51 protein-coding genes, 4 tRNA genes and 1 riboswitch (2 of these 56 only partly in view) are annotated in these 57,008 nt (G+C 63.7%); of the genes, 36 read left to right on the forward strand and 19 right to left on the reverse strand.

Translation table 11 applies throughout. The features are described from left to right. On the forward strand, window positions 1-5,564 hold the 3' portion of the coding sequence (locus tag LOY33_RS07185) for a retention module-containing protein (protein WP_258662368.1). 1,558 nt of this gene lie to the left of the window's left edge; the window shows 5,564 of its 7,122 coding nt (coding positions 1,559-7,122); its start codon lies off the left edge, out of view; its stop codon occupies window positions 5,562-5,564. Between the two features lie 124 nt (window positions 5,565-5,688). Here LOY33_RS07185 and LOY33_RS07190 read toward each other — a convergent pair whose 3' ends face one another. Both LOY33_RS07190 and LOY33_RS07195 read right to left on the reverse strand, forming a co-directional pair. After that, window positions 5,689-6,054 (reverse strand): YbaN family protein, encoded by a 366-nt coding sequence (locus LOY33_RS07190; protein ID WP_258662369.1) that lies wholly within the window; start codon window positions 6,052-6,054, stop codon window positions 5,689-5,691. Window positions 6,055-6,064: 10 nt separating this feature from the next. Continuing rightward, window positions 6,065-6,652, reverse strand: a complete 588-nt coding sequence (locus LOY33_RS07195) for a YecA family protein (RefSeq protein WP_258662370.1) — start codon at window positions 6,650-6,652, stop codon at window positions 6,065-6,067. Between the two features lie 245 nt (window positions 6,653-6,897). On the opposite strand from LOY33_RS07195, the gene recQ reads away from it, so the two are divergent. Together recQ and LOY33_RS07205 are read left to right on the forward strand one after the other, a co-directional pair. After that, window positions 6,898-9,030 (forward strand): DNA helicase RecQ, encoded by a 2,133-nt coding sequence (gene recQ / locus LOY33_RS07200; protein ID WP_043864126.1) that lies wholly within the window; start codon window positions 6,898-6,900, stop codon window positions 9,028-9,030. A 118-nt stretch (window positions 9,031-9,148) separates the two neighbouring features. Then, entirely contained in the window at window positions 9,149-9,583 is a 435-nt protein-coding gene (locus LOY33_RS07205; RefSeq protein ID WP_043864125.1) for a MarR family transcriptional regulator, read from the forward strand. On the opposite strand, the gene LOY33_RS07210 is transcribed toward LOY33_RS07205, so the two are convergent. Next, window positions 9,580-11,769: a patatin-like phospholipase family protein gene (locus LOY33_RS07210; RefSeq protein WP_043864124.1), complete on the reverse strand. Its 2,190-nt coding sequence runs from the start codon at window positions 11,767-11,769 to the stop codon at window positions 9,580-9,582. The two genes, LOY33_RS07205 and LOY33_RS07210, sit on opposite strands and share 4 nt — an antisense overlap. A gap of 70 nt (window positions 11,770-11,839) precedes the next feature. On the opposite strand from LOY33_RS07210, the gene LOY33_RS07215 reads away from it, so the two are divergent. Further along, window positions 11,840-12,124, forward strand: coding sequence for a SelT/SelW/SelH family protein (locus LOY33_RS07215; RefSeq protein ID WP_054916592.1), 285 nt, complete (start codon window positions 11,840-11,842; stop codon window positions 12,122-12,124). 1 nt (window position 12,125) lies between these two features. Here the strand turns inward: LOY33_RS07215 and LOY33_RS07220 are convergent, their stop codons facing one another. Then, entirely contained in the window at window positions 12,126-13,010 is an 885-nt protein-coding gene (locus tag LOY33_RS07220; RefSeq protein ID WP_258662371.1) for a DMT family transporter, read from the reverse strand. A 140-nt stretch (window positions 13,011-13,150) separates the two neighbouring features. Here LOY33_RS07220 and LOY33_RS07225 point away from each other — a divergent pair, with 140 nt between their 5' ends. Beyond that, the gene (locus LOY33_RS07225; protein WP_054916590.1) at window positions 13,151-13,969 is read left to right on the forward strand and encodes a UDP-2,3-diacylglucosamine diphosphatase; all 819 of its coding nucleotides are present in this window, start codon (window positions 13,151-13,153) and stop codon (window positions 13,967-13,969) included. Between the two features lie 25 nt (window positions 13,970-13,994). Here the strand turns inward: LOY33_RS07225 and LOY33_RS07230 are convergent, their stop codons facing one another. Then, window positions 13,995-14,306, reverse strand: coding sequence for a DUF962 domain-containing protein (locus LOY33_RS07230; protein WP_043864120.1), 312 nt, complete (start codon window positions 14,304-14,306; stop codon window positions 13,995-13,997). 159 nt (window positions 14,307-14,465) lie between these two features. On the opposite strand from LOY33_RS07230, the gene LOY33_RS07235 reads away from it, so the two are divergent. Then, a complete protein-coding gene (locus tag LOY33_RS07235) occupies window positions 14,466-15,551 on the forward strand; it encodes an AraC family transcriptional regulator (protein ID WP_043864119.1) in 1,086 nt (361 codons plus the stop codon). Here LOY33_RS07235 and LOY33_RS07240 read toward each other — a convergent pair. Continuing rightward, window positions 15,508-16,962, reverse strand: coding sequence for a TrkH family potassium uptake protein (locus LOY33_RS07240; RefSeq protein WP_043864118.1), 1,455 nt, complete (start codon window positions 16,960-16,962; stop codon window positions 15,508-15,510). The two genes, LOY33_RS07235 and LOY33_RS07240, sit on opposite strands and share 44 nt — an antisense overlap. Before the next feature lie 100 nt (window positions 16,963-17,062). On the opposite strand from LOY33_RS07240, the gene LOY33_RS07245 reads away from it, so the two are divergent. Further along, window positions 17,063-17,626, forward strand: a complete 564-nt coding sequence (locus tag LOY33_RS07245; RefSeq protein ID WP_104572315.1) for a nitroreductase family protein — start codon at window positions 17,063-17,065, stop codon at window positions 17,624-17,626. A 128-nt stretch (window positions 17,627-17,754) separates the two neighbouring features. On the opposite strand, the gene LOY33_RS07250 is transcribed toward LOY33_RS07245, so the two are convergent. The 6 genes from LOY33_RS07250 to LOY33_RS07275 all read right to left on the reverse strand — a co-directional run bounded on the left by LOY33_RS07250 (window position 17,755) and on the right by LOY33_RS07275 (window position 21,916). Further along, complete coding sequence (locus LOY33_RS07250) at window positions 17,755-19,092, reverse strand: HAMP domain-containing sensor histidine kinase (protein WP_043864116.1); 1,338 nt, start codon at window positions 19,090-19,092, stop codon at window positions 17,755-17,757. A gap of 57 nt (window positions 19,093-19,149) precedes the next feature. After that, window positions 19,150-19,566, reverse strand: a complete 417-nt coding sequence (locus tag LOY33_RS07255) for a Spy/CpxP family protein refolding chaperone (protein WP_043864115.1) — start codon at window positions 19,564-19,566, stop codon at window positions 19,150-19,152. Between the two features lie 163 nt (window positions 19,567-19,729). Then, the gene (locus tag LOY33_RS07260) at window positions 19,730-20,407 is read right to left on the reverse strand and encodes a response regulator transcription factor (protein WP_043864114.1); all 678 of its coding nucleotides are present in this window, start codon (window positions 20,405-20,407) and stop codon (window positions 19,730-19,732) included. A 7-nt stretch (window positions 20,408-20,414) separates the two neighbouring features. Beyond that, a complete protein-coding gene (locus LOY33_RS07265; RefSeq protein WP_058540762.1) occupies window positions 20,415-20,816 on the reverse strand; it encodes a hypothetical protein in 402 nt (133 codons plus the stop codon). A gap of 202 nt (window positions 20,817-21,018) precedes the next feature. Next, window positions 21,019-21,318 (reverse strand): YciI family protein, encoded by a 300-nt coding sequence (locus tag LOY33_RS07270; RefSeq protein WP_043864112.1) that lies wholly within the window; start codon window positions 21,316-21,318, stop codon window positions 21,019-21,021. Between the two features lies 1 nt (window position 21,319). After that, on the reverse strand, window positions 21,320-21,916 hold the full coding sequence (locus LOY33_RS07275; protein WP_043864111.1) for a septation protein A: 597 nt from the start codon (window positions 21,914-21,916) through the stop codon (window positions 21,320-21,322). A gap of 66 nt (window positions 21,917-21,982) precedes the next feature. Here LOY33_RS07275 and LOY33_RS07280 point away from each other — a divergent pair, with 66 nt between their 5' ends. From LOY33_RS07280 to arfB, 7 genes are all read left to right on the forward strand, one after another. Then, complete coding sequence (locus LOY33_RS07280) at window positions 21,983-22,846, forward strand: PHP domain-containing protein (protein WP_043864110.1); 864 nt, start codon at window positions 21,983-21,985, stop codon at window positions 22,844-22,846. Window positions 22,847-22,859: 13 nt separating this feature from the next. Further along, window positions 22,860-23,489: an L-threonylcarbamoyladenylate synthase gene (locus tag LOY33_RS07285; protein WP_043864297.1), complete on the forward strand. Its 630-nt coding sequence runs from the start codon at window positions 22,860-22,862 to the stop codon at window positions 23,487-23,489. Window positions 23,490-23,617: 128 nt separating this feature from the next. After that, window positions 23,618-24,316 (forward strand): ScpA family protein, encoded by a 699-nt coding sequence (locus LOY33_RS07290; RefSeq protein ID WP_162484885.1) that lies wholly within the window; start codon window positions 23,618-23,620, stop codon window positions 24,314-24,316. Window positions 24,317-24,334: 18 nt separating this feature from the next. Beyond that, a complete protein-coding gene (gene scpB / locus LOY33_RS07295; protein ID WP_043864108.1) occupies window positions 24,335-25,099 on the forward strand; it encodes an SMC-Scp complex subunit ScpB in 765 nt (254 codons plus the stop codon). Between the two features lie 153 nt (window positions 25,100-25,252). After that, entirely contained in the window at window positions 25,253-26,317 is a 1,065-nt protein-coding gene (rluB, locus tag LOY33_RS07300; RefSeq protein ID WP_054916588.1) for a 23S rRNA pseudouridine(2605) synthase RluB, read from the forward strand. 702 nt (window positions 26,318-27,019) lie between these two features. After that, window positions 27,020-28,441 carry an amino acid permease gene (locus LOY33_RS07305; protein WP_043864106.1) on the forward strand — a complete coding sequence of 474 codons (1,422 nt, stop codon included), beginning with the start codon at window positions 27,020-27,022 and terminating at the stop codon, window positions 28,439-28,441. Between the two features lie 100 nt (window positions 28,442-28,541). Beyond that, a complete protein-coding gene (gene arfB / locus LOY33_RS07310) occupies window positions 28,542-28,955 on the forward strand; it encodes an alternative ribosome rescue aminoacyl-tRNA hydrolase ArfB (RefSeq protein WP_043864296.1) in 414 nt (137 codons plus the stop codon). On the opposite strand, the gene LOY33_RS07315 is transcribed toward arfB, so the two are convergent. From LOY33_RS07315 to phhA, 5 genes are all read right to left on the reverse strand, one after another. Then, a complete protein-coding gene (locus tag LOY33_RS07315) occupies window positions 28,949-30,148 on the reverse strand; it encodes an MFS transporter (protein ID WP_058540765.1) in 1,200 nt (399 codons plus the stop codon). The two genes, arfB and LOY33_RS07315, sit on opposite strands and share 7 nt — an antisense overlap. 137 nt (window positions 30,149-30,285) lie before the next feature. Then, window positions 30,286-30,417, reverse strand: a complete 132-nt coding sequence (locus tag LOY33_RS07320; protein WP_255002693.1) for a hypothetical protein — start codon at window positions 30,415-30,417, stop codon at window positions 30,286-30,288. 203 nt (window positions 30,418-30,620) lie between these two features. After that, window positions 30,621-31,814, reverse strand: a complete 1,194-nt coding sequence (locus LOY33_RS07325; RefSeq protein ID WP_258662372.1) for an amino acid aminotransferase — start codon at window positions 31,812-31,814, stop codon at window positions 30,621-30,623. Continuing rightward, a complete protein-coding gene (locus LOY33_RS07330; RefSeq protein WP_036994257.1) occupies window positions 31,814-32,170 on the reverse strand; it encodes a 4a-hydroxytetrahydrobiopterin dehydratase in 357 nt (118 codons plus the stop codon). Before LOY33_RS07330 ends, LOY33_RS07325 begins: the two co-directional genes overlap by 1 nt. A 44-nt stretch (window positions 32,171-32,214) precedes the next feature. Then, window positions 32,215-33,003, reverse strand: coding sequence for a phenylalanine 4-monooxygenase (gene phhA / locus LOY33_RS07335; RefSeq protein WP_043860279.1), 789 nt, complete (start codon window positions 33,001-33,003; stop codon window positions 32,215-32,217). 272 nt (window positions 33,004-33,275) lie between these two features. Here phhA and LOY33_RS07340 point away from each other — a divergent pair, with 272 nt between their 5' ends. Next, on the forward strand, window positions 33,276-34,835 hold the full coding sequence (locus tag LOY33_RS07340; protein ID WP_043860280.1) for a sigma-54-dependent phenylalanine hydroxylase transcriptional regulator PhhR: 1,560 nt from the start codon (window positions 33,276-33,278) through the stop codon (window positions 34,833-34,835). An 87-nt stretch (window positions 34,836-34,922) separates the two neighbouring features. Here the strand turns inward: LOY33_RS07340 and LOY33_RS07345 are convergent, their stop codons facing one another. After that, window positions 34,923-35,183 (reverse strand): DUF2790 domain-containing protein, encoded by a 261-nt coding sequence (locus LOY33_RS07345; RefSeq protein ID WP_043860281.1) that lies wholly within the window; start codon window positions 35,181-35,183, stop codon window positions 34,923-34,925. 414 nt (window positions 35,184-35,597) lie between these two features. Between LOY33_RS07345 and acs the strand changes: the two genes are divergently transcribed. From acs to astE, 13 genes are all read left to right on the forward strand, one after another. Further along, a complete protein-coding gene (gene acs / locus LOY33_RS07350; protein WP_258662373.1) occupies window positions 35,598-37,559 on the forward strand; it encodes an acetate--CoA ligase in 1,962 nt (653 codons plus the stop codon). Window positions 37,560-38,094: 535 nt separating this feature from the next. After that, window positions 38,095-38,877, forward strand: coding sequence for an ABC transporter substrate-binding protein (locus LOY33_RS07355; RefSeq protein ID WP_043860283.1), 783 nt, complete (start codon window positions 38,095-38,097; stop codon window positions 38,875-38,877). Between the two features lie 90 nt (window positions 38,878-38,967). Further along, the gene (locus LOY33_RS07360; protein WP_054916585.1) at window positions 38,968-39,657 is read left to right on the forward strand and encodes an ABC transporter permease; all 690 of its coding nucleotides are present in this window, start codon (window positions 38,968-38,970) and stop codon (window positions 39,655-39,657) included. Then, window positions 39,654-40,352, forward strand: a complete 699-nt coding sequence (locus LOY33_RS07365; RefSeq protein WP_054916584.1) for an ABC transporter permease — start codon at window positions 39,654-39,656, stop codon at window positions 40,350-40,352. The genes LOY33_RS07360 and LOY33_RS07365 overlap by 4 nt, the downstream gene beginning before the upstream one ends. A gap of 65 nt (window positions 40,353-40,417) precedes the next feature. After that, window positions 40,418-41,182 (forward strand): ABC transporter ATP-binding protein, encoded by a 765-nt coding sequence (locus LOY33_RS07370; protein ID WP_043860285.1) that lies wholly within the window; start codon window positions 40,418-40,420, stop codon window positions 41,180-41,182. A gap of 107 nt (window positions 41,183-41,289) precedes the next feature. Further along, window positions 41,290-42,270 (forward strand): transcriptional regulator ArgR, encoded by a 981-nt coding sequence (gene argR / locus LOY33_RS07375; protein WP_043860286.1) that lies wholly within the window; start codon window positions 41,290-41,292, stop codon window positions 42,268-42,270. Between the two features lie 318 nt (window positions 42,271-42,588). After that, window positions 42,589-43,809, forward strand: a complete 1,221-nt coding sequence (locus LOY33_RS07380) for an aspartate aminotransferase family protein (RefSeq protein ID WP_043860287.1) — start codon at window positions 42,589-42,591, stop codon at window positions 43,807-43,809. Window positions 43,810-43,937: 128 nt separating this feature from the next. Then, window positions 43,938-44,957 (forward strand): arginine/ornithine succinyltransferase subunit alpha, encoded by a 1,020-nt coding sequence (gene aruF, locus LOY33_RS07385; RefSeq protein ID WP_043860288.1) that lies wholly within the window; start codon window positions 43,938-43,940, stop codon window positions 44,955-44,957. 62 nt (window positions 44,958-45,019) lie between these two features. Next, window positions 45,020-46,048, forward strand: coding sequence for an arginine N-succinyltransferase (gene astA / locus LOY33_RS07390; protein WP_043860289.1), 1,029 nt, complete (start codon window positions 45,020-45,022; stop codon window positions 46,046-46,048). Continuing rightward, the gene (gene astD, locus LOY33_RS07395; protein WP_173925083.1) at window positions 46,045-47,511 is read left to right on the forward strand and encodes a succinylglutamate-semialdehyde dehydrogenase; all 1,467 of its coding nucleotides are present in this window, start codon (window positions 46,045-46,047) and stop codon (window positions 47,509-47,511) included. The genes astA and astD overlap by 4 nt, the downstream gene beginning before the upstream one ends. A 25-nt stretch (window positions 47,512-47,536) precedes the next feature. Then, window positions 47,537-48,886, forward strand: coding sequence for an N-succinylarginine dihydrolase (gene astB, locus LOY33_RS07400; RefSeq protein ID WP_213607201.1), 1,350 nt, complete (start codon window positions 47,537-47,539; stop codon window positions 48,884-48,886). A gap of 14 nt (window positions 48,887-48,900) precedes the next feature. Next, window positions 48,901-49,191, forward strand: coding sequence for a hypothetical protein (locus tag LOY33_RS07405; protein WP_043860292.1), 291 nt, complete (start codon window positions 48,901-48,903; stop codon window positions 49,189-49,191). A gap of 12 nt (window positions 49,192-49,203) precedes the next feature. After that, entirely contained in the window at window positions 49,204-50,214 is a 1,011-nt protein-coding gene (gene astE, locus LOY33_RS07410; RefSeq protein WP_058540770.1) for a succinylglutamate desuccinylase, read from the forward strand. Window positions 50,215-50,303: 89 nt separating this feature from the next. Here the strand turns inward: astE and LOY33_RS07415 are convergent, their stop codons facing one another. Further along, a complete protein-coding gene (locus tag LOY33_RS07415; protein ID WP_043860294.1) occupies window positions 50,304-50,810 on the reverse strand; it encodes a 6,7-dimethyl-8-ribityllumazine synthase in 507 nt (168 codons plus the stop codon). A 93-nt stretch (window positions 50,811-50,903) separates the two neighbouring features. Then, window positions 50,904-51,055, reverse strand: a riboswitch (FMN riboswitch). Between the two features lie 213 nt (window positions 51,056-51,268). Between LOY33_RS07415 and alaS the strand changes: the two genes are divergently transcribed. From alaS to mgtE, 8 genes are all read left to right on the forward strand, one after another. After that, window positions 51,269-53,887: an alanine--tRNA ligase gene (gene alaS, locus LOY33_RS07420; protein ID WP_043860295.1), complete on the forward strand. Its 2,619-nt coding sequence runs from the start codon at window positions 51,269-51,271 to the stop codon at window positions 53,885-53,887. 89 nt (window positions 53,888-53,976) lie between these two features. Continuing rightward, on the forward strand, window positions 53,977-55,212 hold the full coding sequence (locus LOY33_RS07425) for an aspartate kinase (protein ID WP_043860296.1): 1,236 nt from the start codon (window positions 53,977-53,979) through the stop codon (window positions 55,210-55,212). Between the two features lie 183 nt (window positions 55,213-55,395). Then, on the forward strand, window positions 55,396-55,584 hold the full coding sequence (csrA, locus tag LOY33_RS07430) for a carbon storage regulator CsrA (protein ID WP_010226667.1): 189 nt from the start codon (window positions 55,396-55,398) through the stop codon (window positions 55,582-55,584). A 72-nt stretch (window positions 55,585-55,656) separates the two neighbouring features. Beyond that, a tRNA-Ser gene (locus LOY33_RS07435) sits at window positions 55,657-55,747 on the forward strand. A gap of 108 nt (window positions 55,748-55,855) precedes the next feature. Next, a tRNA-Arg gene (locus LOY33_RS07440) sits at window positions 55,856-55,932 on the forward strand. Between the two features lie 77 nt (window positions 55,933-56,009). Further along, window positions 56,010-56,086, forward strand: a tRNA-Arg gene (locus LOY33_RS07445). Window positions 56,087-56,163: 77 nt separating this feature from the next. Beyond that, a tRNA-Arg gene (locus LOY33_RS07450) sits at window positions 56,164-56,240 on the forward strand. A 383-nt stretch (window positions 56,241-56,623) separates the two neighbouring features. Continuing rightward, window positions 56,624-57,008: the start of a magnesium transporter gene (gene mgtE / locus LOY33_RS07455; protein WP_043860297.1), read on the forward strand. Its footprint extends 1,058 nt past the window's final position; the window shows 385 of its 1,443 coding nt (coding positions 1-385); its start codon is at window positions 56,624-56,626; its stop codon lies off the right edge, out of view.

Genomic DNA, 57,008 nt, shown 5'->3' on the forward strand with positions numbered 1-57,008 from the left:
CCGACGGCAGTTACAAGTACACCCTGACGTCCGCGCCGCAGGTGGGCGGTGGCAACGACGGGGCCAATGTGGTCACCTCCGAAACCTTCACCTACAAGGCTACCGACGCGCTGGGCAACAGCGTCACCAGCACCATCGTGATCAAGATCGTGGACGATGTGCCACGGGCTGAGTCGGACAGCACCACGGTGGTGGAGGGCGGTACGGTCACCGGCAACGTATTGGACAACGACACGCTGGGTGCAGACGGTGCAGCCCAGGGCGGTGCGGTGGTGGGTGTACGGGCAGGCTCCGATACCTCGACCTCGGCCATCGGTTCGCTGGGCGTGAGCATCGCCGGCACCTACGGCACGTTGATCCTGAACGCCAATGGCGAGGCGATCTACAAGGCCGACCCCAACTCGGTAGCGCCAACCGGCGCCAAGGACGTGTTCACTTACACCATCCGCGACGCGGACGGCGATGAAAGCACCACGACCATCACCATCAACGTCACCGACAGCAAGCTCGTCGCTTGCCCGGACGATGACATCAAGGTGTACGAGCGCGGGCTGGACCTGGTGCAGGACGCCTGGGACCTTGCGCCTGGCACGGTAGAAGGCAGCGCGCCGACCAGGGCCACGGAAACCTCGGTCGGCAACCTTCAAGGCCGGGTGGGCGGTGGCTCCGGTGCCCTGACCTACAGCCTGGAAGGCAGCGCCATCGGTAACTACGGGCAGATTCAGATCAACGCCGACGGCAGCTACAAGTACACCCTGACCTCGGCGCCGCACATCGGCAACGGTAACGACGGCGCCAACGTCGTGAGCACCGAGACCTTCACCTACAAGGCCACCGATGCGCTGGGCAACAGCGTTACCAGTACCATCGTGATCCATATCGTCGACGACATGCCCATCGCCGAATCGGACAGCGCCACGGTGATGGAAGGCGGAACGGTCACCGGCAACGTGCTGCTCAACGACATCCTGGGGGCAGACGGCGCAGCCCAGGGCGGTGCGGTGGTGGGTGTGCGGGCAGGCGGCGACACCTCGACCTCGGCCATCGGTTCGCTGGGCGTGAGCATCGCCGGCACCTACGGCACGTTGATCCTGAACGCCAATGGCGAGGCGATCTACAAGGCCGACCCCAACTCGGTAGCGCCAACCGGCGCCAAGGATGTATTCACCTACACCATCCGCGATGCGGACGGTGACGAAAGCACCACGACCATCACCATCAATGTCACCGACAGCAAGCTCGTCGCCTGCCCGGACGATGACATCAAGGTGTACGAGCGCGGGCTGGACCTGGTGCAGGACGCCTGGGACCTGGCGCCTGGCACGGTAGAAGGCAGCGCGCCGACCAGGGCCACGGAAACCTCGGTCGGCAACCTTCAAGGCCGGGTGGGCGGTGGCTCCGGTGCCCTGACCTACAGCCTGGAAGGCAGCGCCATCGGTAACTACGGGCAGATTCAGATCAATGCCGACGGCAGCTACAAGTACACCCTGACCTCGGCGCCGCATATCGGCAACGGCAACGACGGCGCCAACGTCGTGAGCACCGAGACCTTCACCTACAAGGCCACCGATGCGCTGGGCAACAGCGTTACCAGCACCATCGTGATCCATATCGTCGACGACATGCCCATCGCCGAATCGGACAGCGCCACGGTGATGGAAGGCGGAACGGTCACCGGCAACGTGCTGCTCAACGACATCCTGGGGGCAGACGGCGCAGCCCAGGGCGGTGCGGTGGTGGGTGTGCGGGCGGGCGCCGACACCTCGACCTCGGCCATCGGCTCGCTGGGCGTGAGCATCGCCGGCACCTATGGCACGCTGATCCTGAATGCCAATGGCGAGGCGATCTACAAGGCCGACCCCAACTCGGTAGCGCCAACCGGCGCCAAGGATGTATTCACCTACACCATCCGCGATGCGGACGGTGACGAAAGCACCACGACCATCACCATCAATGTCACCGACAGCAAGCTGGTGGCCTGCGCCGATACCGAGGTGAAAGTCTACGAAAAAGCGCTGGACCTGACCCAGGACCCGCAGGACCTGGCCCCGGGCACGGTGGTGGGCAGCAACCCTACCTCGCCTGGCGAGACGGGTACCGGCACCCTGGTCGGCTCGGTCACGGGCGGTTCCGGCGCGCTCACCTACACGCTGGTGGGCAGCACTACAGGTGCCTATGGGCAGATTCAGCTCAATGCCGACGGCAGCTACAAGTACACCCTGACCTCGGCGCCGCACATCGGCAACGGCGACGACGGGGCGAATATCGTCACGTCCGAGACCTTTACCTACAAGGCGACCGACCAACTGGGCAACAGCGTCACCAGCACCATCGTGATCAAGATCGTGGATGACGTGCCAAGGGCGGAGTCCGACAGCACCACGGTGGTGGAGGGCGGTACGGTCACCGGCAATGTGCTGGATAACGACACATTGGGGGCAGACGGCCCGGCCCAGGGCGGTGCGGTGGTGGGCGTGCGGTTCGGCGCCGACACCTCGACCTCGGCCATCGGCTCGCTCGGCGTGGGCATCGCCGGCACCTATGGCACCCTCATCCTGCATGCCAACGGCGAGGCCGAGTACAAGGCCAACCCCAATGCGGTGACGCAGGACGGTGCCCAGGACACCTTCACCTACACCATTCGTGACGCGGACGGAGACGAAAGCACCACCACCATCACCATCAATGTCACCGACAGCAAGATCGTCGCCTGCCCCAACAACGAGGTCACGGTGTACGAGAAGGCCCTGGACCTTACCCAGGACCCGAACGACCTCGCCCCCGGCACCGTGACCGGCAGCGACCCCGGCTCAGCGGGTGAAACCGCGACCGGCAGCCTGGTGGGCTCGGTCAGCGGAGCCAGCGGCGCGATCACCTATACGCTGGTGGGCAGCAGCACGGGCGCCTATGGGCAGATTCAGCTCAACGCCGACGGCAGCTTCAAGTACACCCTCACGTCCGCACCCAAAACCGCAGGCGGGCTCAACGACGGCCCCAACGTGGTCACCAGCGAGACCTTCGTCTACAAGGCCACCGATGCGGCCGGCAATTCGACCACCAGCAACATCGTGATCAATATCGTCGATGACGTGCCCACAACGGCCGACGCCGTGCGTTCGACCACGCCGGGGCAGGTGGACACCAACGTCATGCTGATCATCGATGTGTCCGGCAGCATGGCCGACAATTCCGGGGTGCGCGGCCTGTCGCGCCTGGAGCTGGCCAAGGAGGCCATCGGCGCACTGCTGGACAAGTACGACGACATGGGCGATGTGAAGGTGCAGGTCGTCACGTTCTCCACCGGTGCCAGTGATCGCACCGACGTGTGGGTGACGGTGGCCGAGGCCAAGGCCCTGATCAAGGACCTGACCCCGGGTGGCTCGACCTATTACGACTCGGCAGTCAACGTGGCGCAGACGGCCTACCAGACGCCGGGCAAGCTGGAGGGGGCGCAGAGCGTCAGCTACTTCTTCTCGGACGGTGCGCCGACCTCGGGGCATGCCCTGACCGAAACGCGCACCGGCAACTGGGAGAACTTCCTGGGCGACAACGGCATCAAGTCGTATGCGATCGGGCTGGGCAGCGGCGTCAACACCGGCAATCTCAACCCGGCTGCCTATGACGGCAGTACCCACACCAATACCAACTCGGTGGTGGTCACCGACCTGGCGCAACTGGACAACGTGCTGTCGGGCACCGTGCAGGGCGCGCCGATCACCGGCAGCCTGATGAGCGGTGGCGACTTCGGTGCCGATGGTGGCTTCATCAAGTCGCTGTTGATCGACGGCACCACCTACACCTTCGACCCCAAAGGCAACGCCAACCAGCCCAGCTATGCAGCCAGTGGCGGCGCAGACCGCGGCACCTTCGACGCGAGCACCCACAGCATCACGGTCAAGACCGCGCTGGGCGGGACGCTGGTGGTGGACATGGACAACGGCCAGTTCACCTATACGCCGCCCAAGGACAGCGGCAGCAATCAGGTGGAGACCATCCGCTTCGTGGCCAGCGACAACGACGGCGACCTGAGCGGTGCCAACCTGGTGATCAACGTCAACACCAATGCTGCGCCGGTGGCCGGTGCCGATCATGTCATCACCAATATCCTTGCGCCGAGCATCAGCGTGCCGGCCGCCGCCTTGCTGGCCAACGACAGCGACGCCAACCACGATCGCCTGAGTGCGGCGCCGATCACCTTCAACACCGGCTGGACCAAGGGGGCGGATTTCACGGCCGGCAACGGCAAGACGGTCATCACCTTCACCGGCCAGGACGACACGCTGGCCAATCAGGAGCGGGTTCTGGCGCGCAGTGCCTTTACCGGCGCAGCCGGGTCGATGACCGCGGCGCTGGTGGTCAGTGGCTACCTGGGGGCGGTGAGTGCTGCCAATGGCAATGACGAAGACGTGATCAAGGTAAGCCTGCGCGAGGGCGAAACCCTGACCCTGGACCACAACCGCACCGCTGATCGCAACTTGCTGATGCAGTGGAAGGATGAGGGCGGCACCTACCACACCATCGCCGATGGCGGCAGTTTCACCGCCAGCCATGATGGGGTGTACAGCATCCATCTGGTCAACCAGGTCAATGACGACGGCGGCAAGGGCGCAGAAAGCTACCAGCTGAGCATGTCGATCAACTACGCCGGGGCGCATGACTACACGCCCACCTACAACGGCACCTATACCGTCAGCGACGGCCATGGCGGCAGCGCCACGGGGGCGGTGGACATCACCTACCAGGCCGGCAGTACCCTGGAAGGCACCAGCCACGACGACGTGCTGCTGGCCGGGAGCGGTGATGACGTTCTCAATGGCGGTGCAGGCAACGACGTGCTGATTGGCGGCGATGGCAACGACAAGCTCTACGGGGGGGATGGCAACGACCTGTTGATCGGCGGCAACGGCAACGATCTGCTCGACGGTGGCGCTGGCAACGACACCGCCAGCTACGCCGGGGCGAGCGCTGGGGTGACGGTGAGCCTGGCGCTGACCGGTGAGCAGAACACGATCGGCGCCGGGCTCGACAAGCTGGTGTCGATCGAGAACCTGATCGGTTCCGACCACGACGACAAGCTGACCGGCGACGACAACGCCAACACGCTGATCGGCGGCCTGGGCAACGACATTCTGATCGGGGGCGGCGGTGACGATCTGCTGATCGGCGGGCCGGGCAACAATACCCTGACCGGTGGCGCGGGCAGCGATACCTTCCTGTGGCAACAGGGCAATACTGGCCACGACAAGGTGACCGACTTTACCCCGGGTACCGATCGGCTGGACCTCTCGCAATTGCTGCAGGGCGAGAACGCGACGTCGGCGTCGCTGGACGATTACCTGCACTTCACGGTGACGGGCACGGGCAACGGCGTGATATCGACCATCCAGGTGAGTGCGGTGGCCGGCGCGGCGCCGACCCAGACCATCGAACTGGCCGGCGTGGACCTTGCCCATCACTATGGGGTGACGGCGGGCGCGGGTGGGGTCATCTCGGCGGGGGCGGATACAGCCACGGTGATCAACGGGATGCTCAATGATCATTCGTTGAAGGTGGATACGGTGTGACATGAGGCGTAGATGGCGCAGCTGACCTGCCGCTGCCATCGCGGGCCAAGCCCGCTCCCACAAGAGCAATGAAGTAGCTGTGGGAGCGGGCTTGGCCCGCGATGAGGTTGGCGCGTGGTTGCGCCTAGGTACGCTTGCGCAAGGTCTTCTGCCGCGCGATGTACACGGTCACCAGCACCGCACTGGTGAGCATGAACCCGCGTGCCCACGGCAAGGGCACCAGGTAGCACGAAAAACCTATGCTCAGCCACATCAGCCCGATGGCGTATACCTTGGCCTTGAGCGGAATGCCCTCACCGCCCAGGTAGTCGCGAATCCACGGCCCAAGCCGTGGGTGATTGACCAGCCATGCGTGAAAGCGGGGCGAGCTGCGCGCAAAGCAGGCTGCCGCCAATAACAGAAAAGGGGTGGTCGGCAGCACCGGGAGGAAGATGCCGATCACCCCCAGCGCGACGCTGAGCCAGCCGATGGCCAGCAGCAGGTGGCGCATGGATGCAGACTCAGTGGTGGCGAGGCTTGAGCAGCGCAGGTTTCTCGTCCGGGGCATGGCACAGCAGGTACAAGGCCGTCAGCGCCTCGGGGATCTGCACGATCATGTCGTCCATCAGGTTGGCGTCGCTGGCGATGTCGGCGAACTCGGCCTCTTCGTCGAACAGGCCGGAACCGACCATGATCGGCAGCAGCATCTCGCTGACTTCTTCCTCGGCGCTTTCGAACCAGGCCGCTTCACGCAGGAACACCCCTTCCATGAAGCCGATGCACCAGCCGCGCAGCTCGGAGTCGTCCGGCTCGTCGCCAAGGTCCAGGTCGCACGGCAGCTCGAATTCCTCATCGCTGGCCAGTTGGCGGGCGATGTGCTCCTTGAGCTTGATCAGTGTGCTTTCGATTTCTTCGCGCTGGGCCTCGTCCTTGTAGTGCGGCGGCTCGGCGAACAGGGCATCGATCCATTCACGCTCGGGAACGGCTTCGGAGCAGATCGACAGCGCGGTCAGGTAGCCGTGTGCGGCAACGTAGTCCAGCGCTTCTTCGTGCAGCTCGTCAGCGTCGAGGAAGGCTTGCAGGCGGGTTAATTGCTCAGCGAAGGACATTACAGGGCTACCTTGGGAATAAACGATGCTGGAATTCTAGCATCTTGCGGCGCCTGCGAGGCAAAGGATGACGCCTATCGCAGAGCCCCCTGCACGGGCGCCGTGTCCGGTATAATGCCCGGCTTTTGCGCCCGGTCACGCCAGCATGCGGCCCCGGCAAAAGCCGCTTACGCAATTTCAGGTGTGGCGGGGAAGCTTTTCATCCAGCCTGTGGCCAGGATGGTTCTGCGATTTATGGAGTTTTTATGCTCGAACAGGCTCAGCGCGTCCTCAAGGACATCTTCGGCTACGACAGCTTTCGCGGGCGCCAGGGGGCGATCATCGAATGCGTGGCCAAGGGCGGCGATGCGCTGGTACTGATGCCCACCGGCGGCGGCAAGTCGCTGTGCTTCCAGGTTCCGGGGCTGCTGCGCGAAGGCCTGGCAGTGGTGGTGTCGCCGCTGATCGCGCTGATGGACGACCAGGTGGCGACCCTCGACGAGCTGGGTGTCGCCGCGGCTTCGCTGAACTCCACGATGAGCGCCGACCAGCAGCGCGAACTGGCCATGCGCATTCGTCGCGGCGAGCTCAAGATGCTGTACCTGGCCCCGGAACGCCTGGTGCAGCCACGCATGCTGGATTTTCTGCGCAGCCTGGACATCGCGCTGTTCGCCATCGACGAGGCGCATTGCGTGTCGCAATGGGGCCATGACTTCCGCCCTGAATACCTGCAACTGGGGCAACTGGCCGAACTCTTCCCCAACGTGCCGCGCATTGCCCTGACCGCCACCGCGGACATGCGTACCCGCGAAGAGATCGTCACCCGCCTGCACCTGCAGAACGCCGAGCGCTTTCTGTCGAGTTTCGACCGGCCGAACATCTTCTATCGCATCGTGCCCAAGGAACAGCCGCGCAAGCAGTTGCTGGCGTTCCTCAACGAGCGGCGCGGCAACGCCGGCATCGTCTATTGCCTGTCGCGCAAGAAGGTCGACGATGTGGCCGCGTTTTTGTGCGAGCAGGGGTTCCCGGCGCTGCCCTATCATGCCGGCCTGCCTGCCGAGACCCGCGCCAGCAATCAGCGCCGCTTCCTCAACGAGGAAGGCCTGATCATGGTCGCGACCATCGCCTTCGGCATGGGCATCGACAAGCCCAACGTGCGTTTCGTGGCCCACCTGGACCTGCCCAAGTCGCTGGAAGCCTACTACCAGGAAACCGGTCGCGCCGGCCGTGATGGCCTGCCCGCCGATGCCTGGATGGCCTACGGCCTGCAGGACATGGTGATGCTCAAGCAGATGCTGCAGAACTCCGAAGGTGACGAGCGTCACAAACGGGTCGAGCAGCACAAGCTCGATGCCATGCTGGCACTGTGCGAAGAGACCCGCTGCCGTCGCCAGACCCTGCTCAACTATTTCGATGAAGAACTGCCCCAGCCCTGCGGGCACTGCGACAACTGCGTCGACGGCGTGCAGACCTGGGACGCCACCGAGCCTGCGCGCCAGGCGCTGTCGGCCATCTACCGTACTGGCCAGCGCTACGGCGTGGGCCATCTGGTGGACGTGCTGCTGGGCAAGGACAACGAGAAGATCCGCAGCTTCGGGCACGAGAAGCTTGCCGTGTATGGCGTGGGCAAGGCTCGCGCAGAAGGCGAGTGGCGTTCGCTGTTCCGCCAGCTGGTGGCGCGTGGCCTGGCCGATATCGACCTGGAAGGCTATGGCGGGCTGCGCCTGTCCGATACGTGCCGGCCCTTGCTGCGTGGTGAAGTCACCCTTGAGCTGCGCCGCGACCTCAAGCCGCAGACCAGCAGCAAGAGCAGCAGCTCGGGCAGCCCGGCCAGCCAGCTGGTGCGCGGCGAGGAACGCGAACAGTGGGACGCCTTGCGCGCCCTGCGGCGCAAGCTGGCCGAGGAGCATGGCGTGCCGCCGTATGTCATCTTCCCAGACTCGACCCTGCTGGAGATGCTGCGCAGTCAGCCCGGCAGCCTCAGCGAGATGGCCCAGGTCAGTGGCGTGGGGGCACGCAAGCTGGAGCGCTACGGCCAGGCCTTCCTCGAGGTGCTGGGCGGCGCTGCAGAGGCCCCGGCCCCGGTCGCCGACCTGCGCCACGAGCTGATCAGCCTGGCCCGCGCGGGCATGACTCCGCTGCAGATCGCCGGCCAGCTGCAATGCAGTGAAAAGAACGTTTACAGCCTGCTGGCCGAGGCCATCGGTCGCCAACAGCTGTCACTGGAACAGGCGCTGGACCTGCCCGAGGACCTGATGGGCGAGATCCAGGATGCGTTCCTCGACGGCGAAGGCGAATTGCCGCCGGTGTCGGCGATCATCGAGCAGTTTGGCGGACGCGTGCCTGAGGGCGTGCTGTATTGCGTGCGCGCCGCACTGGCGGCCGAGTTCGAGATGTAGAAAGGTTGTTTGTCATCATTTATGACGATTATGCAGCGCCTGCCGACGGCATGAGCCTTGCCTAAGGCCCAAGGGCATGATTAGCTGCCTATTAATTAGTTCTGATGATGAGTTTCCTATGCCGTTGACCGATCACCACCGTTTCGGGATGCAGTTGGCCCATATGTCCCGGGGTTGGCGCGCCGAGCTGGACCGCCGCCTGGCCGGGCTCAACCTGTCGCAGGCGCGCTGGCTGGTGCTGCTGCACCTGGCGCGCTTCGACGAGGCCCCCACCCAGCGTGAACTGGCGCAGAGCGTGGGGGTTGAAGGGCCGACCCTGGCCCGTCTGCTCGACAGCCTCGAGGCCCAGGGCCTGGTCAAGCGCCAGGCCGTGCTGGAGGATCGGCGCGCCAAGAAGATCGTGTTATGCCCGCCCGCCAAGCCGTTGATCGACCAGATCGAGACCATTGCCAACGCCTTGCGCGTCGAGCTGTTCGAAGGCATCGACGAAGAAGAGCTGCGCGTGTGCATGCGGGTGCACGCGCGCATCCTGGGCAACCTGGAGAAGTCCTAGAAGGTCTGCCCCAGGTTGAGGTAGAACGCCTTCTGGTTCTCGGTGTTCATGCCGTAGCTGAAGTTCAGCGGCCCCAGCGGCGTTTCGAAGCCCAGGAAGATGCTCGCGGCGTTGATGTAGCCGCTGTCGAACTCGTTGTCGTTGTTCCAGGCGCGGCCGCGTTCCAGCGAGCCGCCCAGATACAGCGGGAAGTCCAGCGGCAGGTAGGAGCGCGGGGTCAGGCGCCGGTAGTAGACCATGCGCATCAGGCTCAGGTTCTGGCCTGACACCGAGTCCTGGCGAAAGCCCGACAGCTGCCGGGCGCCGCCCATCACGAAGCTCGAGGTGACCACCTCGGCATCATCCAGAGTCCGCGCATAGCGACCGCCGAATACCCAGGTGTTCGGCCCGCTGCTCAGGGCCTTGTCCAGTTTCATGTCCCATTGGCGATAGCGCTGGTCGGAGCCCAGGCCCGGCTCGAACTGGCGCAGGGTCAGGCTGACGTCTTCGCCGCTGTGGGGGAAGTAGACGTTGTCCAGGGTGTCGAACGAATACTTGAGGTCATAGAAGCCTTCGTTGAAGTTCACCTTGGGCAGGCCCTGTTCGCCGATGCGTACCTCGGCCTGCCCCCAGGCCTGGCCCACCCCCAGGCGCACTTCGCCGTTGTTGCCGATCTGGCGGCCCAGGTTGAGCCCGAAGCCATAGCGTTCGAGGCGGTACTCGGCGATGGGGTCGTTGTCCAGGGTGGCCTCGATGTTCTGCGAGCCGATGTCCAGGTAGGGCGCCACGAAGTAGCGCGACCCGGTATCCAGCGGCTGGTAGAACTCGCTGTAGAGCTCCTGCTTGTCGCCGATCTGGGCCCGGGTGAGCCACTCGGCGCCCAGGCGGTTGATGCCGTTGACGCGGTAGCTGGCGCCCAGGTTGAAGGCGCTGTCGCCACGCAGGTCATCGGACAGGTTCAGCCCCAGCCGCAGATAGTCGGTGCCGCCACGTCGGCCCCGGGCGTTGATCACCAGGGTGTTCTCATCGCCCTTGTGCACCACGCGGTACTGCACCCGGTCGAAGTAGTCCAGGCCGTACAGGGTGCCCATGTCGGTGCGCAGGCGGTCGAGCTCCAGCGGTTCGCCGATGGGCTGGCGAATGTAGTAGCGGATCACGTCGTCACTGACCTTGGAGTCGTTCTCGACCTTGATGGCGGTGATCACCGGGGTGCGTTGCCCGGCCGAGCGCGCCTCGGCCAGTTGCACCGCCGTGTCGTTGACCCGGCGCAGGCTGGCCAGGCGCGGGTCGAGCAGGCGGGTGGCGCGGTAGCCGGCGTCGATCATGTCCTGGGCCCGGCCGAAGTCGGTGACGCCAAAGCTCGACAGCGGCGGCTGTACCAGGATGTCGTCGCGGTGCAGCGAGGCCAGTTGCTCTTCGGAGTTGCGCCGGGTCATCAGGGTGATCGACTGGTTGAGCACATCGACCACCGTGGCCAACTGCTTGCGATTGCGCAGCGGCGTGCCGATATCGACGACGATCGCCATGTCCACACCCATCTCACGCACGATATCCAGCGGGATGTTATCGACCATGCCGCCGTCGACCAGCAGGCGGCCGTCCAGCTCGACCGGGGCGAATACCGCCGGGATCGACATGCTGGCGCGGATCACCTGGGGCAGGTGGCCCTTGCGAAACACCACTTTCTCGCCGCTGGCGATATCGGTGGCCACTGCGCGGAACGGGATCGGCAGCTTGTCGAAGTCACGGGTGTCACTGGCGTGGGCCAGCAGGCTTTCGAGCAGCAGCGCCAGGTTCTGCCCCTGGATTACCCCCAACGGCAGGCCCAGGCTGCCGTCGTCGCGAAAGCTCAGGCGCTGTTTGACCAGGAAGTCGCGGTCGTCCTGCTTGCGCCTGAAGGGGATGTCCTTGCGCGGCGGTGCATCGGACAACGCCTGCTGCCAGTCGATGGCCAGGGCCAGCTTCTCCAGCTCGTCGATCTTGTAGCCCGAGGCGTACAACCCGCCGATCACCGCGCCCATGCTGGTGCCGGCGATGGCGTCGATCTTCACCCCCTGTTCTTCCAGCGCCTTGAGCACACCGATGTGGGCCAGGCCGCGCGCCGCGCCGCCGGACAGTACCAGGCCGACCTTGGGCCGGGCGGCCTCGGCGGCGCAGAGGGCAAGGGAGGTAAGGGACAGCAACAGGCACAACAGCAGACGACGCATCGCGGCTCTCGGAGCAAAGGCTAAAGGTGGCTAGTATAAGCGCGACCACCTATCAGGAGACCGTTACCCCATGTCCGTATCCAAACCCGAAATTGTCATCACCTATTGCACGCAGTGCCAATGGCTGCTGCGCGCCGCCTGGCTGGCCCAGGAACTGCTGAGCACCTTCAGTGACGACCTGGCCCGGGTGGCCCTGGAACCGGCCACGGGCGGCAACTTTCGCATCACCTGCGATGGCGTGCAGATCTGGGAACGCAAGGCCGATGGCGGTTTCCCCGAGGCCAAGGTGCTCAAGCAGCGGGTCCGCGACCAGATCGACCCGCAGCGCGACCTGGGCCACAACGACCGCGCCTGACTCAGCCGCCGGAGGTGGCGGGTGCGGTGCGTGGTGCGCCGGCGGCCAGGCGGCTTGAAATCACGATGGCCAGAATGATCAGCACCCCGCCCATCAGCATGCGCAAGGTGGGCTGCTCGGCGAAGATCACCCAGGCCATGGCGATGCCATAGACCGGCTCCATGGCAAACACCACGGCGGCGGTACGGGCCTTGATCACCGCCAGGCTGGCCACGAACAGGCTGTGTGCCACGCCGGTGCAGAACACCCCCAGCAGCCCCAGCCACAGCCAGTCCAGCGCGCTCACCGAAGGCAGCAGCGGGCCCGCCACCGGCAGCAGACACAGTGCCACCACGGCGTTCTGGCACAGCGCCGCCTGTACCGCCGGAATGTGCCGCGAGCCTGCACGGTTGAGCAGTGACAGCAGGGCGAACAGCAACCCCGAGAACAACGCCCACAGCAGCCCGCTGGTGGCCTGGCTGGCGAGGTCGAAATCGGGCGTCACCAACACCAGGCCGATGCTCACCAGCAGTACCAGCAAGGCTTCGTTGCGACGGATGCGCTCTCGGAACAACAGCCCTTCGAGAATGACCGTGAACGCCGGGAAGCTGGCAAAGCCCAGGGTCGCGATGGCCACGCCGGCCACCTTGACCGCGACGAAGAAGCTGACCCAATGGCCGGCCAGCAACATCCCGGCCAATGTCAGCCCGCGCCAGTCCCGTGCCTTCAGGGGTTGCCAGTGTTGTCGGGCAACGCCGACGAAGATGGCCAGGGCCAGCACGGCGAAGGCCGCACGGCCGAACACGATGACCGACGGGCCGGCACTGACCAGCTTGCCGAACACGCCGGTCAGGCCGAACAACAGCGCGCCTGCATGCAGGGCGCCCAGGGCGGTACGAGGGGTCATGGCGGGCGGTTGCCTTGGATCGGGAGTACAGGCCACGCAGTGTACATGCCCCGACGGCCTGTCACAGGACTGCCGCACAACGGTCATGGTCGATTCACTGCCCACAGGCAAGCTCGCACAAACTCTCCCGGAGCCTGCCCATGACCCATGCCGAGCTTGGCAAACCTTCGCGCAAGCAGCGCGTGCGCACGCTGTGGATCTCGGACGTGCACCTTGGCACCCGCGACTGCCAGGCCGAGCATCTGTCGCAGTTTCTCAAGGGCTACCAGGCCGATCGCATCTACCTGGTGGGCGACATCATCGACGGCTGGAAGCTGCGGGGTGGCATGTACTGGCCCCAGGCCCATACCAACGTGATCCGGCGCCTGCTGACCATGAGCAAGCGCGGCACCGAGGTGATCTATGTGACCGGCAACCACGACGAGTTCCTGCGTCGCTACTCCAAGCTGGTGCTGGGCAATATCCAGCTGGTGGACCAGGCCGAGCACCTCACCGTCGACGGCAGGCGGCTACTGGTGATCCATGGCGACCAGTTCGACGTGATAACCCGCTATCACCGCTGGCTGGCCTTCCTGGGTGACTGGGCCTATGAACTGACCCTCACCCTCAACCGCTGGCTCAACCACTGGCGCGCGCGGTATGGCTATGGCTACTGGTCGCTGTCGGCCTACCTCAAGCACAAGGTCAAGACGGCGGTGAGCTTTATCAGCGACTTCGAGGAGGCGATTGCACGCGAATGCGTCAAGCGAGGGTTTCACGGGGTGGTGTGCGGGCACATCCACCACGCCGAAATCCGCAAGGTGGGGGAGGTGGACTACCTCAATTGCGGCGACTGGGTGGAGTCGTGCACTGCCTTGATCGAGCACTGGGACGGCACGATCGAGCTGTACCGCCTGGCCGACGCCCAGGCCCGGGAGGCCCTGCGCCAGGCCCGGGCGGTGGGTGAGCCCAGCCTCTAGGCCACGCGCAGGGGGCGGGCGATGCTCAGAACTGCACCTTGCCGCGCAGCATGTCGCGGTACAGGACAAAATCGCCCAGCAGGCTGTAGAAGGGGTAGGTGAAGGTGGCGGGGCGGTTCTTCTCGAAAAAGAAGTGGCCTGCCCAGGCAAAGCCGTAACCGGCCACCGGGACCGCCAGCAGCAGCCAGCCGTTGGCACTGGCCAGGGCGTAGGCCAGCAGGGCGATCACCAGGCTGGTGCCGACGAAGTGCAGGCGGCGGCAGACAGGGTTGCTATGCTCACCCAGATAATACGGATAGAACTCGGCAAAGCTGTTGAAGCGTGGGGGGCTGTTCACTGCGTCGCTCCCGTATCGGTCGAAGGTGGCGAAACATGCACGGCGTGGAGCCTGAACCGAGTCTAGAATTGTGTCGCAGTATCAGTCAGTGACAATAAGCGCCACTTTAGTATCCTTTGCGTTCACCGCAGGAGCGGTCTTACCCAAAAGAAGCCAGCCATGAGCGAAAGAACCACGTCAGCAAGCTGGGCCTCGGGGATCGTCAAGGCACTTGAATTCGAAGGGCTCGATTGCCCTGCGCTGTTCAAGCAGCTCGGCCTGGACTTCGCCGCGCTGGACGACCCCGACGCACGTTTCACCCAGGACTCCATGACCCGCTTGTGGCAACTGGCCGAAGAGTTGTCGGGCAACCGTGCCATCGGCCTGAACATGGCGCGGGTGGTGCGCCCGGCATCGTTTCACGTGGTCGGCTATGCCTTGATGTCCAGCCGCACCCTGGCCGAGGGGTTCGAGCGCCTGGTGCGTTACCAGCGCATTATCGCGGAGAGTTCCGACCTGAGCTTTCGCCTGGGGCCGGAAGGCTACTCGCTGGTGCTGACCGTGCATGGCGATCACCTGCCGCCCACCCGGCACAGTGCCGAGGCCTCGCTGGCCTGCGCCCTGGCGCTGTGCTGCTGGTTGAGCGGGCGCACCATCCAGCTGCGCCGGGTGCTGGTACAAGGCCCGCAGCCTCAGGATATAGAACCCTACAAGCAGGCGTTTCGTGCCCCGCTGGTGTTTGGTGCGCCCCACGATGCGCTGGTGTTCGAGCGCGCCGACATGGAGGCGCCGTTGCCCACGGCCAACGAGGCCATGGCGATTCTGCACGACCGTTTTGCCGGCGAGTACCTGGCGCGTTTTTCCGAAAGCCGGGTGACCCACCGTGCACGTCAGGTGCTGTGCCGCATGCTGCCCCAGGGCGAACCCAAGCGCGAAATGGTCGCCCAGGCCCTGCACCTGTCGCAGCGCACGCTGCAGCGGCGCCTGCAGGAGGAGGGCACCAGCTTTCAGACCCTGCTCGACGATACCCGTCGCGAACTTGCCGAGCAGTACCTTGCGCAGCCGAACATGACATTGCTGGAGGCTGCCTACCTGCTGGGTTTTGCCGACCCGAGCAACTTCTTCCGGGCCTTCCGGCGCTGGTTCGACCTCACCCCCGGGGAATACCGCACACGCATGGAGCTGGCGCGCAGTGCCGGCCCCGAGGCGTCGGCCCAGGGCGTCAGTGCCGCCAGAACGCCGGCATGCACAGAACCAGCACCGTAATGATCTCCAGGCGGCCCAGCAGCATGCCGCCGGCCAGGATCCACTTGGCGGCGTCGGGCAGGGTGGCGAAGTTGCCCGCCGGGCCGATGGTTTCGCCCAGGCCCGGGCCTACGCCGGATACGGTGCTGGCCGCGCCGGTCAGGGCAGTCATCCAGTCCACGCCCAGCAGCGAAAGCAGCAGCGCGATGATGCAGATGGTGATGGCGAAGAAGAACGAGAAGGTCAGGATCGACCGCACGATCTCTTCGTCGAGGCGGTGACCGTTGTATTTCTGCTTGATCACCGCGCGCGGGTGAATCAGCTGGTTGAGGCTGGCCTTGAGCAGGATGTAGGCCACCTGGAAGCGGAAGATCTTGATCCCGCCCGCGGTCGAGCCCGAACAGCCGCCGATGAAACCCAGGTAGAAGAACAGCATCAGCGAAAAGTTGCCCCACAGGCTGTAGTCGCCCAGGGCGAAGCCGGTGGTGGTGACCACCGAGGTCACGTTCAGCGCCACGTGGCGCAAGGCATCGAACCACGGCAGGCTGGTGGTGGCCCAGTACCAGGTACCCAGCACCACCCAGGTGGCCACCAGAAGGCCGAGCAGGCCCTGTACCTGCTGGTCCTTGATCAGTGCCTTGCGATTGCCACGCATCGTGGCCACGTAGAGGGTGAACGGCACACTGCCCAGGATCATCACCACCACCGCCACCCAGTGCACGGCCGGCTGGTCCCACTTGGCCAGCGACTGGTCGGAGGTGGAGAAACCGCCGGTGGAAATCGCCGACATGGCGTGGTTGATGGCATCGAACGGGCTCATGCCGGCCAGCCAGAACCCCAGCCCGCCGATGGTGGTGATGCCCACGTACACCGCCACGATCGACTTGGCGACCATGTGCGAGCGGGGCATGACCTTTTCGGAGCGGTCCGAGGACTCGGTCTGGAACAGGCGCATGCCGCCAATGCGCAGCAGCGGCAGGATCGCAACCGCCATGCCGATGAAGCCGATGCCGCCCAGCCAGTGCAGCAGCGAGCGCCATATCAGGATGCCCGGCGACATGCTGTCCAGGCCACTGAGCACGGTGGCGCCGGTGGCGGTGATGCCCGACATGCTCTCGAAGAAGGCATCGGTGTAGCTGATGTGCTGGGTCAGCAGGAACGGCAGGGCGGCGAAGATGCACACCACCAGCCAGCTGCTCACGGTGAGCAGGTACATGTCGCGCGGACGCAGGTGCACGTGCTCGGGGCGCCCGGGTATGACCAGGGCCAGGCCGGCAATGAAGGTGATCAGGCTGGCCCACAGAAACGACGGCAGGTCGCCGGTGCGCTCGTAGATGACCAGGGTGGCCATGGGCACGGTCATGCTGATCGCCAGGGTAATCAGGAAGATGCCGATAATGAAACCGATGATCCTTAAGGTCGGCAACGCCATGTGATCTGCTCTGGGTTGAAACGGAGGGGCGCCATTCTACCTATGGGCCTCTTTAAGTAAACGGTAGAATAGCCGCACATTTCTCGACAGGGGGTAGCCGATGGAGGCTCTCGACGCATTGCTCAACCGTGTTTCCGTTCCTCGCCTGGTAGAGCCGGCACCTGATGCTGCGCAGCGCGAGTTGCTGTTTCGGGCGGCCTCGCGTGCGCCGGACCATGGCCAATTGCGGCCCTGGCGGTTCCTGACCATCGAAGGCGCGGCCCGCGAACAATTGGGGGCGCTGCTGGCCGAGGCGGTGAAGGAGCAGGGCGAAACCACCGAGGCAGCGCTGGAAAAGGCCCATGCCATGCCGCTGCGGGCGCCGTTGCTGATTGTGGTGATCGCGAACGTGCAGGATCACTTCAAGGTGCCCAAGTCCGAGCAGCGGCTGGCGGCCGCGTGTGCGGCGCATGCCATTCTGCTGGCGGCATATGCCCAGGGGATCGGCGCGGTGTGGCGAACCGGCGAGCTGTCCTACAGCCCGCAGGTGGCCAAGGGCCTCGGGTTGGCGGATACCGAAGAGCTGATCGGCTTCCTGTATGTGGGCACGCCGCTTAACCCGCCGCGTACGGCGCCAGTGGTGTCTGTCGAGGCGTTTGTCAGCGCCTGGGAGCAGCCCCGCTAAGCTATACAGGCATCAGATGGCCCTTTCGCTGGCAAAGCCAGCTCCCACAGGTGCGCACTTGCCCTGGAGGACGGTGACATGCCTGTGGGGGCCGGCTTGCCAGCGAAGAAGCCACCACCCGTCTTTATTCAGGCGCTAGCCGGCCCCGCCACCGGCAACTCCAGCGTCGCCACGAACCCGCCCTGCGCATGGTTGCCCAGCACCAGGCTGCCACCATGACGTTCCGCCGCCTTGCGCGCGATCGCCAGGCCCAGGCCATGCCCGGCCGTGGTCTGCCCCGGAGCGCGGAAAAACGGCTCGCCCAACTGCGCCAGGTGCTCGTCGGCCACCCCCGGCCCGTGGTCGCGCACCGTCAGCACGATACGCTCGCCTTCACGCTGTGCACTCATCTCGATCGGTTGCCCCGGCGGATTGAAGCGCACGGCATTGCGCAGCAGGTTGTCCAGCGCACGTTCGATCAGTGTCGGCCAGCCCTGCAGGCTCAGCCCAGGCGTGTCGTGCAGCTGGATGTCCTGTTCCGGCGCTGCGAGCTGAGCATCCTTGCGCACGCTGGCCAGCAGCGCATTGAGGTCGACCGGTTCTGCGCTGGCGCTTTCGGCATCCACCCGCGCCAACACCAGGATTTCGCTGATCAACGCCTCGAGGCGGTCGCACTCGCGGGTCAGGCGCGGCCAGTAGGCCTGCTGCTGTGCAGGCTCTGCCCGCTCGGCCAGGGCCAGGGCGATCCGCAGGCGTGCCAGCGGTGAGCGCAGTTCATGGGACACGTCACGCAGCAGTTGGCGCTGGCTGGCAATCAGGCTCTGCAGGCGCGCGCCCATGCGGTTGAAGTCATTGGCCAGCACACCGAACTCGTCGCGCCGGTTGGCCAGGCGTGCCAGGCTGTTCTGCTGGTAGGTGGTCTGCCCCAGGTCATGTACCGCGCCACGCAGGCGACTGAGGGGGCGGGTGATCGACAGGGTTACCAGCAGGCTGAACAGGGTCAGTACCACCAGGGCAATGCCCAATGCACTCAGCGGCCACAGCAGGCTGTCGCGGTGCCAGGCGTCGAGTTCGGGGTGAGGGATGCGGTAGATCAGCAGGTAGGTGTCGCCCGTGCCGGGGCTGGTGTACTCCTCGGTGAGGCGTCGCCAGGGCAGCGGCTCGCCGTTGTGCCGGCGCGCCTCGAAGGCTGCTGCGCGGCGCGGGAACGTGCCTGGCACCACCGCCTCGCCGCTTTCGTTGAGCACCTGCACGTCGATGTTGTAGCGCCGCTTGCGCAGCTCCAGATAACGCTGCGCGGCCTCGGGCCCTTGCTGTTCGTAGCGCGCCGACCAGTTCATGGCCAGGGTATTGAGCCCCGGGTGGCGGCTGAGGATCCAGGCGTCCTGATTGAGCATGTGGCCGAGCAGGATCGACAGCCCGGCAACCAGGGTGATGGCCAGCCAGAAGCTGGCCAGGATGCGCCAGAACAGTGAACGCAAGGGCATTACCTCAAACGAAAGAAGCCCGACCTGCGGGGGCAGGTCGGGCGGGGTGTGGACAGCTTACTGGGCCTTGCTGGCTTTTTCAGCTTTCCAGGCTTTGAACTCGGCCCACTCGGCCTTGCGCTCTGCCTGCTTCTTCTTCATTTCATCGAACTGCTTCTGCTGCTCTGGCTTGAGCATGCCGCGGATCTGGGTGTCGACCTTGTCGTGGCTTGCCTTGAGTTCGTCCTTGAGTGCCTTCTGGTCGGCTGCCGGCAGCTTGGCCAGGTAGCGCTGGGTGATTTCGTGGCGGCTCTTCATCTGCTCGCCCATCAGTTGACGGATCTGCTGGCGCTGCTCGCGGGTCAGGTCCAGCTGGGCGAAAGGCGCTCCACCGCGTTGGTGCTCGGCGCCGTGACGGGGGCCGCCATCGGGCATGGCCATGGCTACGGTTGGCAGGGCGGCAGCGAACATCAGGGCGATAAGGGTCTTGCGCATGGTGACTCTCCTTGTTGAGGCCGGTCGTTACCGGATGTGCCCAGTCTAGGGAGATCAAGGTCAGCGGCGGTCAGGCAAGGGTAAAGCTTGGGTAAAGAGGGTGGGCGAGGGTGTTTACACGGTGGGGCGTTGGCGTGCGCCCCTTTGCCAGCAAGGCTGGCGCCTACAGGCTGTAGTAATAGCCGCGGCTGCGCAGGGCGACGATGCGCGGCCTGCCATCGGGATGCGGGCCGATCTTCTTGCGCAGGTTGCTGACGTGCATGTCCAGGCTACGGTCGTACAGGGTCAGCTTGCGGCCCAGGGCGAGCTGCGCCAGTTCCTGTTTGTCCAGCGGCTCACCCGGCTGGCCCAGCAGGGCTTCGAGAATGCGGCTTTCGGAAAGGGTCAGGGTCAGCTCGCGTTCGTCGATGTCGACCACGCCACGGGCGGGGCTGAAGCGCAGGTCGCCCACTTCCATCTGGGTGGGTGTGGCGGCCGGGTGGCTGCGGCGCAGCACGGCGCGCAGCCGCGCGGTGAGCTCGCGGGGGTCGCAGGGCTTGGCCAGGTAGTCGTCGGCGCCCAGTTCCAGGCCCAGGATACGGTCCAGCGGCTCGCCGCGAGCAGACAGCATCAGCACTGGCAGTTCGGCGTGGTCGCTGCGCAATTGCTTGAGCAGTTCCAGGCCGCTGCCGTCGGGCAGCATCACATCCAGCACCACCGCTGCCGGGGCGTGCTCGGCCAGGGCCTTGCGGGCGCTCTGGCCATCATGGCAGGCACGCACCTGAAAGCCTTCCTGGGTCAGCCAGCTGCTCAGCAGCTCGCACAGTTCCTGGTCATCATCAATCAGTAGCAGCTCGCTCATGTCTCACTCAATTCAACCATTGCCGGCGCCGTCTGTGGCTGCCACTGGCAAAGATACCGCAGAGCACGGCCAACAGGGCAACTCCGGCACCAATCACGAACCATTGCTGCTGATCGGTGAGCAGCTTGGGCAGCGGGTTGGCCTGGTGTTGCTCGAGCTGCTGCTTCAGGCGTTGGTTCTCCTGGCGCAGGCGGGTCAACTGGGCGCTTTCGCGTTCGTTCTCGACATTTTTCAGCTGCTGCTTGAGCGCTTCGTGCTGGCGCTCACTTTCCTTGAGGCGTTGCTGCAGCTCGGAGATCTGGCTACCCGCACTCAACGACAAAGGGGTGCTGGCGGAGGCTTCGGCGGCCTTGGCGAGCGGGGTCAGCAGCAACAGGCACAGCAGCATGGACAACGGACCTTGACGCATCGGAACTCCTTGATTCCAATCGGGTGTTGCGTAGGTTGTCGGCAGGTGGACGAGAATGATGAACATTCGAGTGGATTTTAAGGCGTAGCACTACAGGCCCGCTGTAGTGGGCAAAGCCAGGAAGGGGAGCAGCGAGTGTGTGCGAAGGTGCGCAGAAGGTAAGGCGAACCGGCGCGACGAAGGGCTCGTCGCGCCGATCAGGTTACGGCAGGACCTGCTTGAATGGTTTCACCAGCACTTCGGCATATACACCCGCCGCAATGTAAGGATCTGCATCTGCCCAGGCCTTGGCAGCCTCGAGCGAGTCGAACTCGGCGACGATCAGGCTGCCACTGAACCCGGCCGCGCCAGGGTCGTTGCTGTCGATCGCCGGGTGCGGGCCGGCCAGTACGATGCGGCCTTCGGCCTTGAGCTGCTGCAGGCGCTCAAGGTGCGCCGGGCGTGCAGCCAGGCGGGCTTGCAGCGAATCGGCAACGTCTGTGGCGATGATGGCGTAGAGCATGTCAGTCCTCGGTCTTGGGGGTAGTAGGGTCGCTGTCGTGCAGGTGACGGGACAGGTAGACACCCTGGCCCACCAGGAACAGTACGGTCATGCCCAGGCTGCCGAATACCTTGAAGTCCACCCAGATGTCCTGGAAGGTGAAGGCAACGAACAGGTTGGCCGCGCCGCAGAACAGGAAGAACGCGATCCACGCCAGGTTCAGGCGCGTCCACACCGGCTCGGGCAAGGTCAGCGCATGGCCCATGATGCGCTTGATCAATACACGGTCACCAATGAAGTGACTGCCCGCAAAAGCGGTGGCGAACAGCCAGTTCACCGCCGGGGCCTTCCACTTGAGGAAGGTCTCGCTGTGGAAGGCCAGGGTCAGGCCGCCAAATACCAGGCATGCCACCAGGGTCAGCCACTGGCCCTTCTCCAGCTTGCGCTGGCGGATCAGCAATGCGCCATACACCACCAGCGAACTGATGATCAGCACCGCCGTGGCGCTGTAGATGCCGCCCAGCTCGAACGACTGGCCGGCAACATCGACCGTGCGCGGGTCGAGCTTGTAGACGATGAAAAACAGGAACAACGGGATGAAATCGATGAATTGTTTCACAGTGGCAGCCAGAAGCAGGATGTGACGGCATAATAACAAACATCAATGAGAGCGTATGCGCCACCTATGAATGTTGATCTGCACTGCCACAGCACCGCTTCCGATGGCGCCCTGTCGCCCACGGCGCTGGTCGCTCGCGCCCACGAACACGGCGTGCGGATGCTTTCGCTGACCGACCACGACACCCTCGAAGGCCAGCTCGAAGCCCAGGCTGCCACCCAGGCGCTGGACATGCAGTGGGTCAGCGGGGTCGAGCTGTCCTGCACCTGGGGCGGGGCGACGATTCACATCCTGGGCTACAACTTCCCGCTCGATGCCGAACCGCTGCAGCGCGCCGTCGAGTCGCTGCACCGTGGACGCTGGCTGCGCTCCGAGGAAATCGACCGGCGGCTGGCGCTCAAGGGCATGCCCGGCGCGCTGGACGGCGCCCGTGCCATCCAGCAGGAGCTGGGCGACAGCGGCAATGCGCCGGCCCGTCCGCACTTTGCCGAGTACCTGGTGCGTGCCGGCCACGTCAAGGACCGCGGCGAAGCCTTTCGCAAGTGGCTGGGCGCCGGCAAGCTGGGGGATGTGAAGCTGCACTGGCCAAGCCTGGAAGACACCGTGCAGACCCTGCGCCAGTCCCACGCATGGGTCAGCCTTGCCCACCCGATGCACTACGAATTAACCCGCAGCAAGCGTCGACGCCTGATTGCCGACTATATTCAAGCAGGTGGCCAGGCGCTGGAAGTGGTGAACGGGATGATGCCCGCCGAACAGGTGGGCACGATGTCGATCCTGGCCCGTGAGTTCGGTCTGCTGGCCAGCGCCGGCAGCGATTTCCATGGCCCGGGCGCCTGGTCTGAGATCGGTGTCTACCGGCCGTTGCCGGAGGACCTGCCACCCCTGTGGCGTCGATTCAAACATGAGCAGCCCACTGCACCCGTCTGAACAGGTAGAAAATGTGAGTCAATTTTTCCAGATTCATGCGGAAAACCCGCAACCGCGCCTGATCAAGCAGGCCGTCGAGATCATCCGCAAGGGTGGGGTGGTGGTCTACCCTACCGATTCGTCCTACGCCATGGGTTGCCAGATCGGCGACAAGTCTGCCGTGGAGCGCGTGCGCCGCTTGCGCGGGCTGGACAAGAGCCACAACTTCACGCTGATCTGCTGCGACCTGTCGCAGATGGGCCTGTTCGCCAAGATCGACACCGCCACGTTCCGCCTGCTCAAGGCGCATGTGCCGGGGCCCTATACCTTCATCCTCAATGGCACCCGCGAAGTACCGCGCCTGCTGTTGCACGAGAAGCGCCGCACCATCGGCCTGCGCGTGCCGCAAAACCCCATTCTTCTGGCCTTGCTCGAAGAGCTGGGCGAGCCGTTGATGAGCGTCAGCCTGATCCTGCCAGGCGACGACGAACCCATGACCGACCCGTACGAGATCCGTCAGCGCCTGGAAAAACAGGTCGACCTGATCATCGACGGCGGTTACGGCGACCTCAAGGCCTCCACCATCATCGACCTGACCGGGGAGGAGGCGGTGCTGGTGCGTGAAGGCTGCGGCGACCCTGCGCCCTTCATGGCCGAAGCGTGAACCAGGTCGCTGCGGTCGAGCCGGCCCTGGACCCACAGGCCGGCGCCCAGCAGGAGCTGCCACTGGTGATGGTGTATGGCGAAGCCATGACCGAGATGCCGGTGGACCTGTACATCCCGCCCGATGCGCTGGAAGTGTTCCTCGAAGCCTTCGAGGGCCCGCTCGACCTGCTGCTGTACCTGATTCGCAAGCAGAACGTGGATATTCTCGACATCCCGGTGGCGGAGATCACGCGCCAGTACATGGGCTATGTCGAGCTGATGAAGACCGTACGCCTGGAACTGGCCGCCGAGTACCTGGTGATGGCCGCGATGCTGGCCGAGATCAAGTCGCGCATGCTGCTGCCGCGCTCGGCCGAAGTGGAGCAGGAAGAGGACGATCCGCGTGCCGAACTGATTCGCCGGCTGCAGGAGTACGAACGTTTCAAGGCCGCCGCCGAAGGCATCGACGGCCTGAGCCGGGTTGGCCGCGAGGTGATCGTACCGCGCCTGGAGGCACCCCAGGCCAAGGCGCGCAAGCTGTTGCCCGACGTTGCGCTGGAAGAGGTGCTGATGTCGATGGCCGAGGTGCTGCGCCGCGGCGACATGTTCGAGAGCCATCAGGTCAGCCGCGAGGCGCTGTCGACCCGCGAGCGCATGAGCGATGTGCTTGAGCGCCTCAAGGGCGGCGGCTTCGTGCCCTTCGTCGAGCTGTTCACGGCCGAGGAGGGCAAGCTGGGGGTGGTGGTGACCTTCATGGCCATCCTCGAACTGGTCAAGGAATCTCTCGTCGAACTGGTGCAGAATGAGCCCTTCGCTCCCATCCATGTCCGCGCCCGGGCCGAATAACCGTACACGAGCACCCCAATGAACCTGACCGACCCCCGTGACCTGGCGCCGCTGCTGGAAGCCTTCCTGCTCGCCTCTGGCAAGGCGCAATCGCTGGAGCGCCTGTACGAGCTGTTCGAAGAGGCCGAGCGCCCTGAGCCCGGCGTGTTCAAGAAGGCCCTCGAGGTGCTGCGCAAGTCCTGTGCCGGGCGCGCGTTCGAGCTCAAGGAAGTGGCCTCGGGCTACCGCCTGCAGATCCGCGAGGACTACGCGCCCTGGGTCGGGCGGCTGTGGGAAGAACGGCCGCAGCGCTATTCGCGTGCGTTGCTCGAAACCATTGCGCTGATCGCCTATCGCCAGCCGATCACCCGTGGCGAGATCGAGGATGTGCGGGGCGTGGCGGTGAACACCAATATCATCAAGACCCTGCTCGAGCGCGAGTGGGTGCGCATCGTGGGCTACCGCGAAGTGCCCGGCAAACCGGCGATGTTCGCCACCACCAAGGCCTTTCTCGACCACTTCAACCTGAAGAACCTCGACGAGCTGCCCTCGCTGGCCGAGTTGCGCGAGATGGAGCCCGAGCCATTGCTGGAAGTGGATGACGCACCGGTGCCAGCCCACCTGCAGGCCCTGGCCGACGAGAGCGCCGAGCCCGAAGCACCGGTCGAGGAGACCAGCTTTCACAGCCTGTTGCTGGAGCTGGACTCGATGGAGCAGGGGCTCAAGACCGACTTCGACGACCTGCTCGAGCAAGCCGATGAACCCGATGAGGGCCAGGCAGCGCCCGGTTCGCCGCAGGGCTGAGCGGCCTTCGAGCGGAAAACAGCGTCCTGGGGTGCAATATCGGCTAGTCTGTGGTGCGTTTGTCGTCGGTTCGGCGTATGATTCGCGACCTTTTTTGGCGCTTGTTTGGCCAATTCAATGATTTTCAGCAGCACTACACCGGGAGGTGCCCAGATGAGTGAACAGGATCTGCACGATAGCCCGCCGCGTCCAGCCGGCGAAAAACTGCAAAAGGTACTCGCGCGCATCGGCGTGGGTTCGCGCCGCGACGTCGAGGCCTGGATCAGCCAGGGTCGCATCAAGGTCAATGGCGTGGACGCCACCCTTGGCCAGCGCGTCGACATGCACGACGCGATTTCGGTCGACGGCCGCCTGATCAAGCGTGAAGAGGCCGCAGAGACCGTGCGCCGCGTCATCATGTACAACAAGCCCGACGGCGAGATCTGCACCCGTGACGACCCGGAAGGTCGCCCGACCGTGTTCGATCGCCTGCCGCGCCCGAAAGAGGGCCGCTGGATCAACGTCGGTCGCCTGGACATCAACACCACCGGCCTGCTGATGTTCACCACCGATGGTGAGCTGGCCAACCGCCTGATGCACCCGTCGTCCGAAATGGACCGTGAATACGCAGTGCGTGTACGCGGCGAAGTGGACGAAGACATGATCGCGCGCCTGAAGGCGGGCGTGGTGCTCGAAGACGGTCCGGCGCGTTTCACCGACATCCAGGAAGCCCCGGGCGGTGAAGGTTTCAACCACTGGTACCACTGCGTGGTGATGGAAGGCCGCAACCGTGAGGTGCGTCGCCTGTGGGAGTCCCAGGGCCTGGTGGTCAGCCGGCTGAAACGTGTGCGCTTTGGCCCGGTGTTCCTCAACAGCGACCTGCCGATGGGCCGCTGGCGCGAAATGAGCCAGGGCGAAGTGGACATCCTGGCTGCCGAAGTGGGGCTCAAGCCGGTGGCAATGCCGGCGATGAAGGCCAAGGTCAAGGACAAGCTCGAGCGCATGCAGCGCAAGTCGTCCAAGCCGGTGGGCCGTGGCGAGCGCGTGCGCACCCTGCGCCCGGCCAAGGAAGGTGGCGCGACCACCGAGCGCGCAGCGCGCCAGCCGCGTGACGACTCGCCACGCAAGGGCCGCAGCACCGTGGCCGAGCGTCCGAGCGACATGAACAAGCGCAAGCCGGCCGGCTCCGCACCCAAGCGGCCGGGCAGCAGCCGTGGCAAGCCGCCGCGGGCTGAGTAAGCGCTCACACAAGCCAACCTTCGGGTTGGCTTTTTTGTGCTTGTGGTGTTTTCACGTGCCTTTCGCCGGCAAGGCCGGCTCCTACAGGCATTGCACTCGCAGTGTAGGAGTCGCGTTGCCGGCGGAGGGCCGGCGCAGACACTCCAAGGCAACCAGTGGAAACTTTTTGAACCACGTCGTAAATAATTCGTTACGACTTGTGGCGTACTGATTGGGCAAGCCAGCCCATCCTTCAGGCTGTAAACAAACCTTGCCGAAAACGTCGGCGACGGCCACCTTCCGTCCACGTCAACCTCTTGCCCAACCCCCGCAACCACGGTGTGATAGCCGCCATTGCCAAGTGCAAAAGCCCCGCCGCAGAGCTGGGCAAGCCATAACAAGAAATGGAGGCGCCATGCACGCCGTACACTCCCCCAGGCTTCAGAACCCCCGCCGGACCGCTGCGTCTTGTCATCCGACAGTCACGCAACGTGTTGACCCCTGCGCCAAAGCAAGGGTATACAATGCGCCGCGTTTTAACTGTGACCCAACTGCGTACCGCGCAACCTTGCTGACTCCGGGCTGATTCGCCTCGGGCTGCCGCCCGTACCGAAGGCTCTGGTCCAAGACTCCTCAAGGTATACCACCTTGTTAATTCCGCTGCGCCACGAGCGCGGTGGGTCCGATTCCGTCACAGATAAAAACAAACAGGTGACTCCGTTCATGAGTGGACAAAACTCGCATTCAGGTGAGCTCAAGCGTGGCCTGAAAAACCGCCACATCCAGCTGATCGCCCTCGGTGGCGCCATCGGCACCGGCCTGTTCCTGGGGTCGGCCGGGGTGATGCAATCGGCCGGCCCGTCGATGATCCTGGGCTATGCGATCTGCGGCTTCATTGCCTTCCTGATCATGCGCCAGCTGGGCGAGATGATCGTTGAAGAGCCGGTGGCCGGCTCCTTCGCCCACTTCGCCCACAAGTACTGGGGCGGTTTCGCCGGCTTCCTGTCGGGCTGGAACTGCTGGGTGCTGTACATCCTGGTGGGGATGTCGGAGCTGACCGCGGTCGGCAAGTATGTCCACTACTGGTGGCCGGAGATCCCCACCTGGGCCTCGGCAGCCGCATTCTTCATCCTCATCAACGCGATCAACCTGGCCAACGTGAAGGTGTTCGGCGAGGCGGAGTTCTGGTTCGCGATCATCAAGGTGCTGGCCATCGTCGGCATGATCGGCCTGGGCAGCTACCTGCTGGTCAGTGGCAGCGGCGGCCCTGAAGCCTCTGTCACCAACCTGTGGGCCCACGGCGGTTTCTTCCCGCACGGCGTCGGCGGCCTGGTGATGGCCATGGCGATCATCATGTTCTCCTTCGGCGGCCTGGAAATGCTCGGGTTCACCGCAGCCGAGGCCGACAAGCCGAAGACCGTGATCCCCAAGGCGATCAACCAGGTCATCTACCGCATCCTGATCTTCTACATCGGTGCCCTGGTGGTACTGCTGTCGCTGACCCCGTGGGACAGCCTGGTCAGCAGCCTGACCAGCTCGGGCGATGCCTACAGCGCCAGCCCGTTCGTGCAGGTGTTCTCGCTGCTGGGCAGCAACACCGCAGCGCATATCCTCAACTTCGTGGTGCTGACCGCGGCGCTGTCGGTGTACAACAGCGGCACCTACTGCAACGCGCGCATGCTCTACGGCATGGCCGAGCAGGGTGATGCGCCGGCCAGCCTGGCCAAGATCGACAAGCGTGGCGTGCCGGTACGCTCGATTCTGGCGTCGGCAGCCGTTACCGTGGTGGCGGTGCTGCTCAACTACCTGATGCCGCACAGCGCCCTGGAGCTGCTGATGTCGCTGGTGGTGGCGACCCTGGTGATCAACTGGGCGATGATCAGCTACTCGCACCTCAAGTTCCGCCAGCACATGGACCGTACCGGTCAGAAGTCGCTGTTCCGCGCGCTGATCTACCCCTACGGCAACTACCTCTGCCTGGCGTTCGTGGTGTTCATCCTGGGCATCATGCTGCTGATGCCGGGCATCCGTGTATCGGTGTACGCGATTCCGGTATGGCTGGTGGTGATGTGGGGCTTCTACTGGCTCAAGAGCAAGCGCAGCGCCAACGGCGCCCCTGCAGTGCCGAGCGCCGCCCTCAAGTAAGCGCAGGATGCTGCAATGAAAGCCCGGCCTTGTGCCGGGCTTTTTGGTTTTGTGCACCAGGGCGGGTATCCTGAAGGCCAATTCGCGCAAAGCCAGGCCCATGCTGATCATTTCCAACGCCGTGCACATTCCCGATGACGAGATCGAATTGAACGCCATTCGCGCCCAGGGCGCCGGTGGGCAGAACGTCAACAAGGTCTCCAGCGCCGTGCACCTGCGCTTTGACATCAATGCCTCGTCACTGCCGCCGTTTCACAAGGAACGGTTGCTGGGCCTGCGTGACAGCCGGATCACCAGCGACGGGGTGATCGTGCTCAAGGCCCAGCAATACCGTACCCAGGAGCAGAACCGGGCCGACGCCCTGGAGCGCTTGCGCGAACTGATTCTGGCGGCGGTGAAGGTCGAGAAGGCGCGGCGGCCTACGCGCCCGACCCTGGGCTCCAAGACCCGTCGCCTGGAGTCAAAGAGCAAGCGCGGGGCGATCAAGGCCGGGCGCGGCAAGATCGATTATTGAAGCGTGTGGCGTACCGGGTTCAGTCGTGCCTGGCGGTACAGGTAAAGGCTGAGCAGCAGGCCGCACAAGGCGGCGATTGCCGCAAACAGAAAGATCGAGGCAAAGCCGAAACCTGCCGCCACGGCCCCCGCCAGTGGGCCAGTGATACCCAGCGACAGGTCGATGAACAGTGAGTAGGCCCCCACCGCCGCACCGCGGTTGGCCGCCGGCACCAGATTGACCGCCTCTACCCCCAGCGCCGGGAATACCAGCGAAAAGCCGAAGCCGCTCAGTGCCGCACCGGCCAGTGCCAGTTCGGCGCTGGGGGCCAGCCACAGCAGCAACAGGCCGATCGTCTCCACGCTCAGGCAAGCAATGGCGACACGGTAGCCGCCCAGACGGTTGATCAGGTTGCCGAACAGCAGGCGTGCGCTGATGAAGCTGGCGCCGAACAGGCTCAGGCACAAGGCGGCGTTGTGCCAGGACTGGCTGGCGTAGTACAGGGTAATGAAGGTGGCGATGGTGCCAAAGCCGATCGAGCCCAGCGCCAGCCCCGAGCCATGCCCGAACACCCGCCCCAGCACATGCAGAAACGGCATGCGCACGCCACTGACGATCGGCGCCGCCTGCTTGGGCCAGGCCAGCGCCAGGCCTGCCGCGCACAGCAGCAGGATGCTCACGCCCATGCTCCACAGCCCCAGCTGCTGTACCAGCACCACCCCCAGCGGTGCGCCGATGGCCAGCGCGCCGTAGCTGGCGATGCCGTTCCAGGAGATCACCTTGGCGGTGTGCTGCGCGCCCACCCGGCCGATGCCCCAGCCGATGGCGCCCGAACCCACCAGGCTTTCGGCGCTGCCCAGCACCAGGCGCCCCACCAGCAGGCTGGTCAGGCTCATCCAGGGCGTGGCCTGCAGCCAGGCGGCCAGCAACATGAACACGCCGCTCAGGCCGCAGCCGGCCAGGCCGTACATCACCGCACGCTTGCAGCCCTGATTGTCGATGAGGCGGCTGGCATAGGGGCGGCTGAGCAGGGTAGCGAGGTATTGCACGCTGATCACCAGGCCGGCGACCACGGCGCCGAACCCCAGGGTGTCGTGCACGAAGCCGGGCAGCACGGCCAGGGGAATGCCGATGTTGAGGTAGCCGATGAAGGTGAACAGCACGATGGAGACGACTTGCAGGGTGACCGCCAGGGGGCGCGGTGTGACAGGCATGGAAGGTCCGGGAGGTGACGGGCTGGAGTGCCTATCATAGACCTGTGGAGCGCGGGGAGGGTTCTTGGCGGTGTGAAAACCCGTTGCCGGGGTCGTCCCCTGTCGTAGTGGTTTTCACACGCCGGGTAGTGCGCGGTTTATTCCTGTTCGGCGCTCGGGGTTTCGTCGCCATCGGAATCTGCCACGTGGGCAGGTTCGGCGCTGAGAGGAGCAGCAGGCTGCTCGGCTTGGTTCAGGCTTGGGAAGGGAAGATTCGGGATTTCATGCATCTCGTCGTTCCTCGCAAGTTTATAAGGTGGAAAGGCTGCGCAAGGCGCGCTTGGCTTCGATAAAGCCTGGGCAGGATACAGGAGTCTGGATGACAGTATGAATTTTCCTGCTGATTGGTGGCCTTCAACGGCTTCGCCGGCACGGCCAGCGCCTACACGGATCGACGTCGTCCCTGTAGGAGCCGGCCTTGCCGACGAAGGGTTCAGCGACAGACGTCCGCGATGGCCGCCGCCAGCACCTGCAGCCTGGCCGCATCCGCCCCGGCGATGTTCGCCCGACCGGTACCGACCATGTACACACTGTGCTTCTCCCGCAGTTGCGTCACTTGCTGCGGTGAGAGGCCGGTGTAGGAGAACATTCCGCGTTGCGCGGCGATATGCGCGAACCGCTCGCTCAGCCCATGGGGCTGCAGCGCCTCGACCAGGCCGACCCGCAGCATGGCGATGCGCTGGCGCATGGCGTCGACTTCGTCGGCCCACAGGCGCTTGAGCGCCGGATCGCCAAGAATCGTCGCCACCACCGCCGCGCCATGGTCTGGCGGCGTCGACCACAGGTTGCGTGCAATCGATGCCAGCTGACTGCGCACATCCTGCAGCTTTTCGGCGCTGTCGGCGCATACCAGCAGCGCACCGGTGCGCTCGCGGTACAGGCCGAAGTTCTTCGAGCACGAACTGGTCACCAGCAGCTCCGGCAGGGCCTGGGCAAACAGCCTCACGGCCCAGGCATCCTGCTCCAGCCCGTCACCGAAGCCCTGGTAGGCGAAGTCGATCAGCGGCAGCAGTTCGCGGCGCTTGACCACTTCCAGCACCGCCTGCCAGTCCTGCTGCGACAGGTCGAAGCCGGTGGGGTTGTGGCAGCAGGCGTGCAGCAGCACCACGTCGCCCGTGGGCACCGATTCCAGTGCCGCGAGCATGCCGTTCACGTTCAGGCGGTTGTCTGCGCCCACATAGGGGTAGTGGCTGACCTTCAGGCCGGCACTGGCGAACAGCGTTTCGTGGATCGGCCAGGTCGGGTCGCTCAGCCAGATGCCACGCCCTGGCAGGCACTGGCGGATGAACTCCGCCGCCAGTCGCAGTGCGCCGGTGCCGCCCGGGGTTTGCGTGGCGCCTGCGCGCCGGGCTGCGAGCAGTGGCGCGTCGTCACCGAGTACCAGTTGCGCGATCAGTTGTCCGAAGGCTGCATCCCCGTGACCGCCTACGTAGCTCTTGCTGGTCTGGCCGTCGAGCAGGCGCTGTTCGGCCAGCTTGACCGCCCTGGGCACCGGGGTAAGGCCCTGGGCGTCCTTGAACACGCCAACCCCCAGGTCGAACCTGTCGGGGTTGGTGTCCCTGGCGTACGCCTCCATCAGCCCCAGAATCGGGTCGCCCGGCACGCGCGCGATGGCGCCGAAGTGCATTACTTGCGACCTTCTGCGGTGCTGGCGACCTCATCGGTGCGCGCGGCCATGATGAAGTCGTTGCGGTGCAGGCCCTTGATCGAGTGGCTCCACCAGGTCACGGTGACCTTGCCCCACTCGGTCAGCAGGCCAGGGTGATGGCCTTCGGCTTCGGAGATCTCGCCTACTGCGTTGGTGAACGCCAGGGCATGTTTGAAATTCTTGAACAGGAACACTTTTTCCAGCTGCATGATGCCGTCGCGCACTTCGATGTTCCAATCCGGGATCTGCTTGATCAGTACCGGCAGTTCTTCGTCGCTGACCTGTGGGGCGTCGGCACGGCAGGCTTCGCAATGGGCTTGGTTCAAGGCGTTCATAGGTGATTCTTCCGCAAGTGGTTGTTATAGGTGTACAGGGTGGCTCAAGCGGCCACCTTGGGGGGGAATTTGGGGGCGTGCAGGCCCAGCTGCATGGCGCGTTGAACCATGCCCATGATGTCTTCGTGGGCCAGGTCGAACAAGCGCTTGAGCTGCGGCAGGGCGAAGTACACCGGCTGCAGGATATCGATGCGATACGGCGTGCGCATGGCCTCGAGCGGATCGAAGGCCTGGTGTTCCGGTTCGTCGGACAGGCTGTAGACGGTTTCCTTGGGCGAGGAGAGGATGCCGCCGCCGTAGATCCTGCGGCCCTGCGGGGTGTCCACCAGACCGAACTCGATGGTCATCCAGTACAGGCGGGCCAGGTAGACGCGCTGTTCCTTGGTCGCGGCCAGGCCGAGTTTGCCGTAGGTGTGGGTGAATTCGGCAAACCAGGGGTTGGTCAGCAGCGGGCAGTGGCCGAAGATCTCGTGAAAGATGTCGGGCTCTTGCAGATAGTCGAGTTCTTCTTCGGTGCGAATGAAGGTGGCCACCGGAAAGCGCTTGCTGGCCAGCAGTTCGAAGAAGGTCTGGAAGGGGATCAGGGCCGGCACGCGGGCAACTTGCCAGCCGGTGGTGGCGCCCAGTACCTGGTTGATCTCGCTCAGTTGCGGAATGCGGTCATGAGGCAGGTTCAGTTGTTCGATGCCGTCCAGGTACTCCTGGCACGCGCGCCCCTCGATCACCTTCAGCTGGCGGGTGATCAGGGTATTCCACACCGCATGTTCCTGCGGCGGGTAATCGATAAAACCCTGCGCATCGGGCTCGCGGGCCACGTAGTGCGTCTGTTTCATGCTGCTCTCCTGATGAGGGCCTTTATTGTTATAGGGTGGCTTTCGCCATGCCCTAGGAATACCCCCTCACCCTGGTGTTTGCATCCCGTTGCCTCGTGCCCGGCGGGCGGTTCAACCGTATTTTTGTAACGCAGATTTTACGGTGGTGCCGAAGTGCCGAGAAAACGCAGGTGCTGGTAGCTGTGAATTCGCCTTTTTGTAACGTATTCTTTACGATAATTCATGCCGTTGTGCAGATAGTTGGCCTCGTCTTCTTGTTTGTAGGACCTTTCATGCGTATCAAAGTGCACTGCCAGAACCGCATCGGTATCTTGCGCGACATGCTCAACCTGCTGGTCGAGTACGGGATCAACGTGGCCCGCGGCGAGGTGGGGGGCGAGCATGGCAATGCCATCTACCTGCACTGCCCGAACCTGATCAACCTGCAGTTCCAGGCGCTGCGCCCCAAGTTCGAAGCCATTACCGGTGTGTTCGGGGTCAAGCGCGTGGGCCTGATGCCCAGCGAGCGCCGGCACATGGAGCTCAATGCCTTGCTGGGTGCGCTGGATTTTCCGGTGCTGTCGATCGACATGGGGGGCTCGATCGTCGCGGCCAACCGTTCGGCGGCGCAGTTGCTCGGGGTACGGGTGGACGAAGTGCCGGGCATTGCATTGTCGCGGTATGCCGAGGATTTCGACCTGCCGGAGTTGGTGCGGGCCAACAAGTCACGCATCAACGGCTTGCGGGTGAAGATCAAAGGCGATGTGTTCCTGGCCGATATCGCACCGCTGCAGTCCGAGCACGATGACAGCGAGGCGCTGGCAGGGGCCGTGCTGACCCTGCACCGGGCTGACCGCATCGGCGAACGCATCTACAACGTGCGCAAGCAGGAGCTGCGTGGGTTCGACAGCATTTTCCAGAGCTCCAGGGTGATGGCGGCGGTGGTGCGCGAGGCACGTCGCATGGCGCCGCTGGATGCGCCACTGCTGATCGAGGGCGAAACCGGTACCGGCAAGGAGCTGCTGGCCCGTGCCTGCCACCTGGCCAGTCCGCGTGGGCAGGCGCCGCTGATGGCGCTCAACTGTGCCGGGCTGCCCGAGTCGATGGCCGAGACCGAGCTGTTCGGCTACGGGCCGGGGGCGTTCGAAGGCGCCCGCGCCGAGGGCAAGCTTGGCCTGCTGGAACTGACCGCGGGCGGCACGCTGTTTCTCGACGGCGTGGGTGAGATGAGCCCGCGCCTGCAGGTGAAGCTGTTGCGCTTTCTGCAGGACGGTTGCTTTCGCCGGGTGGGCAGTGACGAGGAGGTGTACCTGGATGTGCGGGTGATCTGCGCGACCCAGGTGGACTTGTCGGAGTTGTGCGCCCGCGGCGAGTTTCGCCAGGACCTGTATCACCGCCTCAACGTGCTGTCGCTGCACATTCCACCGCTGCGCGAATGCCTGGACGGCCTGGCGCCGCTGGTGGAGCATTTTCTCGACCAGGCCAGCCGCCAGATCGGCTGCCCGTTGCCGAGCCTGGCACCGGCGGCGATGGAGCGCCTGAGCCAATACCATTGGCCGGGCAACGTGCGGCAACTGGAGAACGTACTGTTCCAGGCGGTTTCATTGTGCGACGGCGGGGTGGTCAAGGCTGAGCATATTCGCCTGCCCGATTATGGCGCGCGCCAACCTTTGGGCGAGTTTTCCCTGGAAGGTGACTTGTCGCAAATAGTCGGTCGTTTCGAAAAAGCCGTACTTGAAAGTTTGCAGGGTGAATTCCCCAGTAGCAGAGCACTGGGTAAACGCCTGGGCGTTTCGCATACCACCATTGCCAACAAGTTGCGTGATTACGCAATCGGCAAAGTTGTGGAGTGACTTGAAAGGCGGGGAAGTTACTGTTTGCAGCGAGGGTGCGCCTCGTCGACACAAGGCCCGAGGCGCAACTACCGTCAGTGTGCTCTATCAGCCGTTGGAGCACCCGTTACCCATGACGCGGTATTCGAGAATGTGCTTCTGGCCTTGGGAGTCCTCGTAGGTCATGCGGGCCGGAACCACTTCGCAGACGTTCGGGACTTCGGTCATGGAAATGACTTTGGCGATGTCCAGATGTTGCGAGTAACTGTATTGTTCAACCGGAATCTGCTCGGCGGAAACATCTGCAACTTCAGCCGCCATGGCCGATGCGCAAAAACTACCGAGTGCCAATACCAGTAAAGCTTTCATCTTCAAGTTACCTGTCTAAGGTCGTAAGGGGTCACGCTGCGCTTGTGGCGCGGCGTGTGCAGCAAGTTGAAACTTTCAGGGTTATCGCGGGATTAACATGCCTTCGTGGGGGCTGTTACCAGTTAATTCGCGTTGCCGTTGCTGGCGAGGTGAATTCTAGGAGTGTGGCGGGCCCCGAAACAGAGCCCGTTTTGATAAACACTGTTGGCGGAAACTGTAACAATCAGTTGAAATTTCACCTCGGGATTTATTTTTCTATCTGTTGCCGCGCTGGAACGCCCGTGCCAGAGCGGTCGGCGCGCAGTGTTGGACCAAATGCAGGTCCCGTTACTACCAACGTCGAATGGCCCTTGGCGCTCTGGTACAGTTAAAACGAGGTCATACAAAAACAACTATTACACCGAGGTAACAAAGATGAGTGCGGCTCCCCTGTATCCCGTGCGTCCCGAGGTTGCGGCCAACACGCTGACCGACGAGGCGACCTACAAGGCCATGTACCAGCAGTCGGTGATCAACCCTGACGGCTTCTGGCGCGAGCAAGCTCAGCGCCTCGAGTGGATCAAGCCCTTCACCAAGGTCAAGCAGACCTCGTTCGACGACCACCATGTCGACATCAAGTGGTTTGCCGACGGCACTCTGAACGTTTCCTACAACTGCCTGGACCGTCACCTGGCCGAGCGTGGCGATCAGCTGGCGATCATCTGGGAGGGCGACGACCCTTCCGAGCACCGCAACATCACCTATCGCGAACTGCACGAGCAGGTCTGCAAGTTCGCCAACGCCCTGCGTGGCCAGGACGTGCACCGCGGCGATGTGGTGACCATCTACATGCCGATGATTCCCGAAGCCGTGGTCGCCATGCTGGCGTGCGCGCGTATCGGCGCGATCCACTCGGTGGTGTTCGGCGGCTTCTCGCCCGAGGCGCTGGCCGGGCGCATCATCGACTGCAAGTCCAAGGTCGTGATCACCGCCGACGAAGGGCTGCGTGGCGGGCGTCGTACCGCACTCAAGGCCAACGTTGACCTGGCGCTGACCAACCCGGAAACCGCCAGCGTGCAGAAGATCATCGTGTGCAAGCGCACCGGTGGCGACATTGCCTGGCACCAGCACCGCGACATCTGGTACGAAGACCTGATGAAAGTGGCTTCTGCCCACTGCGCGCCGAAAGAGATGGGCGCCGAAGAAGCGCTGTTCATCCTCTATACCTCCGGCTCCACCGGCAAGCCCAAGGGCGTGCTGCACACCACTGGCGGCTACCTGGTGTACGCCTCGCTGACCCATGAGCGCGTGTTCGACTATCGCCCTGGTGACGTGTACTGGTGCACCGCCGACGTGGGCTGGGTAACCGGTCACAGCTACATCGTCTATGGCCCGCTGGCCAACGGCGCCACCACCCTGCTGTTCGAAGGCGTGCCGAACTACCCGGACATCACCCGTGTGGCGAAGATCGTCGACAAGCACAAGGTCAACATCCTCTACACCGCGCCCACCGCCATTCGCGCGATGATGGCCGAAGGTCAGGCGGCCATGAAGGATGCCGACGGTTCGAGCCTGCGCCTGCTGGGCTCGGTGGGCGAGCCGATCAACCCTGAAGCCTGGAGCTGGTACCACACCACCGTGGGCAAGGAGCGTTGCCCGATCGTCGACACCTGGTGGCAGACCGAGACCGGCGGCATCCTGATCAGCCCGCTGCCGGGCGCCACTGCGCTCAAGCCGGGCTCGGCCACCCGTCCGTTCTTCGGCGTGGTGCCGGCGCTGGTGGACAACCTGGGCAACCTGATCGACGGCGCCGCCGAGGGCAACCTGGTGATCCTCGATTCGTGGCCGGGCCAGTCGCGTTCGCTGTACGGCGATCACGACCGTTTCGTCGACACCTACTTCAAGACCTTCCGCGGCATGTACTTCACCGGTGACGGCGCGCGCCGCGACGAAGACGGCTACTACTGGATCACCGGCCGGGTCGACGACGTACTCAACGTCTCGGGCCACCGCATGGGGACCGCCGAGATCGAGAGCGCCATGGTTGCGCACCCGAAGGTCGCCGAGGCGGCGGTCGTCGGTGTGCCGCATGATCTGAAGGGGCAGGGCATCTATGTCTACGTCACGCTCAACGGTGGCGAGGAGCCGAGCGAAGCATTGCGTCTGGAGCTGAAGAACTGGGTGCGCAAGGAGATCGGGCCGATCGCCTCGCCAGACGTGATCCAGTGGGCGCCAGGGCTGCCTAAAACCCGCTCGGGCAAGATCATGCGCCGTATCCTGCGCAAGATCGCCACGGCCGAGTACGACGGCCTGGGCGACATCTCGACGCTGGCCGACCCGGGTGTGGTGCAGCACCTGATCGACACGCACAAGTCGATGAACCTGGCGTCGGCCTGAGTCATCGCCGGCAGGCCGGTCCTTGTAGGGGTCGGCCTGCCGGCGATAGGGCCGGTTGGCTGTCAGCACAAAGCCCCGCACTGCGGGGCTTTTTCATGCCTGTTACGCCGACTTTCATCGGTAACCTTTTCTGTCACCGGTTTCGCACACAAACGGGGCATTGGGAAACGCCGCCGCCCGATCCGGGCGCATCCACCACGCCAATTTTGCATGGCTGCCACGCTGCACTTGCCGGATTACAAGGCTTTGCCAATAATGGGCGCGGTTATTGCTTGATTGATAGGTTATTTGTCTCTCGCTTTTGCATATTCCGCGAAAGCTGTCAATATCTCCGGCCCTGACTTCCGGCGCTTCTGTAACTAGTTGTCGCATTGAAGAAATATCGGGTTCGGAGCTGTCGCTAAAATGCCAATCACTCGCTCGTGATGCCTCGACCCTGTTTCGTCGAGCCCTGCGCAGCTCGCGTTGTACCCATTCGCAACGTCGACGGCCAATCGGCCTGTCACGTATTGCCCTTTACCGATGGAGTTCCCAGATGAAGAAACTCGCACTGCTTGGCGCCCTGGCGCTGTCCGTGTTTTCCCTGGCATCGCTGGCTGATGAAAAACCACTGAAGATCGGCATCGAGGCCGCCTACCCACCGTTCGCTTCCAAGGCGCCGGACGGCAGCATCGTGGGCTTCGACTACGACATCGGCAACGCGCTGTGTGCAGAGATGAAGGTCAAGTGCGTTTGGGTCGAGCAGGAGTTCGACGGCCTGATCCCGGCGCTCAAGGTGCGCAAGATCGACGCCATCCTGTCGTCCATGTCGATCACCGATGATCGCAAGAAGTCCGTGGACTTCACCAAGCGCTACTACCTCACGCCGGCCCGCCTGGTGATGAAGGACGGTACCACCGTCAGCGACAGCCTGGACGAACTCAAGGGCAAGAAGATCGGCGTTCAGCGTGGCTCGATCCACGACCGTTTCGCCAAGGAAGTGCTGGCCCCCAAAGGCGCCACCATCGTTCCCTACGGCACCCAGAACGAAATCTACCTGGACGTTGCCGCCGGTCGTCTGGATGGCACCGTGGCCGATGCGACCCTGCTCGAAGACGGCTTCCTCAAGACCGACGCCGGCAAGGGCTATGCATTCGTAGGCCCGTCCTTCACCGACGCCAAGTACTTCGGTGACGGTATCGGTATCGCCGTGCGCAAGGGCGACGCCCTGAAGGACAAGATCAACACCGCCATCGACGGCATCCGTGCCAATGGCGAGTACAAGAAGATCCAGGACAAGTACTTCAACTTCGACATCTACGGCCCTGACGCGCAGTAATCCGTCGACGTTTCACCTGTTCAATGGTGCAAGCAGCAGAAGCGCTGAGGTTTGCACCATTTTTTCATCCCTAAGGTCGAGGACCTCAACATGTTGAAAGGCTACGGGGCAGTCATCCTCGATGGAGCATGGCTGACGCTACAGCTCGCCTTGTCGTCCATGGCCCTGGCCATCGTACTGGGCCTGATCGGCGTGGCGCTGCGGCTGTCGCCGGTGCGCTGGCTGGCCTGGCTGGGCGACCTGTACGCCACGGTGATCCGCGGGATCCCCGACCTGGTGCTGATCCTGCTGATCTTCTACGGCGGTCAGGACCTGCTCAACCGCGTCGCACCCTTGCTCGGTTTCGACGATTACATCGACCTCAATCCGCTGATGGCGGGTATCGGTACCCTGGGCTTCATCTTTGGTGCATACCTGTCCGAAACCTTCCGCGGCGCTTTCATGGCCATCCCCAAGGGGCAGGCCGAAGCCGGCATGGCCTATGGCATGAGCGGCCTGCAGATCTTCTTCCGGGTGCTGGTGCCGCAGATGATTCGCCTGGCGATCCCTGGCTTCACCAACAACTGGCTGGTACTGACCAAGGCCACCGCACTGATTTCGGTGGTGGGCCTGCAAGACATGATGTTCAAGGCCAAGCAGGCGGCGGACGCGACCCGCGAGCCGTTCACGTTCTTCCTGGCGGTCGCGGCGTTGTACCTGGTGATCACCAGCGTCTCGTTGCTGGCCCTGCGTTACCTCGAGAAACGCTACTCGGTTGGCGTAAAGGCGGCTGATCTATGATTTTCGATTACAACGTCATCTGGGAAGCCATGCCGCTGTACCTGAGCGGCATGCTGACCACGCTCAAGCTGCTGGCGCTGTCGTTGCTGTTCGGCCTGCTGGTGGCAGTGCCGCTGGGCCTGATGCGGGTGTCCAAGCAGCCGCTGGTGAACATGAGCGCCTGGCTCTACACCTACGTGATTCGTGGCACGCCGATGCTGGTACAGCTGTTTCTGATCTATTACGGGCTGGCCCAGTTCGAGGCGGTGCGCGAGAGCTTCCTGTGGCCGTGGCTGTCCAGTGCGACCTTCTGTGCGTGCCTGGCCTTTGCCATCAATACCAGTGCCTACACCGCCGAGATCATCGCCGGCAGCCTCAAGGCCACGCCCCACGGCGAGATCGAGGCGGCCAAGGCGATGGGCATGTCGCGGGTCAAGATGTACCGCCGCATCCTGCTGCCCTCGGCCCTGCGCCGGGCACTGCCGCAATACAGCAATGAAGTGATCATGATGCTGCAGACCACCAGCCTGGCGTCGATCGTGACCCTGATCGACATCACCGGTGCGGCGCGCACGGTCAATGCCCAGTACTACCTGCCGTTCGAGGCGTACATCACCGCCGGTGTGTTCTACCTGTGCCTGACCTTCATTCTGGTGCGCCTGTTCAAGCTGGCTGAACGCCGCTGGCTCGGCTACCTGGCGCCGCGCAAGGGCTGAGCCCGGCGGCAACTTTTTCGCCCCGGGCGCAGGCCCGGGACTGACGCTTTGTGAGAACCGACAGCATGTACAAACTCGAAGTCCAAGACCTGCACAAACGCTATGGCAGTCACGAAGTGCTCAAGGGTGTGTCCCTGGCGGCCAAGGCGGGCGATGTGATCAGCATCATCGGCTCCAGCGGCTCGGGCAAGAGCACCTTCCTGCGCTGCATCAACCTGCTCGAGCAGCCGCATGCCGGCAAGATCCTGCTCAACAACGAAGAGTTGAAGCTGGTGGCGAACAAGGACGGCGCGCTGAAGGCGGCCGACCCCAAGCAGTTGCAGCGCATGCGCTCGCGCCTGTCGATGGTGTTCCAGCACTTCAACCTGTGGTCGCACATGACTGCGCTGGAGAACATCATCGAGGCACCGGTGCACGTGCTGGGCATGAGCCGCAAGGACGCGCTGGAAAAGGCCGAGCACTACCTGGCCAAGGTCGGTGTGTCCCATCGCAAGGATGCCTACCCGGGCCATATGTCCGGTGGTGAGCAGCAGCGTGTGGCGATTGCCCGTGCACTGGCGATGGAGCCTGAAGTGATGCTGTTCGACGAGCCGACCTCGGCGCTGGACCCGGAGCTGGTGGGCGATGTGCTCAAGGTGATGCAGGCGCTGGCCCAGGAAGGCCGCACCATGGTGGTGGTGACCCACGAGATGGGCTTCGCCCGCGAGGTGTCCAACCAGCTGGTGTTCCTGCACAAGGGTGTGGTCGAAGAGAGCGGCAACCCGCGTGAAGTGCTGGTCAACCCGCAGTCCGAGCGGTTGCAGCAGTTCCTGTCCGGCAGCCTGAAATAATCGACCGTGCTACAGTTCGAGGCTGCCGCTTTGCACCAGAATAGGGCATGCTGCGCCTCGATCGAGGCTTTTCTCCCAGACTCCTCTCAGGTTTCGGACCTTACCCAATGACCACCCAGCGAATCGGTTTTCTCCTCTGGCCCAGCACCAAGGCCTTGACCCTGGCGCTGGCCGAAGAGGTCTTGCGGGTGGCCCAGAAGGTGCACCCCGAAGTGGTCTACGAGTTGCTGTTCCTGCAGGCCGAACCTGCGCCGGAGGGCGCCTGGCGCTTGCCTGGCGAAGCCTGGGTGGGGCGGCTGGAAGGTTGCCAGAAGCTGTTTCTGCTGGCCGATGAGCCGCCGCAGGCGGTAGGCGCGGCGCTGGGCAGCGCGCTCAAGCAACTGGTGCGCTCGGGGTGCGTGGTGGGTGGTCTTTCGGCAGGTGTGTATCCGCTGGCCCAGCTGGGCCTGCTGGATGGTTATCGCGCCGCGGTGCACTGGCGCTGGCAGGATGACTTCGCCGAGCGCTTCCCCAAGGTCATCGCCACCAGCCACCTGTTCGACTGGGATCGCGATCGGCTGACCGCGTGTGGTGGCATGTCGGTACTGGACCTGCTGCTGGCCGTGCTGGCCCGTGACCATGGCGCCGAGCTTGCCGGTGCGGTTTCCGAAGAGCTGGTGGTCGAGCGCATTCGCGAGGGGGGCGAGCGTCAGCGCATCCCGCTGCAGAATCGCCTGGGCTCCAGCCATCCGAAGCTGACCCAGGCGGTGCTGCTGATGGAGGCCAATATCGAAGAGCCGTTGACCACCGACGAGATTGCCCAGCATGTGTGCGTATCGCGCCGGCAGCTGGAGCGGATCTTCAAGCAGTACCTCAATCGGGTGCCCAGCCAGTATTACCTGGAGCTGCGCTTGAACAAGGCGCGCCAGATGCTGATGCAGACCAGCAAGTCGATCATCCAGATCGGCCTGTCGTGCGGGTTCTCGTCGGGGCCGCATTTTTCCAGCGCGTACCGCAACTTCTTTGGCGCAACGCCACGCGAAGACCGCAACCAGCGCCGCAGCAACAGCCCGTTCGAGTTATCGTCGGCGCCTGCCGAGCGCGGCTGATTCGGTAGCGCAGCGCGACCTTCGGCGGCAAACCAGCGCCCGCAGCGTCGAAGGGGGCTGCACCGGCCCGAGGGCGCTGGCTTGCCAGCGAAGAAGCCCCCGCAAATCCGTGCGTGACACAATCTCCCCGCCAGCACCGCGCACCGTTTAAACTGCGCCTTTGCGACCCTATTTGTCGCATTGCCGAAAGCCTTGGCAAAACAGGGTTTGGCGCTATAAGAAGTTGTCGCTTGGCGGCAAGGCCGGGCGTTCATCAGTCCTTACAATCCCCCCATCGCTCGCCAGTTCCAGGCAGGCGTTCCTCTTCAGGAGACTCCGATGTCCGTTGAGCAAGCTCCGGTGCAACGCGCCGATTTCGACCAGGTAATGGTCCCCAACTATGCGCCGGCCGCTTTCATCCCCGTGCGTGGCCAGGGCTCCCGTGTATGGGACCAGGCGGGGCGCGAGCTGATCGATTTCGCTGGCGGCATCGCCGTAAACGTCCTGGGGCACGCCCACCCGGCGCTGGTCGGTGCGCTGACCGAGCAGGCCAACAAGCTGTGGCACGTGTCCAACGTGTTCACCAACGAGCCAGCCCTGCGTCTGGCCCACAAGCTGGTCGACGCCACCTTTGCCGAGCGTGCGTTCTTCTGCAACTCCGGCGCCGAGGCCAACGAGGCCGCCTTCAAGCTGGCCCGTCGTGTCGCCCACGACCGCTTCGGCCCTGAAAAGCACGAGATCATCGCTACCGTGAACAGCTTCCACGGTCGCACCCTGTTCACCGTGAGCGTCGGTGGCCAGCCCAAGTACTCCGACGGCTTCGGCCCTAAGATCACCGGCATCAGCCATGTGCCGTACAACGACCTCGAAGCGCTCAAGGCGCAGATCAGCGACAAGACCTGCGCGGTGGTGATCGAGCCGATCCAGGGCGAGAGCGGCGTGGTGCCGGCCGACAAGGCCTATCTGCAAGGCGCGCGCGAGCTGTGCGACAAGCACAACGCACTGCTGATCTTCGACGAAGTGCAGACCGGCGTCGGCCGTACCGGCGAGCTGTTCGCCTACATGCACTACGGCGTGACCCCCGACATCCTGACCAGCGCCAAGAGCCTGGGCGGCGGTTTCCCGATTGCCGCGATGCTGACCACCGAAGCGCTGGCCAAGCACCTGGCCGTGGGCACCCACGGCACCACCTATGGCGGCAACCCGTTGGGCTGCGCCGTGGCCTCTGCGGTGCTGGATGTGGTCAATACCCCTGAAGTGCTGGCGGGCGTCAAGGCCAAGCACGAGCGCTTCAAGGCGCGCCTGGAGAAGATCGGTCAGCAGTACGGCCTGTTCACCCAGGTCCGCGGCCTGGGCCTGCTGATCGGTTGCGTGTTGTCCGATGCCTGGAAGGGCAAGGCCAAGGACGTGTTCAATGCTGCCGAGAAAGAAGGCCTGATGGTTTTGCAGGCCGGCCCGGACGTGGTGCGTTTCGCCCCCAGCCTGGTGGTGGAAGATGCCGACATCGATGAAGGCCTGGACCGCTTCGAACGCGCTGCCGCTGCACTGACCAAGGCCTGATACCGGCCTGCGGTCCTTCGCTGGCCCCGGTGGCCAGCGAACCGATTCTGGTGGCCCGTGCCCGTGGCACGTGCCGCTTCTTCTGCGCCGGCAGCTGTCGGCCCGATTTTCCCTAAAGGAGTGACACCATGCTGGTGATGCGCCCCGCGCAAATGGCTGACCTGGGTGAAGTGCAGCGTCTGGCCGCGGATAGTCCCATCGGTGTCACGTCCCTGCCGGATGATGCCGGTCGCCTGGGCGACAAGATCGCCGCGTCCGAAACCTCCTTTGCCGCCGAAGTCAGCTTCAATGGCGAGGAGAGCTACTTCTTCGTGCTCGAAGACAGCGAGACCGGCAAGCTGGTCGGCTGTTCGGCCATCGTGGCCTCGGCCGGATATTCCGAGCCGTTCTACAGTTTTCGCAACGAGACCTTCGTGCACGCCTCGCGCGAGCTGAAGATCCACAACAAGATCCATGTGCTGTCGCAGTGTCACGACCTGACCGGCAACAGCCTGCTGACCAGCTTCTACGTGCTGCCCGAACTGGTGGGCACCGGCTGGGCCGAGCTCAATTCCCGCGGCCGGCTGCTGTTCATGGCAGCGCACCCGGAGCGGTTTGCCGATTCGGTGGTGACCGAGATCGTCGGCTACAGCGACGAGCACGGCGACTCGCCGTTCTGGGATGCCATCGGGCGCAACTTCTTCGACCTCAACTACGCTGCCGCCGAGCGCCTGTGCGGGCTCAAGAGCCGTACCTTCCTTGCCGAGCTGATGCCGCATTACCCCATCTATGTGCCCCTGCTGCCGGATGCCGCGCAGGAGGCCATGGGCCAGGTGCACCCGCGCGCGCAGATCACCTTCGACATCCTGATGCGCGAAGGCTTCGAGACCGATCACTACATCGATATCTTCGACGGTGGGCCGACCCTGCATGCGCGGGTGTCCGGCATCCGCTCCATCGCCCAGAGCCGGCTGGTGCCGGTCAAGCTGCAGGAGCAGGCCGTCAAGGGTGGGCGCCCGTACCTGGTATCCAACGGCCAGTTGCAGGATTACCGCGCCGTGATGCTGGAGCTGGACTGGGCCCCTGGCAAGCCGGTGCAGCTGGACCTGGCCGCCGCCGAGGCGCTGGGAGTGGGTGAGGGCGCCAGCGTGCGCCTGGTCGCGGTCTGATTGCCTGGCTACCCCAGGTCGAGTTTCGCAGGGGCCAGCAGGCACCTGCCCGAGGAGATAGCATGATTGTTCGTCCCGTACGCAGCAGCGACCTACCGGCGCTGATCGAGCTGGCGCGCAGCACCGGCACCACCGGCCTGACCACTCTGCCGGCCAACGAAGAGCGCCTGGCCCACCGGGTGGGCTGGGCCGAGAAGACCTTCCGCGGCGAAGCCGAGCGTGGCGATGCCGACTACCTGTTCGTGCTCGAGAACGACGAAGGCGAAGTGGTGGGCATTTCGGCCATCGCCGGTGCCGTTGGGCTGCGTGAACCCTGGTACAACTACCGGGTGGGCCTGACCGTCAGCGCGTCCCAGGAACTGGACATCTACCGCGAGATCCCCACGCTGTTTCTGGCCAACGACCTGACCGGCAACTCCGAGTTGTGCTCCCTGTTTCTGCGCAGCGACTACCGCAGTGGCCTCAATGGTCGTCTGCTGGCCAAGGCTCGCCTGCTGTTCATTGCCGAATTCAGCGAACTGTTCGGCAACAAGATCATTGCCGAAATGCGCGGCATGTCCGACGAGCAGGGCCGTTCGCCCTTCTGGGAGAGCCTGGGCCGACACTTCTTCAAGATGGAGTTCAGCCAGGCCGACTACCTGACCGGGGTCGGCAACAAGGCGTTCATCGCCGAGCTGATGCCCAAGTTCCCGCTGTACACCTGCTTTCTGTCCGAGGCGGCGCGCAATGTGATCGGGCGCGTGCACACCGATACCGAACCGGCGCTGGCCATGCTGCAGAGCGAAGGCTTCAGCTATCAGGGCTACGTCGACATCTTCGACGCGGGCCCGGCGGTCGAGTGCCAGACCAGCAAGATTCGCGCGGTGCACGACAGCCAGGCCCTGGTGCTGGCGATCGGCACGCCGGGCGACGATGCCACGCCTTTCATCATCCACAACCGCAAGCGCGAGGACTGCCGTATCACCGCAGCGCCCGCGCGCTTGGCTGCGGGCACCCTAGTGGTCGACCCGCTGACGGCCAAGCGCCTGCGCCTGAGCGCCGGTGACCAGGTACGTGCGGTGCCACTGTCCGCAGCACGGGAGGCCAAATAATGACCACGCACTACATTGCCGGTACATGGCAGGCCGGCCAGGGCGAGGCCCTGCAGTCGCTGAACCCGGTCAGCCAGCAGGTGATCTGGCAGGGCCAGGGCGCCGACGCGGGGCAGGTCGAGGCCGCAGTACAGGCTGCGCGTCAAGCCTTTGCTGGCTGGGCTCGCCAACCGCTGGAGGCGCGTATCAGCGTGCTCGAAGCCTTTGCCGCGAGCCTCAAGGCCCACGCCGATGAACTGGCCCGCTGCATCGGCGAAGAAACCGGCAAGCCGCTGTGGGAGGCCACCACCGAAGTGACCAGCATGGTCAATAAAGTGGCCATTTCGGTGCAGAGCTACCGCGAACGTACCGGCGAGAAGAGCGGCCCGCTGGCTGACGCCACGGCGGTACTGCGGCACAAGCCCCACGGTGTGGTGGCGGTGTTCGGCCCGTACAACTTCCCGGGCCACCTGCCCAACGGGCATATCGTGCCGGCGCTGCTGGCCGGTAACAGCGTGGTGTTCAAGCCCAGCGAGCTCACGCCGAAAGTGGCCGAGCTGACGCTCAGGTGCTGGATCGAGGCCGGGCTGCCGGCTGGCGTGCTCAACCTGGTGCAGGGGGCGCGGGAAACCGGGGTGGCCCTGGCGGCCAACCCCGGCATCGACGGCCTGTTCTTCACCGGCTCCAGCCGCACCGGCAACCTGCTGCACCAGCAGTTTTCGGGGCGCCCGGACAAGATCCTGGCCCTGGAGATGGGGGGCAACAACCCCCTGGTGGTCGATCAGGTGCAGGACCTGGACGCTGCGGTATACACCATCATCCAGTCGGCCTTCATTTCCGCCGGCCAGCGCTGCACCTGTGCACGCCGCCTGCTGGTACCCCAAGGCGAATGGGGCGACACCCTGCTGGCGCGGCTGGTGGCCGTCAGCCGGAACATTTCGGTGGGCGCGTTCGATCAACAGCCGGCGCCGTTCATGGGCTCGGTGATCTCCCTGGGGGCAGCCCGCGCGCTGCTCGATGCCCAGGCCCAGTTGCTGGCCAGCGGCGCACAGTCGCTGCTGCCGATGACCCAGCCACAGGCCGATGCGGCGTTGCTGACCCCGGGCATCATCGACGTGACCTCGGTGGCCGAGCGCCCGGACGAGGAGTTCTTCGGGCCGCTGCTGCAGGTTATCCGCTACAGCGATTTCGATGCCGCGATCCGCGAAGCTAACAACACCCAGTACGGCCTGGCCGCAGGGCTGTTGTCCGATTCCGAGGCGCGCTACCAGCAGTTCTGGCTGGAAAGCCGCGCCGGTATCGTCAACTGGAACAAGCAACTGACCGGTGCCGCCAGCAGCGCACCGTTCGGTGGTGTCGGGGCCAGTGGCAACCATCGGGCGAGCGCCTATTACGCGGCCGACTACTGCGCCTACCCGGTGGCGTCGCTGGAGGCATCCAGCCTTGTGCTGCCCGCCACGCTGACGCCCGGCGTCACCCTATAACAACAGCTTCACGGAGCCTTAGCCGATGAAATCATTTGAAGTGAATTTTGATGGCCTGGTGGGGCCGACGCACAACTACGGCGGGCTGTCCTACGGCAACGTTGCTTCGCAGAGCAACAGCCAGCAGGCATCCAACCCGCGTGAAGCGGCGCGCCAGGGCCTGGCGAAGATGAAGGCGCTGATGGAGATGGGCTTTGTGCAGGGCGTACTGGCCCCGCAGGAGCGTCCGGATGTGGCTGCGCTGCGTCGCCTGGGCTTTGGCGGCAGCGATGCGCAGGTCATCGAGCGGGCGGCCAGGGAGGCAATGCCGTTGCTGGTCGCCAGTTGCTCGGCGTCCAGCATGTGGGTGGCCAACGCCGCCACGGTCAGTCCGAGCGCCGATACGGCCGACGGACGCGTGCATTTCACGGCGGCCAACCTGAACTGCAAGTACCACCGCAGTATCGAGCACCCGACCACCAGTCGTGTGCTGGGCGCGATGTTCGCCAATACGCAGCACTTTGCCCACCATGCCGCGTTGCCGGCGGTGGCGCAGTTCGGTGACGAAGGTGCTGCCAACCACACGCGCTTCTGCCGTGCCTATGGCGAACCGGGCGTGGAGTTCTTCGTGTTCGGGCGCAGTGCATTCGATGCGCGCTACCCGGCGCCGCACAAATACCCGGCCCGCCAGACCCTGGAGGCTTCCCAGGCGGTTGCCCGGCTGCATGGCCTGAGTGCCGACGGCGTGGTCTATGCTCAGCAGAACCCTGCCGTGATCGACCAGGGCGTGTTTCACAACGATGTGATCGCGGTAGGCAACGGCGAGGTGCTGTTCTATCACGAGGATGCCTTCCTCGACACCGAAGCGGTGCTGGCCGAGCTGCAGGCTAAACTGGCAGGATGTGGCGGCAAGTTCAAGGCCATCTGCGTGCCGCGGGCCCAGGTGACGGTCGAGGACGCCGTGCGTTCGTATCTGTTCAACAGTCAGTTGCTGTCCCGTGAAGACGGTTCGATGCTGCTGATCGTGCCGGAGGAATGCCGCAACAACGAGCGGGTCTGGGCCTATCTGTCGGCCTTGACCGGCCAGGGCGGGCCGGTGACCGAGGTCAAGGTCTTCGACCTCAAGCAGAGCATGCAGAATGGCGGCGGCCCCGCGTGCCTGCGTTTGCGCGTGGCGCTCAACGACACGGAACTGGCGGCCGTCAACCCAGGGGTTATCATGACCGCGCCGCTGTACGACACCCTGACCCAATGGGTCGACAGGCACTACCGCGACAGCCTGAGCGAACGCGACCTGGCTGACCCGCAGCTGTTGCTGGAATGTCGCACGGCACTGGATGAGCTGACCCAGATCCTCAAGCTGGGTTCGGTGTATCCGTTCCAACTCCAACCTTGAAAGAGAACTCGATTATGTCCGACGCCCTGCAGCTGATCCTCGAAGATGAAGATGGCACCCAGCTGGAAACTTCCTGCACCCGTTTTGCCGTGCTGTGGCAAGGCAAGGAAGTGTGGATTCAGCAGGATGGCCGCGGCCAGCTGCTGATCGGTGTCGATGTTGAAGAAGGCGACGCCGAGTATGCCAACCTGCTGCTGCGCCCGCTGGCCACCAACCTGGTGAGCCTGCAGCTGGAAATGGAGCCGGCCGATGCTGGCGAAGATGACGACCACGTCCATGGCCCCGATTGCGGGCATCACCACTAAGGAACACCGCCCATGCTCGCCCTCGGCAAACTGCTTGAACTGACCCTTGCCGGTCGTGAACCGGCAGAGAAGACCCAGCTGACTGTCGAAGGCGTGCGCATGCGCTGGCTCGACGAGGGGGCGCTTGAAGTGACCCCGCCCGAGGGGCGTGACGATGGCATGGACCTGCTGCTGTCTGCGGGCATTCATGGCAACGAGACTGCACCGATCGAGTTGCTCGACGAACTCCTGCATGGCATTGCCAGGGGGGAGATCAAGCCGCGGGCGCGTGTGCTGTTCCTGTTCGGCAACCCCGAGGCGATGCGCACGGGCGCGCGGTATATCGAGCACGACGTCAACCGTCTGTTCAACCGGCGTCATGAGCAGTCCAGTGGTGTCGAGGCATTGCGTGCCTGTGCGCTGGAGCGTCTGGCAACGGCCTTTTTTTTCTATAAAGAGGGCCGTACCCGCCTGCACTATGACCTGCACACCGCCATTCGCGGCTCCAAGATCGAGCAGTTTGCGCTGTATCCCTACAAGGAAGGCCGTCAGCACTCGCGTCGGGAACTGGCTCGCTTGCGCGCCGCCGGCATGCAGGCTGTGCTGCTGCAGAGCAAGCCTTCGATCACCTTTACCGCATTCACCTACGAAACCCTGGGGGCCGAAGCGTTCACCCTCGAGCTGGGCAAGGCGCGGCCGTTCGGCCAGAACGGCGAGATCAAGCTCGGCAAGCTCGAAGCGCGGCTCAGGGCGATCATCGAGGGTAACGAGCCGGCTGAAGATGAAGGGATCGGCGGGCTGCAACTGTTCAGCGTCGCGCGCGAGATCATCAAGCACAGCGACAGCTTCCACCTGCACCTGCCGGCGGATATCGAGAACTTTTCCGAGCTTTCCAGAGGGTATCTGCTGGCCGAGGACCTGGCCGAGACGCGCTGGGTTGTCGAGGAGGAGGGCGCGCGGATCATTTTCCCGAACCCCAAGGTGAAGAACGGGCTGCGTGCGGGGATGCTGATCGTGCCTGCGTCGGATGAGCAGTTGGTCTGAAGATGAAACACCTTCGCCGGCAAGGCCGGCTGCTACAGGTGTCGCGCATCCCGTAGCAGCCGGCCCTGCCGGCGAAAGGGGCAGTGCAATCAGCCCGCCATCTTCTGCGGTACTTCATTGCGGCGCAGCGAGCGCAGCTTGAGCAGGGTGTCGGCGCAGGTCACTGCCGCTTCGGCGCCCTTGTGCACGAAGTGATCGAAGAAGAACTTCTGGTGCTCGTCGCCGGCATGGAAGTGATGCGGGGTCAGTACCACCGAGAACACCGGCACTTCGGTTTCCAGCTGCACCTGCATCAGGCCGCTGATCACCGACTGGGCGACGAATTCATGGCGGTACAGGCCGCCGTCCACCACCAGGCCTGCAGCCACGATGCCGGCGTAACGGCCGCTGCGGGCCAGCAGCTTGGCGTGCAGCGGGATTTCGAAGGCACCGCCGACTTCATAGAAGTCGATATCGCTCAGCTGATAGCCTTGCTTGGCCATCTCTTCGACGAAACCCTTGCGGCTCTGGTCAACAATATCCTTGTGCCAGCAGGCCTGGACGAAGGCGATGCGATCGTTGTGATGGCCTTTGCTGTCGATTGGGGTAGCTTGCATTGAAACGAACTCCTGTTTGTATGAGAAACAGGGCAGTGGATCGAAGGGGATTGTCGTTGCGCAGATGTGCAGACGCAGGCACTCGCGTGCCTATCCCGCTCTCTCTTTATCCGGACTATGACCGTCGGCCCCGGAATCACACCGGGTCTGCTGACCTTGCAGGGTTGCCTGCAAGCGCTCGCGGGCTATGCGCAATGGGCGCAATTACCGCCGGTGGGGAATTGCACCCCGCCCTGAGAACGTGCCGCCAGTGGCTGGCGACGCACACGTTGTAGCATAGATGTCGGCAGAACGTATAGCCTGCTAAGCAAACCGCGCCGGATGAAGGTCATTTCATCCTCAAATGGCGGTTGGCGATGTATAAACTCACTGCACCTCGTGTTAAGGCTCGATATAATGCGGCCCTTTGCCGTCGTTTCGTCAATTTGACGCAGGCCGCCGTTTCCGTGGAAGAACCTATGAAAAGCGCAGAAATCCGTGAAGCCTTCCTTCGCTTCTTCGAAGAGCAGGGCCATACCCGAGTTGCCTCCAGCTCCTTGATCCCGGGCAACGACCCGACCCTGCTGTTCACCAACGCGGGGATGAACCAGTTCAAGGACTGCTTCCTTGGCCAGGAAAAGCGCGCGTACACCCGCGCCACCAGCAGCCAGAAGTGCGTGCGCGCCGGCGGCAAGAACAGCGACCTGGAAAACGTCGGGTATACCGCGCGTCACCATACGTTCTTCGAAATGCTGGGCAACTTCAGTTTCGGCGACTATTTCAAGCGTGACGCCATCACCTACGCCTGGACCTTCCTCACCGGCGTGCTGCAACTGCCCAAGGAAAAGCTCTGGGTCACCGTGTATGCCACCGATGACGAGGCCTACGACATCTGGACCCAGCACATCGGTGTGCCGGCCGAGCGCATGGTGCGCATTGGCGACAACAAGGGCGCGCCCTACGCCTCGGACAACTTCTGGACCATGGGCGATACCGGCCCGTGCGGCCCCTGCACCGAGATCTTCTATGACCACGGCGCCGACATCTGGGGTGGCCCGCCAGGCTCGCCGGAAGAAGACGGTGACCGTTACATCGAGATCTGGAACAACGTCTTCATGCAGTTCAACCGCACTGCCGACGGCGTGCTGCACCCGCTGCCTGCACCGTCGGTGGACACCGGCATGGGCCTGGAGCGCATCAGTGCGGTGATGCAGCATGTGCATTCGAACTATGAAATCGACCTGTTCAAGAACCTGCTGAGCGCGTCGGCTGCCGCCATCGGCTGCAGCAACGAAGACCAGTCGTCGCTCAAGGTAGTGTCGGACCACATTCGTTCGTGCAGCTTCCTGATTGCTGATGGCGTGCTGCCTTCCAACGAAGGCCGTGGCTACGTGCTGCGTCGCATCATTCGTCGCGCCTGCCGTCACGGCAACAAGCTCGGTGCCACCGGCAGCTTCTTCTACAAGATCGTTGCGGCGCTGGTTGCCGAGATGGGCGAGGCGTTCCCGGAACTCAAGCAGCAGCAGGCCAACATCGAGCGCGTGCTCAAGGCCGAGGAAGAGCAGTTTGCCAAGACCCTGGAGCAGGGCCTGAAGATCCTCGAGCAGGACCTGGCCGAACTCAAGGGCAGCGTGGTGCCCGGTGACGTGGTGTTCAAGCTGTATGACACCTACGGTTTCCCGATGGACCTGACGGCCGACATCGCCCGTGAGCGCAGCCTGACCATCGACGAAGTCGGTTTCGAGCGCGAGATGGAGGCGCAGCGTGAGCGCGCGCGTTCGGCCAGCGCCTTCGGCCTGGACTACAACACCCTGGTCAAGGTCGATGTAGCCACCGAATTCACCGGTTATGCCACCACCGAAGGCGCTGCCAGCGTCGTTGCACTGTACAAGGACGGCAAGGCCGTCGAGCAGCTGGGTGAAGGCGAGGAGGGTGTGGTGATCCTCGACCGCACGCCGTTCTACGCCGAGTCCGGCGGCCAGGTGGGTGACTGCGGGTACCTGCAGGCCGGTGCCGTCCGCTTCGATGTCCGTGACACCACCAAGACCGGCGGTGCCTTCCTGCACCACGGTGTGGTTGCCAGCGGCAAGCTGAGCGTCGGTGCCCAGGTTGAAACCCGGGTCGATGCGCAGGTTCGTCATGCCACCTCGCTCAATCACTCGGCCACCCACCTGCTGCACGCGGCATTGCGTCAGGTGCTGGGCGAGCACGTACAACAGAAAGGCTCGCTGGTCGACAGCCAGCGCCTGCGTTTTGACTTCAGCCATTTCGAGGCGGTCAAGCCAGAGCAGCTCAAGGCGCTGGAAGACATCGTCAACCGCGAAGTGCGCAACAACACCGAGGTCATGACCGAAGAGACCGACATCGAGACTGCCAAGCAGAAGGGCGCCATGGCGCTGTTCGGCGAGAAGTATGGCGACAGCGTGCGCGTGCTGAGCATGGGCGGTGATTTCTCCGTCGAGCTGTGCGGCGGCATCCATGCCAAGCGCACCGGCGATATCGGTCTGCTCAAGATCATCAGCGAAGGCGGTGTGGCCTCCGGGGTGCGTCGTATCGAAGCGGTCACTGGCGCCGCCGCACTGGCCTACCTGAACGCTGCCGAAGAGCAGCTCAAGGAAGCTGCCCAGCTGGTCAAGGGCAGCCGCGAGAACCTGGTCGACAAGCTGTCGGCGGTGCTCGAGCGCAACCGTCAGCTGGAAAAACAACTGGAGCAACTGCAGGCCAAGGCCGCCAGTGCTGCCGGCGATGACCTGTCTGCCAGCGCAGTCGACGTCAAGGGCGTCAAAGTGCTGGCCGCGCGTCTGGACGGGCAGGACGGCAAAGCCTTGCTGGCCCTGGTCGACCAGTTGAAGAACAAACTCGGCCGCGCAGTGATCCTGCTCGGCAGTGTCCACGAAGAAAAGGTCGTACTGGTTGCAGGCGTGACCAAGGACCTGACCGGCCAACTCAAAGCCGGTGATCTGATGAAGCAAGCCGCTGCAGCGGTGGGCGGCAAAGGCGGTGGTCGTCCGGACATGGCGCAAGGCGGTGGCGTGGATGCCGCAGCGCTGGACGGTGCACTGGCTCTGACCGTGCCATTCGTAGAACAGGGTGTCTGAAGCGCCCGGTGGCCCGCCATCCGATGGCGGGCCCTGGCGTTGGTAATTGTGTTTATTGGGTGCCCTTCACGGGCTGAGGCGGCTTTGAAATGGCGTTGATCGTACAGAAATTTGGCGGCACCTCGGTGGGCACGGTCGAGCGCATCGAACAGGTTGCCGACAAGGTGAAGAAGTTCCGCGAGGCTGGCGACGACCTGGTGGTCGTGCTGTCGGCAATGAGCGGGGAAACCAATCGTCTGATCGAGCTGGCGAGGCAAATCAGCGATCAGCCGGTTCCGCGCGAGCTGGACGTGATCGTGTCCACCGGCGAGCAGGTGACCATCGCGTTGCTGGCCATGGCGCTGATCAAGCGGGGTGTGCCTGCGGTGTCCTACACCGGCAACCAGGTGCGTATTCTCACCGACAGTGCGCACAACAAGGCGCGCATCCTGCAGATCGATGATCAGAAGATTCGTGCCGACCTCAAGGCAGGTCGCGTGGTCGTGGTAGCCGGTTTCCAGGGCGTTGACGAGCACGGCAGCATCACCACGCTGGGGCGTGGCGGTTCCGATACCACCGGCGTGGCCTTGGCGGCTGCATTGAAGGCTGACGAGTGCCAGATCTACACCGACGTCGATGGTGTCTATACCACCGACCCGCGCGTGGTGTCCCAGGCGCAGCGGCTGGACAAGATCACTTTCGAAGAGATGCTGGAAATGGCCAGCCTCGGGTCCAAGGTGCTGCAGATTCGGGCCGTGGAGTTTGCCGGCAAGTACAACGTACCGCTGCGTGTACTGCACAGTTTTCAGGAGGGTCCGGGTACCCTCATTACTATTGATGAAGAGGAATCCATGGAACAGCCGATCATTTCCGGCATCGCCTTCAATCGCGATGAAGCCAAGCTGACCATTCGCGGTGTGCCGGATACCCCGGGCGTGGCATTCGGGATTCTGGGCCCCATCAGTGCAGCCAATATCGAAGTCGACATGATCGTGCAGAACGTTTCGCACGATAACACTACCGACTTCACCTTCACCGTACACCGCAACGATTACGAAAAGGCGCAGAAGGTACTGGGTGAAACCGCCCTGAAGCTCAATGCCCGCGAAGTGGTGGGTGATACCAAGATCGCCAAGGTATCGATCGTGGGTGTGGGCATGCGCTCGCATGCGGGCGTTGCCAGCCGCATGTTCGAATCGCTGGCCAAGGAGAGCATCAACATCCAGATGATCTCCACTTCGGAAATCAAGGTGTCGGTGGTTATCGAAGAGAAGTACCTGGAACTGGCTGTGCGTGCCTTGCACACCGCTTTCGAACTCGACGCGCCTTCCCGTCAGGGCGAGTAAGCGTTGTGCTCACTGGGGCGCGGCCTGGCCGCGCCCTTCGTGTTTTTGAACGGCACAAGAAACCTGTGGGTTGTCGGGTGTCGGTCAACGTTCAGGCGTAGGTCCGCCGCTGTTCTGGCGGCGGGTTGAAGCCCTTTTTTTGCAGACTGTTATCCCTGAACTGAATTGCGTGAGGAGAAAGGTATGTTGATTCTGACTCGTCGGTGCGCAGAGAGCCTGATAATTGGCGACGGCGAAATCACCGTGACCGTGCTCGGCGTCAAAGGAAACCAGGTACGGATTGGGGTGAACGCGCCCAAGGAAGTGGCCGTGCACCGTGAGGAAATCTACCTGCGGATCAAGAAAGAGAAGGACGAAGAACCAACCCATTAATTTTTATCGATATTTTTTCAAAAAAGGGTTTGCAAACGGGGAAGGCTCTGGTTATTATACGCCCCGTGTTGCGGAGAGGTGGCCGAGTGGCCGAAGGCGCTCCCCTGCTAAGGGAGTATACCTCACAAGGGTATCGGGGGTTCGAATCCCCCCTTCTCCGCCATTATTCATGTAGGGCGCTGTAATCTTGCTTGAATCGCTAAGTAGTTGAAATTAAACGAAAAAGTGGTTGGCAAATCGATTAAGCGGTCTATAATGCGCGGCAACAAATGCACTCGTAGCTCAGCTGGATAGAGTACTCGGCTACGAACCGAGCGGTCACAGGTTCGAATCCTGTCGAGTGCACCATACGACGAAGTAGTTTCCAGTCTGGAAGTTGCCTCAGTTTCAACCAGAGGTGATCTGGTCCATCAAGTACCAACCCTGCACTCGTAGCTCAGCTGGATAGAGTACTCGGCTACGAACCGAGCGGTCACAGGTTCGAATCCTGTCGAGTGCACCATACGACGAAGCAGTTTCCAGTCTGGAAGTTGTTTCAGCTTCAACCAGAGGTGATCTGGTCTATCAAGCGCCAACCCTGCACTCGTAGCTCAGCTGGATAGAGTACTCGGCTACGAACCGAGCGGTCACAGGTTCGAATCCTGTCGAGTGCACCATACAACAGAAGGCCCGCTTTTTGAGCGGGCCTTCTGCTTTTCGGCTTTTCACTTTCCCGTAAGGCGCGATGAATAAACTGTCATCGATGCGTTTACCGGCCTCTGCTAACTTTTGCGTCTTCAATGTGTTCTTTGGGGTGTGCCAGCCGTCGCACTGTCAGAGCTGTACGTTGTCACAGCTTTATCTCGCAAGCGATTGTTCTGGCCAATATTTTCAGCCCGAGCAGCCCAAGCCGTGTATGATTGCGCCCGTCAGCTCCGCCGGGGCTTGTGGAATACCACCATGGACTTACCCAGTAGTTACTCAATAGCTTGTTTTGCCAATCACGATCTGACTGATTGATTCTCCTGGCGTGCTCCGCTGCTGGGAGTGGAGTACGCGTATGACCGAAAGTGAAGTAAAAAAATCGCAAGAAAGCCTGCAGGATCGCCTGGCCCAGGTGGTCGAATTGCTGCAGCGCCAACGAGTGGTCGAAGACCTGACACATCGTCAGGAAGGGCACCATAACGATCGGGTCGAAAATCTCGTACACCGCCAGAATCTGGTCGAGCTGCAACGCAAGCTCGATGATCTGCACTCCGCTGACGTTGCCTACATTCTCGAAGCCCTGCCGCTGGATGATCGTCTGACGGTCTGGCAACTGGTCAAGGCCGAGCGTGATGGTGACATCCTGCTCGAGGTATCCGATTCGGTTCGGGAAACCCTGATCGCCGACATGGACGATCACGAGCTGCTTGCCGCTGCCAAGGAGATGGACGCCGACGAGC

Origin of the sequence: Pseudomonas sp. B21-036 (assembly GCF_024748925.1) — a bacterium.
In the GTDB taxonomy this organism is placed as follows: domain Bacteria; phylum Pseudomonadota; class Gammaproteobacteria; order Pseudomonadales; family Pseudomonadaceae; genus Aquipseudomonas; species Aquipseudomonas palmensis.

Excerpts from the sequence above, each read along its gene's own strand:
- LOY33_RS07190 (WP_258662369.1), bottom strand. The coding sequence starts at position 6,054 with ATGCGCCACCTGCTGCTGGCCATCGGCTGGCTCAGCGTCGCGCTGGGG.
- LOY33_RS07195 (WP_258662370.1), bottom strand. The coding sequence starts at position 6,652 with ATGTCCTTCGCTGAGCAATTAACCCGCCTGCAAGCCTTCCTCGACGCT.
- recQ (WP_043864126.1), top strand. The coding sequence starts at position 6,898 with ATGCTCGAACAGGCTCAGCGCGTCCTCAAGGACATCTTCGGCTACGAC.
- LOY33_RS07205 (WP_043864125.1), top strand. The coding sequence starts at position 9,149 with ATGCCGTTGACCGATCACCACCGTTTCGGGATGCAGTTGGCCCATATG.
- LOY33_RS07210 (WP_043864124.1), bottom strand. The coding sequence starts at position 11,769 with ATGCGTCGTCTGCTGTTGTGCCTGTTGCTGTCCCTTACCTCCCTTGCC.
- LOY33_RS07215 (WP_054916592.1), top strand. The coding sequence starts at position 11,840 with ATGTCCGTATCCAAACCCGAAATTGTCATCACCTATTGCACGCAGTGC.
- LOY33_RS07220 (WP_258662371.1), bottom strand. The coding sequence starts at position 13,010 with ATGACCCCTCGTACCGCCCTGGGCGCCCTGCATGCAGGCGCGCTGTTG.
- LOY33_RS07225 (WP_054916590.1), top strand. The coding sequence starts at position 13,151 with ATGACCCATGCCGAGCTTGGCAAACCTTCGCGCAAGCAGCGCGTGCGC.
- LOY33_RS07235 (WP_043864119.1), top strand. The coding sequence starts at position 14,466 with ATGAGCGAAAGAACCACGTCAGCAAGCTGGGCCTCGGGGATCGTCAAG.
- LOY33_RS07240 (WP_043864118.1), bottom strand. The coding sequence starts at position 16,962 with ATGGCGTTGCCGACCTTAAGGATCATCGGTTTCATTATCGGCATCTTC.
- LOY33_RS07245 (WP_104572315.1), top strand. The coding sequence starts at position 17,063 with ATGGAGGCTCTCGACGCATTGCTCAACCGTGTTTCCGTTCCTCGCCTG.
- LOY33_RS07250 (WP_043864116.1), bottom strand. The coding sequence starts at position 19,092 with ATGCCCTTGCGTTCACTGTTCTGGCGCATCCTGGCCAGCTTCTGGCTG.
- LOY33_RS07255 (WP_043864115.1), bottom strand. The coding sequence starts at position 19,566 with ATGCGCAAGACCCTTATCGCCCTGATGTTCGCTGCCGCCCTGCCAACC.
- LOY33_RS07260 (WP_043864114.1), bottom strand. The coding sequence starts at position 20,407 with ATGAGCGAGCTGCTACTGATTGATGATGACCAGGAACTGTGCGAGCTG.
- LOY33_RS07265 (WP_058540762.1), bottom strand. The coding sequence starts at position 20,816 with ATGCGTCAAGGTCCGTTGTCCATGCTGCTGTGCCTGTTGCTGCTGACC.
- LOY33_RS07270 (WP_043864112.1), bottom strand. The coding sequence starts at position 21,318 with ATGCTCTACGCCATCATCGCCACAGACGTTGCCGATTCGCTGCAAGCC.
- LOY33_RS07280 (WP_043864110.1), top strand. The coding sequence starts at position 21,983 with ATGAATGTTGATCTGCACTGCCACAGCACCGCTTCCGATGGCGCCCTG.
- scpB (WP_043864108.1), top strand. The coding sequence starts at position 24,335 with ATGAACCTGACCGACCCCCGTGACCTGGCGCCGCTGCTGGAAGCCTTC.
- rluB (WP_054916588.1), top strand. The coding sequence starts at position 25,253 with ATGAGTGAACAGGATCTGCACGATAGCCCGCCGCGTCCAGCCGGCGAA.
- LOY33_RS07305 (WP_043864106.1), top strand. The coding sequence starts at position 27,020 with ATGAGTGGACAAAACTCGCATTCAGGTGAGCTCAAGCGTGGCCTGAAA.
- arfB (WP_043864296.1), top strand. The coding sequence starts at position 28,542 with ATGCTGATCATTTCCAACGCCGTGCACATTCCCGATGACGAGATCGAA.
- LOY33_RS07315 (WP_058540765.1), bottom strand. The coding sequence starts at position 30,148 with ATGCCTGTCACACCGCGCCCCCTGGCGGTCACCCTGCAAGTCGTCTCC.
- LOY33_RS07320 (WP_255002693.1), bottom strand. The coding sequence starts at position 30,417 with ATGCATGAAATCCCGAATCTTCCCTTCCCAAGCCTGAACCAAGCCGAG.
- LOY33_RS07325 (WP_258662372.1), bottom strand. The coding sequence starts at position 31,814 with ATGCACTTCGGCGCCATCGCGCGCGTGCCGGGCGACCCGATTCTGGGG.
- LOY33_RS07330 (WP_036994257.1), bottom strand. The coding sequence starts at position 32,170 with ATGAACGCCTTGAACCAAGCCCATTGCGAAGCCTGCCGTGCCGACGCC.
- phhA (WP_043860279.1), bottom strand. The coding sequence starts at position 33,003 with ATGAAACAGACGCACTACGTGGCCCGCGAGCCCGATGCGCAGGGTTTT.
- LOY33_RS07340 (WP_043860280.1), top strand. The coding sequence starts at position 33,276 with ATGCGTATCAAAGTGCACTGCCAGAACCGCATCGGTATCTTGCGCGAC.
- LOY33_RS07345 (WP_043860281.1), bottom strand. The coding sequence starts at position 35,183 with ATGAAAGCTTTACTGGTATTGGCACTCGGTAGTTTTTGCGCATCGGCC.
- acs (WP_258662373.1), top strand. The coding sequence starts at position 35,598 with ATGAGTGCGGCTCCCCTGTATCCCGTGCGTCCCGAGGTTGCGGCCAAC.
- LOY33_RS07355 (WP_043860283.1), top strand. The coding sequence starts at position 38,095 with ATGAAGAAACTCGCACTGCTTGGCGCCCTGGCGCTGTCCGTGTTTTCC.
- LOY33_RS07360 (WP_054916585.1), top strand. The coding sequence starts at position 38,968 with ATGTTGAAAGGCTACGGGGCAGTCATCCTCGATGGAGCATGGCTGACG.
- LOY33_RS07365 (WP_054916584.1), top strand. The coding sequence starts at position 39,654 with ATGATTTTCGATTACAACGTCATCTGGGAAGCCATGCCGCTGTACCTG.
- LOY33_RS07370 (WP_043860285.1), top strand. The coding sequence starts at position 40,418 with ATGTACAAACTCGAAGTCCAAGACCTGCACAAACGCTATGGCAGTCAC.
- argR (WP_043860286.1), top strand. The coding sequence starts at position 41,290 with ATGACCACCCAGCGAATCGGTTTTCTCCTCTGGCCCAGCACCAAGGCC.
- LOY33_RS07380 (WP_043860287.1), top strand. The coding sequence starts at position 42,589 with ATGTCCGTTGAGCAAGCTCCGGTGCAACGCGCCGATTTCGACCAGGTA.
- aruF (WP_043860288.1), top strand. The coding sequence starts at position 43,938 with ATGCTGGTGATGCGCCCCGCGCAAATGGCTGACCTGGGTGAAGTGCAG.
- astA (WP_043860289.1), top strand. The coding sequence starts at position 45,020 with ATGATTGTTCGTCCCGTACGCAGCAGCGACCTACCGGCGCTGATCGAG.
- astB (WP_213607201.1), top strand. The coding sequence starts at position 47,537 with ATGAAATCATTTGAAGTGAATTTTGATGGCCTGGTGGGGCCGACGCAC.
- LOY33_RS07405 (WP_043860292.1), top strand. The coding sequence starts at position 48,901 with ATGTCCGACGCCCTGCAGCTGATCCTCGAAGATGAAGATGGCACCCAG.
- astE (WP_058540770.1), top strand. The coding sequence starts at position 49,204 with ATGCTCGCCCTCGGCAAACTGCTTGAACTGACCCTTGCCGGTCGTGAA.
- LOY33_RS07415 (WP_043860294.1), bottom strand. The coding sequence starts at position 50,810 with ATGCAAGCTACCCCAATCGACAGCAAAGGCCATCACAACGATCGCATC.
- alaS (WP_043860295.1), top strand. The coding sequence starts at position 51,269 with ATGAAAAGCGCAGAAATCCGTGAAGCCTTCCTTCGCTTCTTCGAAGAG.
- LOY33_RS07425 (WP_043860296.1), top strand. The coding sequence starts at position 53,977 with ATGGCGTTGATCGTACAGAAATTTGGCGGCACCTCGGTGGGCACGGTC.
- csrA (WP_010226667.1), top strand. The coding sequence starts at position 55,396 with ATGTTGATTCTGACTCGTCGGTGCGCAGAGAGCCTGATAATTGGCGAC.